We start from the raw sequence: 57,671 nt of genomic DNA on the forward strand, positions 1-57,671 counted from the left end.
CCAAGGCCGACGGCACCCCGGCCGAGGAAGCCCACCTGCCCCAGCCGGCGTGGTACAAGGACTTCGCCGCCGACGCCGAGGCCGCCGATCCGGACTCGATGCTCAACCTGTACCGCCGCACGCTGGCCCTGCGCCACAAGCTGCAGACCAACGACCTGAGCCTCGAATGGCTGCCCGAGGACCGTTCCACGGGCAAGCCGGACGGCGCGAACGGCTTCACCGGCGGCACGATCGCCTACAAGCGCGCCAACGGCTGGGCGTCGATCACCAACTTCGGCGCCGACCCGGTCGACCTGCCCGCCGGCGAGGTGCTCCTCACCTCCGGCCCGCTGACCGACGACGGCAAGCTCCCCCAGGACACCTCCGCCTGGATCCAGCTCGCCTGATTTCCATCCGCCCTGGCTCCTCCTTTCTTGGCCCCCTCTGACGAGGGGGCTCCCGGCGGAGCCGGGTGGGGGAGAGACCACTCAAAAGACTTACCCAAAACTCAACGCAGAGAAAAAGGAAAGAACAATGACAACAGCAAGCGCGGCCCCGATCCGCAACACCCCGGCCGAGAAGTGGCGTTACGTCGCCGGCTTCATGGCCTTCGCCGTCCTCTCCGGCGTCGCCTTCTTCGGCACGATGTCCGTGCTGGTCCCGCAGCGACTGCGCGCGGACCTCGGCATGGGCGCCGTCGAGTCGACCGCCGCCCTCGGCGCGATCAACTCCGCCGGCTCCATCGCCTCAATCTTCATCGCCCTGTTCATCGGCGCGCTGTCCGACCGTACCCGCAGCAAGTGGGGCAAGCGCACCCCGTGGATCTTCACCGGCGCGTTCATCTACGGCGTCTGCTTCTGGTCGCTGAGCCGCCCGTCCACCGCCGTCCTCATCGGCATCTTCTACGTGCTCGCCCTCGTCGGCCTCAACATGGTGCAGGCCCCGATCTACGCCCTCATCTCCGACCGCGTCGAGGAATCCAACCGTGCGACCGTCTCCGCGGCCATCGGCGGCGGCGGCGTGATCGGCCAGGGCATCGGCACGCTCATCGGCTCCCGCTTCATGGAGAACGTCGAGGTCGGCTTCATCTGCACCGGCCTGTGCGCCCTCGCCGCCGGCCTGCTCGCCGTGTTCCTCACCCCGAAGGAGCCGTCCAGCAAGGACGCCCCGAAGGACACCTCCAAGTCCATGGGCAAGGTCATCCTCGAGTCCCTCACCCCGCCGCTCAAGAACTGCGGCGACTTCTACCGCGCGTTCATCTGCCGCACCTGCCTCATCGTCGCCTATCAGATGATCTTCAGCTACCAGCTGTACATCCTGACCGACCACATCGGCGACTCCGACAAGCAGGCCGCCAACGCCATGGTGGTCATCTCCACGCTCACCATGGTCGCCTCCCTCATCGCATCCCTGATCTCCGGCCCGATCGCCGACGCGCTCCACCGCCGCAAGGCCCCGATCGCCGTCGCCTGCGCCGTGTTCGCCATCGGTCTGGCCATGCCGTGGATCTTCCCGACCGAGATGGGCATGTTCCTCTTCGGCGGCATCGCCTCCTTCGGCTACGGCATGTACCTGTCCGTCGACCAGGCGCTGAACGTGGACGTCCTGCCGAACAAGGAGACCGCCGGCAAGGACCTCGGCTTCATGAACATCGCCACCTGCGCCGGCCAGGCCATCGGCGTGGCGATCACCTCCAGCATCGTCGCCGCCACCCACTCCTACAACATCGTGTTCCCGACCGCCATCGCCATGGCCGCGATCGCCGCGATCGCCGTCCTCGGCATCAAGCGCGTCAAGTAACACGCATCGACTTCCGTGGTCCGCTCCGGCGGACTGCGGAAGAGAATCCCCGCACTTCTCCTACGGCCCGTCAGGAACGGGCCGCGGGAGAGACCACACTTCCCTTCATTCCCTTTCCAACAGTGGGCCCCGCCGTTTCCAACCGGCGGGGCCCACGCCTTTTTGCCTGTCGTCCGTGATTTCGTGTGCTGGGAGGCGGCCAGCGCAAGTATTCCCGGAGATTAACCCACTCGTCCGGGAATGATTGTGCTGCCGCCACGTCAGCGCAACTATTCCCGGATGATGGGGATGATTTCCGGGATTTCTTGTGCCGAGACGGGGGCTATGGGCGATGGGCGACGACGGCCGGCCGTCCGTTGCGCGGTATAGTCTGTACTGTTCTGCTCAGGCATAGGCTAACTAGGAAAGAGGCACATGATGGTGGACGCGCATGACGCGGAGACGTACACGGCGGAAGGTTCCCGCCTCATCTGGATCGACTGCGAGATGACCGGACTCGACATCTTCGGCGGCGACGAGCTCGTCGAAGTGTCCGTCGTCCCCACCGACTTCGACCTCAACGTGCTCGACGAGGGCGTCGACTACGTCATCAAGCCGAGCGACAAGGCCGTGGCGCACATGAACGACTTCGTACGCCAGATGCACACCCGCTCCGGCCTCATCAACGAGTGGGAGCACGGCCTCAGTCTCGAAGAGGCCGAGAAGAAGGTCACCGAATACGTGCTGCGCTTCACGCCGGACGGCGTCAAGCCGCTGCTCGCCGGCAACACGATCGGAAGCGACAAGAAGTTCCTCGACCATTACATGCCGAACCTGATGAGCCACCTGCACTACCGCAGCATCGACGTGAGCACGTTCAAGGAGCTCGCCCGCCGCTGGTATCCGGCCGTGTACGAGAACCGTCCGCCGAAGAACGGCGGCCACCGCGCCCTCGCGGACATCATCGAATCGCTCGACGAGCTGCGCTACTACCGCGCCGCCGTCATGGCCGCCGCCCCCGGCCCGGACGCCGCCGAAGCCGCGCGCATCCGCGACGAGATCGTCGCCACCAGCCTCAACGCCAAGGCCGAATAGCCGCATAGGGGCATCACGGGGCATGAGACAATCCGAGGCGCTCGCGATCCTCAACGCCGGGGCGAACGTGTTCCTGACGGGCGCGCCCGGCGCGGGCAAGACGTACGCGTTGAACGAGTTCATCCGCCAAGCCCGCGCGGACGGCGCGAGCGTCGCCGTGACCGCTTCGACCGGCATCGCCGCCACGCACGTCGACGGACAGACCATCCACTCGTGGAGCGGTGTGGGACTCGCCAACGTGCTCGACGCGAAACTGCTCAAAACCATCAAGACGCGTCGCAGACGCAAGATCCAGGCGACCGACGTGCTCGTCATCGACGAGGTGTCGATGCTGCACGCGTGGCTGTTCGACATGGTCGACCAGGTGTGCCGCGAGATACGCCACGACCCGCGCCCGTTCGGCGGCCTGCAGGTCGTGCTCTCCGGCGATTTCTTCCAGCTGCCGCCCGTTTCCGTGTCCGGCCGCAACCGCGACGTGATCCCGCCCACCCCCGAGTTCACGGCGTCGCGCGAACGCTACGCGCGCGCCGGACTCAACCCGGAGGGCTTCGTCACCGAATCATTGGTCTGGCCGGAACTCGATCCGGTCGTCTGCTATCTGACCGAACAGCATCGCCAGGATGACGGCCGACTGCTCACCGTGCTCACGCACATCCGCGAAAGCCGCGTCGACGACGCCGACCGTGACGCGCTCGTCACGCGGCTCGGCGTCGCGCCCGAACCCGGCGTCGTCGCCACGCACCTGTTCCCCGTGAACCGGCAGGCCGACAACCTCAACGACCTCAGGCTCGCGAGCATCATGCTCGACAGCCACGAGTTCCACGCCGAGCAGGCGGGACCGGCGAACCTCGTCGAACGGCTCAAACGCAACATGCTCGCCCCCGAACGGCTCGTGCTCAAGGAAGGCGCGGCCGTCATGGCCCTGCGCAACGACGCCGACCGCCAGTTCGTGAACGGCTCGCTCGGCACCGTGCGCGGCTTCGCGAACGAGAACAAGGGCGGCTGGCCGATCGTCGCATTCGAGAATGGCAACATCGTCACGATGAAACCCGCCACATGGGAGATGATGGACGGCGACACCGTGCTCGCATCCGTCTCGCAGGTGCCGTTGCGCTGCGCGTGGGGCATCACGATCCACAAGTCGCAGGGCATGACGCTCGACCGAGCCGTCATGGACCTCAAACGCACGTTCGCGCCCGGCATGGGCTACGTGGCGCTCTCCCGCGTCGAATCGCTCGACGGACTGTATCTCGAAGGCGTCAACAACCGCATGTTCACGGTCTCGCCCGACGCGGTCGCCTTGGACGGCGACCTCAGGGAGGCGTCCGCCGCCGCCTCCGACCTGCTCGCCGGGCAGGGTGCCGCCGCGTTCAAGCCGGGCGCCGGCTCCGACGACGGATTCGGGCTGGACGGCGTGCCCGGGGGAGCCGCCCCCGGCGACGAATTCGCCCAAGCCGCGCTCTTCTGACCGCCTTCGGCTGCCGTGCCCGTAACGGGTTCTTCGCATTTCGGCGTGCAGGGGTGGGTTTGGAGGACATGTCTGGAGCCGGGCTTCTCTTTCTCGCTTGACAGGGGTGCATTCTCACTGTTCCGGACTGCCATCTGCGTTACGAGGGGTACTTGATCAAGGTTTATCCGGGGCGCAGGTGCCGCAATGGTCGTAATGCACCTCGATGAGGCACCCTCAGGTACCCCTCATACGCAAGCTGTCTCCGGAGAACGATGGGGAAGCACCCCTGCCAAACGAGAATGCGGCGGAATGGCGACCGCTCGCTTCCAATCTGCCACGGCACCCTCCGGATTGGTCGCGGTTCCCTCCCGGACTGCCGCGGTTCCCTCCGCATCCGTCCGTGTTTTCCCGTGGAAAACCGTGGAACGAGTCATGATGACAGGGGAACGAACCTGTGTCGTCCACGTTCGTTGACGCGGGCGGGGTACCAATCCGCCCGCCTCGCGCATCGTGTGGGACAATGGGATGAGAAATCATCGCGGAGGAGGGTGTCATGGCGGACGACAAGCACATCGACGACGCGGATGACGTACGAATCGACATCGAACACGGCGACGTCACGGACGATGAAGCGGACGACGATGCGGACGATATGTTCCGCGAGCTCGGTGACGACGCCGCGGAACCGTATGACGACGGCACGACTCCGGACGCGACCGACTCGCCGGGCGCAAACGGTACGGGTACGGACGCACCCGTGACGGGCATCGGTGACGGCGGAACCGCGGCGGCGCGGCGTCGGCCGAAGCTGCTCGTCGCCGCGCTCGTCGCCGTGTTCGCGGCGGGCGTCGTGTTCGCCGGCGTGGCCGTCACCCGCTCAATCCTCGACCTCAACGCGCGCAACCACGCGTCCGCGCTCGCCTACTGCCGCCGGGAACGCGCGCAATACACGGAGACGCTCACCGGCTACACGCCCGTCGCACGGCAGGCCGCCGCGCTGCTCAAGGACACGGCGTCGATCACCGGCAGCGAGTCACGCGACCGGCTCCAACAGCAGATGGACAACATGCACGACGCCGACGTGACCGCTCCCGCCAAACAGGACTGCGCGGCGGACGCGCACACCGCCGACATCGCCGCGCTCGGCGACCGGTACGCGGCCGCGGCGAGCGCCATGGCCGACGGGCTCATCTCCATCCGCTACGACGCGGACACGCTCGAACAGATGAAGGACGGATTGAACGCGCAGGACGCGCGCGAACAGCTGACCACGCTCATCGCGCGCGGAAAACTCGCCTACGACCGGTCCGCGGGCAAGGCGGACGAGACGGCGCGCGGCACGCTCAAGAACGCGATCGACACGGCGCAGGCCGTGCTCGACACGACGCCGTCCGACCAGAGCGACGCCGTGAACGAGCAGATCCAACCGTTGAGCGAGGCGACGGCCAAGGTGATCGCGCTGATGCCGCTCGACTGCCATTTCGCCGACTGCGTGGCCCTCACCTTCGACGATGGACCGAACAAGCAGACCACGCCGAAAGTGCTCGACGCCTTGAAGGCGGCCGGCGTGCCCGCCACGTTCTTTCTGCAGGGGCAGTTCGTCAGCGGGTCGAACGTGAAGCTCGTGGGGCGCATGGCCGCCGAAGGGCATAGCGTCGGATCGATGTCATGGCGGCACACGCAGATGCACGCGATGCCCGCCAGCCAGCTCGCCAAATGGTTCAAGGACACTGATTCGGTGATCTCGTCGGCTTCCGGCAAGCCGGTCACGCTGTTCCGGCCGCCGGACGGCGCGTGGAGCGACACGCTGCGCGACCAAGCCAAGGCGAACGGGCAGGCGATGATTCTGTGGGGCGTGGACTCGGGCGACTGGGGCAAGCTCGACGCCGCCGAGATCGAGAAGCGCACGCTCGACGGCGTCTACTCCGGCTCGATCATCTCGCTGCGCGACGGGAACCCCGAAACCGTGAAGGCGCTGCCGGGAATCATCAAGGAGTTGCAGGCAAAGGGATACCACATCGTCACCGTGGACACGTTGCTCGCCGGCGACATCCAACCGGGCTCCGTCGCCTACGGCCTCAACGACGTGCAGTAAGCGCCGGCGCCCGTCGGGTTCACCAACGGCCGGCGATCGGGGTGCCGCAGTCGGGGCAGCGGGCGGTGACGGTAGTGTCGGTGGTATCGCCCGTATCGCTCAGACGGTTCTCGATGATGCGGTACCAGTCGCGGACCACGAGCGGGGCGCGGCAATCCGGATTCGGGCAGAACGTGGTGTCGCCCTCACGGTCGTGCACGTTGCCGGTGTACACGTACCGCAATCCCTCATCCATCGCGATGCGCCGCGCGCGCGTGAGCGTCGCGTGCGGCGTGGGCGGCACGTCGGTCATCTTCCACGCCGGGTGGAACGCCGAGAAATGCAACGGGACGTCCGGGCCGAGCGTTTCGCGGATCCACGCGCATTCCGCATGCAACTGCGCGTCGTCGTCGTTGAGACCGGGGATGAGCAGCGTCGTCAACTCCACCCACACGTGACGGCCGTCCGGCGTGCGCGCCTCGTTCACCGCATAGTCGATCGTGTCGAGCACGTCCTTCAGGTGCGTGCCGGTCACCTTCCAATAGAACTCCTCGGTGAAGCCCTTCAGATCGATGTTCGCCGCATCCATCGCCGCGTAGAAGTCGGGGCGGGCCGGCGCGGCCATATAGCCGGCGGTCACCGCGATCGGGTGGACGCCGCGCTCCCGGCACGCCCACGCCGTGTCGATCGCGTACTCGGCGAACACGATCGGATCGTTGTAGGTGAACGCCACCGAACCGATGCCGCGGTCGGCCGCGACGGCCGCGATCCTCTCCGGCGACGCCTCCACGCCCAGACGGTCGAAGTCGCGCGCACGCGAGATATCCCAGTTCTGGCAGAACCGGCACGCCGAATTGCAGCCGGCCGTGCCGAAACTCAGGACGCTCGAACCCGGGTGGAAATGGTTGAGCGGCTTCTTCTCCACCGGGTCCACGGCGAACCCGGAACTGCGGCCGTACGTGTCCGAATAGATCGCGCCGCCGTGATTCGAGCGCACGAAGCAGAATCCACGCTGGCCGGGCTTCAGCACGCACCGGCGCGGGCACAGCTCGCAACGCGCGCGGTCGGTGCCGTCGGCGAAGCGGGTCTGCCAACGACCGAGGGCGGGATCGGTTGTGGCGGGGGATGTGGGGGATTCGGAGGTGCCCCGGACTTGGTCAGTGGTCGGCATAGGCGGTCACCTCGTAGCGCTCGCAGACGATCTCGCCGTCGCGCCAGTCGAGCGCGGCGTCGAGGCCGGCCTTGGCGAGCAGATGCGTGACGAAATCATGCGGATTCGGCAGCTGCTCCCACACCTGCGGCAGGAACGTGGCGCGACGTCGCCCATCCCGTTCGGCGAGGACGAGACCGTCCTTGCCGGGACGCAGCGCGCGCTCCAACTCGTTGCGCGAGCGCACCGGGTGCTCAGACGGGACGGCGACCATGCGGCCGTCGTCGCCGCGCCGCCATTCGGGCGTCACGACGAGAATCGGCTCCGGCTTCGAAAGCACCGACACCTCCACGTCGAGCAGCGGATACTCCTCCGCGACGACCGGGAAGAAGCGCGGATCATGGATCGCCGCATCCACCGCGTGCTCGGCGACGTCGCGGCCGAGCGGCTGATGCGCCTCCAACGCGCCGATGCACCCGCGCAACTCGCCGCCCTCAGTCAACGTGACGAAGCTCGCGCCCGGCTCGTCCAACCACGGGTGCGCGGCGATGATCGATGCCACGGAATCCGGGGATTCCGCGCCACCGTCATCCAATCCGAGATGTTCGCGGATCGCCGCCCGCGCCAACCGCAACAGCACGGTTCCATGTGATTCGTCGGTATGTGATTCGTCGGTATGGGTGTCGTCGGTATAGACGGTGGATGAGTCGTCCGCGTCGGCGATGCTGGTGCGTGCGTCGCCCCCGCTGGCGGGGGCTGTCGGCGCAGCCGACTGAGGGTGGCCGTCGTTCTCCCACACGGCGAACGACGCGTAGCCGACCACCGCCTCATCGGGATTCCGCATCGCCGGGCGTTCCTCGCCCGCGATCGCGACCACGCCGTCATCGCCGGATGTAGACCGGCCAAGCAGCCGCAACGTGAACGGCGAAGACGTCTTGGCGGTACCGGCCGGACCGCCTGCCGAAGAACCAGCCGGACTGTCGGGCGCCGGAGCCAGCCCGCGCGTCAGCACATCCAACAGGCCGTTGACCGGATACGCGCCGCATGCGCGGTCCGGGCGGATCGGTCCGTCAAGCCGCCCGATCGCGTCGATGGTCGCGTCATCCAACGCCCGCGCGTACTCCTGCGGATGGTAATGCGACAAATCGGAGCTGATCACGATCACCGTCTCCGGGCCGCCCCACAGGGCGCGCAGCACGTCGCCCACCTCGCGCGGGCTCGCATCGCCTGCGTTCAGGGGCACGATCTCGATATCCGGGCCGAGCACGGTCTGCAGGAACGGGATCTGCACTTCGACCGCATGCTCGCGCGCATGCGTCGAATCGTTCACGATCAGGGCCGGAGCGGGGGCTCCAGGTGTGGCGCGCATGCCGGAGGTCAGCGGCTCGGCGGATGCATCGTCTGGCGCGAGTCCCAACGCGCGCTTCTCCGACGCGGTATCGATGGGGACCACGCCGAGGGGCGTGGCGAACGCATCGGCGCTCGAGGCCGCGACGCCGCGCACCGCCACACGATGCGTCGGCCCGACGATCACCGCGCGCGTGATGCGACCACGCCCACGTTCGAGCAGCGCATAGGCGAGCGCCGCCGTCGTACCAGAATACACGTAGCCGGCGTGCGGTACAATCACCGCCTTCGGCGTGCCATGCGGCAACGAGGCCGCTCCCTGCGGCAACGAGGCCGAGGCTGTCGCTCCTGCGTCCGTGCCCGTGACCGGGGATTTTGCCGCGCTCGCCGTCACAGGCGCGCCGGCATCCGCGCCGGCGAGCTTCGCGATGAGTTCGCGCCCGTACTCGAGTTGACGGTCGAGCATCCGCTTCAGCACCACGCGGTCGGCCGGGTAGAACGCGCCCGCCACCGCCGCCGGACGGATACGATTCGCTTGTGCTTTCGACACTTTCGGCTGTGTCATATCGACCACCCCCATCCCATTCTATGTTCGTCGGGGTGGTTTTTCTCCGGACAGTGCGTCCGGGCGCTTCGTGCCGAAGCCGCCGCGGAGTATATCGCTTCCTCGACCGCCATGGTCGCAACGGGAGGAGCGAAGAGGAATCGGAAGAATCTTCGGTGCGGGCCGAGAGGGGGCAGGTATCGTGCATGGTTCTGCTGTGTACGTGCATGGTTTTGCTACGAACGTGCATGGTGCTGCGACGAATGTGCATGGTTCATAGCCGAACCTGTAGGATTCCGGGATGAACCTGTGCGGCATGGCCCTGAAGATCCGACGAAAGGTCTGATGAGCCGACACCTATTTCGGCGGAATTCCGGGCTTTTCCGTTGCTCATTCCGTGCCGGGAACGGCGGTCTTCAGCACCACACCCTACACGTTGGCACATGCGAGCTACACATCACCGGCTGAATCATGCACATTGATGCTCGAACCATACACATTCGCCTCTCGACCATGCACATCACCACCTCGACCATGCACATTCGCGTGATGCATTCACGTGACGATTGGCGCTTGGCCCCGTCGGTCCCTACCGCAGCTGGCTGATGCGGACGGCGAGGGTCCGCATCGTCCGCAGGCTCGCCTCGTAGCGGGCGGCCGCCACGATGAGCACCACGCCGCCGATCAGCAGCCACACCCACCAGAACTGGCGGGAGAACACGGCCAGCCACGGCCACAGCACGGTGATCATGTGCACCACCAGCACCGCCGTGCCATAAATGAGCGGTGCCTGAAGCCCGCGCAGCGCACCCCACAGCAGCATGCCCAGCGCGATGCCGAACAGGATGAGCGCCCTCGGGAATGACAGCGGCGAAGTCCAGCTCACCAGCAGCGACGGCACCGTGAGCAGGGTGAGCGCCGGCCACAGGGCCGTCCAACTGCGTATGCGCGGCCACACCATCAGCCAGCGGACTCCGACGGCCAACGCTCCCATGCCGATCGCCCCGCAGATGAGGTCGGCCGGCATGTACGGCCGTGGCGCAATCAGCGTGTTGAGGAGCAGGAACACGGTCGCCAGCGCGGCGAACGCCGTGACGATCGCGCCGGCCACGTCCACGCCCCGCGCCTTCGTCACGATCACTGGCTGCTGGGGTTGCGGGGGTTGCGGGGGTATCACCGGCGTGCGCGGTGCGGGCATCTGCGGCTGTGGAGCCGGCATCGGAGGCGTATTCGGCATCGGGACCGGCGCCTGAACCGGCATCGGAGCCACCGGTGCCGTCGAAGACGGGGATGGTGCCGGTTGCGGTGATGCCATCGGTTGCGCCGGTGCAGCCGGTCGTCCATATCCGGGATGATTCGCGGAAGCGAAGCCGGATTCGACCGGATACGGTTCGACCGGATACGGTCCGACCGGATACGGTTCTGTCGGATATGAGCCCGCCGGATACGGTGCCGCCTGATATGGCCCGACCGGATGCGGCTGTACCGGATAAGGCTGTACCGGATAAGGCTGCACCGGATAAGGCCCCGCCGGATGTACGGCCGCCGGATAGTGGTTTGTCGGATAGGGATTCGCCGGATACACGGGGTATCGCGAAGCGGGAACCCCAGCGCCGGGAACCCCAGCGCCGGGAACCCCCGGAACAGGAGGCGCCGCGACCGGAGGCGCCGTCACCGCGCCGACCGTCGGTCCTGGGGCCGGAATCCCCGTCACCGCGCCGGCCGCCGGTCCCGCCGTCGGAGGCGCTGCGACCGGCACCCCCGTCATCGCACCAACCGCCGGTCCCGCAACCGCCGGTCCCGCCGTCGGCGCAGGCCCGACCGGCCTCGCCCCGATCATCTCCAGACCGCCTGTCACTATCTCCCTCCGCACCCGTTCGAGCCTGCGCGCCGGCCGAGCCGCACACATCCACGCGCATCCCGTCGCGGCCAGCAGCCCCACAAACGCCGCCATCGCCGTCACAAGCGCCGGAATCCCGTCGCGTCCGAATTCGCCGCACACCATGATGAGCAGCACGATCGCGCCGTTCAACGCGGCCGCCACCCGTTCCGCCAGACTCACGACCGGCCTGCCGCCAGCCTTCTCGGCAGTTGCGCCTTTCCCGGTCGCATCCTTCCCGGCCGCGTCAGTCCCGTTCACATCCTTCCCGGCCGCCGGCAGACCCGCCCCAGCCGCTTCCGTCCCGGCGCTCGCGCCCGCCTCAAGCGCGCCCGCCTCAAGCTCAGACGTATCCTCCTCCCGCGGCCCCGGCATCACGCACGCGGCGATCGCCGCCGCCGCGGCCACGAGAATCGCCGGCAGATACGCCCACATGCGTCGGGTCTCCGACGGCATGGTCAGCGGGAACAAGCGCAGGACCAGCGTGGTCGAGACCGCCAGCACCCAGATGATCGCGCTGACCGGCACGAACCGCAGTCCGGTCGGCAGCGGACGCCCGTCGCGCACCGACGGACGGACGTACGTGACGGCGAGCACGCCCATCCACGCGCCGACCATGACGGGCAGCAGCGCGGCCGACACCCACAGCAGATGCCCGTAGTCGGTGGCCATCGCGAATTCGATCGACCCGAAGACGAGGATCACCGTGGCGACGACGAACGCGGCAATCGCTTCGAAGTCGGGTATGGTCCGTCGCGCGTCGGCGGGCAACGTGACGGCGAGCAGCGTCGCCGTCACGCCCGCGAGCGCGCATTGGACGACGATGCGTTGCGGATCGTCGTCGATGGGCAGCGCGTACGCCATCATCAGCACGGCGAACGGCATCGCGAACACGGCGTACAGCGAGTACGCGCGCAGCGGCGGCATTCCGCCGGGCAGCGGAATGCGCCGCAGTCCGAGCCCCGCCGCCGCGACGACGAACAGCATCGCGCCGCAGATGAACGATGCGGGTTTGCCGGCGATGTGCGGTTCGTTGATCGTGGAGACGAGAATCGCGCCGATGGCGAGCGCGATGAGTCCCGCCCATGCGAGGCCTTCCGCGGTGACGCGCAGCCGCGGCGTGAGCGCGACGGCCACGCCGACGGCGATCGCGCCTACCGCGCTCACGCACGCGGCGCGACCCACGTCGCCGAGCAGTCCGTAGGCGAACCATGCGAACGCGAACACGGCGATGACGACGAGTGCGACGCCGAGCGCGAGCAGCAGCGTCTGCACGGTGGACCGGTGCGGCGGTTGCGCGGTCGCGCCCGTTCGCACGGTCGATTGCGGTGATTGCGACGATTGTGGTGATTGTGGTGGCTGCGTCGATGTCGGAGTCGGTGATGCCGGTGATTGTGGTGATGCCGGTTGTGGTGGTTGCTGTTGCGTCATTGCGCGTCCCCTTCGTATGTCCCCGTCCATTCTCCCACGTGGCTGACGAAATTCCAAGATTCGTCACGGCCCGCTGCCAGCGCCGATGCCGCTTGGTGCCAATGCCGATGCCGGTATCGCTGCTGCTGCCAGTGTTGGTGCCAGTGCTGGTGCCGCTGCCGGTCCGGCCCTCGGAATCGACCGCTCCTATCGTTTCGGCGCAACTTTTCCCGGGAATATGCGGCTTCGTCCGGGAATAGTTGTGCTGAGCCCGTGTCAGTGCAAGGATTCCCGGCCGACGCGGTGATTTTCCGGGATTCTTTGCGCTGGGACGTCGTCAGCGCGAGGATTCCCGGATGAGTGGGCTGATTTCCGGGAATAGTCGCGCTGAAGGGTGGTGGGACATGAGGTGCCGGGGCTGCATCGGGTGGTTTGGCGTTGTTGGATGATTCGGAGTTGCGGTCGAACCGGTGTCATCGGTTGGTTTGGTGTTATCGGTCGAATCGGTGCCGTCGGCTGGTTCGGTGTTGTCGTCGGTGTTGTCGGTTGATTTGAATATCGTGGAGCGCATGACTTCCAATACCCTTCGTATGTCCACCCTGTTCCTGCGCACGTTGCGCGAGGACCCCGCCGACGCCGACGTCGATTCGGCGAAGCTGTTGCAGCGCGCCGGCTACATCCGCAAGGCCGCCCCCGGCATCTGGACCTGGCTGCCGCTGGGCCTGAAGGTCCTCAACAAGATCGAGGAGATCATCCGCGAGGAGATGGCCGGCATCGGTGCCCAGGAGGTGCACTTCCCGGCCCTGCTGCCGCGCGAACCGTACGAGGCCACCCACCGCTGGGAGGAGTACGGCGACAACATCTTCCGTCTCAAGGACCGCCACAAGGCCGACTACCTGCTGGCCCCCACGCACGAGGAGATGTTCACGCTCCTCGTCAAGGACATGTACTCGTCCTACAAGGACCTGCCGGTCGTCCTCTACCAGATCCAGACCAAGTACCGCGACGAGTTCCGTCCGCGCGCCGGCCTGATCCGCGGCCGTGAGTTCGTCATGAAGGACGCCTACTCGTTCAACATCGACGAGGAGGGCCTGAAGAAGGCGTACTACGACGAGCGCGGCGCCTACGAGCGCGTCTTCCAGCGTCTCGACCTCAAGTACGTGCCGGTGTTCGCGATGTCCGGCCCGATGGGCGGCTCCGCGTCCGAGGAGTTCCTTGCCCCGATGCCGATCGGCGAGGACACGTTCGCGCTCGCCCCGTCCGGCAAGGCGTGGAACGTGGAGGCGCTGCACACGCCCGAACTGCCCGAGGTCGACTGCTCCGCCACTCCGGCCGCGCACAAGGAGGCCACTCCGGACGCGAAGACCATCGACAAGATGATCGAGCGCGCCGACGCCGACCATCCGCGCGCCGACGGCCGCGGTTGGGCCGCCTCCGACATCCTCAAGAACGTGGCGATCACCGTCAAGCACCCCGAGGACGAGGACCACGACGAGCCGTGGCGCGAGGTCGTCGTCGTCGGCGTGCCCGGCGACCGCACGGTCGACATGAAGCGTCTCGAAGCGCAGTTCGCGCCCGCCGAGATCGAGGAGGCCACCGAGGACGATCTCAAGAAGCACCCGGAGCTGGTGCTCGGCTACATCGGACCGATGGTGCTCGGCCCGCAGGCCGAGAAGGCCGGTGTCGAGAACCCGTGCCGCTACTTCGTGGACGCCCACGTGGTCAAGGGCTCCGCATGGTTCACGGGCGCCGACGAGCATGAGGTCGACTACTACGATCTCGTCTACGGCCGTGACTTCGAGGCCGACGGCACCGTCGAGGCCGTCGAGGTCCGCCACGGCGACATGAGCCCGGACGGCTCCGGCCCGTTGAGCTTCGAGCGCGGCGTCGAGATCGGCCAGGTCTTCCAGCTCGGTCTCAAGTATTCGAAGGCGCTGGACCTGAAGGTCCTCGACCAGAACGGCAAGGCCGTTCCCGTGTGGATGGGCTGCTACGGCATCGGCGTCTCCCGCGTGCTCGCCTGCATCGCCGAAACGCATCACGACGAGCGTGGCCTCGCCTGGCCGAAGGTCTGCGCCCCCGCCCAGGTGCACGTGGTCGCCACCGGCAAGAACGCCGAGGCGTTCGACGGCGCGGAGAAGCTGGTCGAGGAGCTCGAGGCGAACGGCGTCGAGGTCATCTACGACGACCGCAAGAAGGTCTCCCCGGGCGTCAAGTTCAAGGACGCCGAGCTCATCGGCGTGCCCGTCATCGCCGTGGTCGGCCGCGACTTCGTCAACGACGGCACCATCGAGATCCGCGATCGCGACGGCGGGAACAAGGTGGTCGTCCCGGCCGCCGACGCCGTCAAGGAACTGCTCGAGCGCCTGTAAGCCGCGATCGTCGCGATTCATCGCAATCGTCGTGACGTCGATCACGTGACAGTGATCCGCCAAGTGCCGTGTGCCCGCCTCCCGCGGGCCACGGCACTTGTGATTAACGACGGTAACGGCGACGATGGCACCTATGATGAGGAAGACGGATAAGGAGACAACCATCATGACGAACACCCCCGGCACCCCCGCGGCCAACCCCGCGAAGACCTTCCACACGCCCCTCGTCACCCTGAACGACGGGCATCTCATCCCGCAGATCGGCCTCGGCGTCCTGCGCATCGACGACGAAGGCGTCGTGCCCGTCGTCGAAAGCGCGCTCGAAGCCGGCTACCGCCACATCGACGGCGCCGCCGGCTACAACAACGAGGCGGGCGTGGGCCGCGCGCTCGCCGCCACCGGCTACAACACGGGCGAGCAGCGCAAGAGCCTGTGGCTCACCACCAAGCTGCGCGACTCCCAGCAGGGCTACGATTCCGCGCTCAAGGCGTTCGACGACTCCCTCGCCAAACTCCAGGTCGACTACGTCGACATGTACATGATTCACTGGCCCACGCCGTTCGACTGGCGCAGCGGCGAGACGTGGAAGGCGTTCACGAAGCTGCGCGAGGAAGGCCGCGTCAAGACGCTCGGCGTGTGCAACTTCCTGCCCGAGCACCTGGAGAGGCTGCACGAGGAGACCGGCGAATGGCCGGCCATCGACCAGATCGAACTGCACCCCACGTGGCAGCAGCGCGAGGTCGTCGCCTTCTGCAAGGCGCACGGCATCGCCGTCGAAGCGTATTCGCCGATGGCCCGCGGCGCCGACCTCAACGCCGGCGACGGCACGATCGAACGCATCGCCGCAGCGCACGGCGTCACGCCCGCCCAGGTGATCCTGCGCTGGCACATCGAGAACGGCACGATCATCATCCCCAAGTCCGTACACGCGGACCGTCAGCGCCAGAACCTCGACTTGTTCGGCTTCGTGCTCGAACCGGCCGAACACGCCGCGATCGACGCGCTCGACGGCCCCACCCGCGCCGGCCACGACCCCCTCACCTTCACCTACGCGTGAGTCGTCGTCATCATTCGCGCTTCCGTCGTCGCCGTTTCAGCGCGGAACGGCTCGTCGAACGCGTGCTGATCCTCGTCATCCTCGCCGCGCTCGCCGGTGCGGCGATCGGTCTCGGCCTGCCGGAGATCAGTCCGACCGTCGCGAGCATCACCGGCGAGAGGGCGGCGACCGGACAGGCCGCCGACGTGCTCGCCACGCTCGCTGTCGACGACCAGCCGAACGCGTCCGGCTACAGCCGTGACGCGTTCGGCTACCGTGAGACCGACGATGACGGGAACGGCTGCGACATTCGCGAGGACATCCTCGCGCGCGACCTCAAGGACGTCACGTTCAAGGGCGCGACCGGCCTGTACGCGTGCACGGTCGCGTCCGGCACGCTCGACGATCCGTACACCGGCAAGACGATACAGTTCACGCGTGGCGCGACGACGTCCGCCGCCGTGCAGATCGACCATGTGGTCGCGTTGGAGAATGCGTGGCAGTCGGGCGCGCGCGGCTGGGACACGGCGAAACGGTACCGTTACGGCAACGATCCGTACAATCTGCTCGCGGTCGACGGCCCCGCCAATCAGGAGAAGGGGTCCGCGTCCGCCGCGTACTGGCTGCCGACGAACGGCGCCTACCGGTGCGACTACGTGGCGCGGCAGATCGGCGTCAAATCGAAATACGGTCTCACCGTCACGTCCGCCGAAAAGGACGCGATGCTCGCCGTCCTCCACGCCTGCCCCGGCCAGTCAGTCCCCGCCGACCAGTGAGACGTGACTCCGGCCGGCGGGCGGTTCAGCGTTCCGGATCGTCCAGCAGCGGCGCGCGCCCCGCATCGTATTCGCGCAGCAGCCGACGCAGCAGGAACGTGGTGAAATACGGCGCGGTGAACACGTGTTCGCTGCTGCCGACATTGCCGGCGTGCAGTTTGACGCCGAACCGGATCTCCGGGTATGAATCCGAGGCGATGAGTGTGCGCATCGACTTCGCCGTGCCCTTGCGTGCCTTCACCTCGACCGGCACCAGCCATTCGTGGGTGCGTACGAAGAAGTCCTGTTCCAGCGTGGAGTCCTCCTTCTTGTAGTAGTAGAGTCCATAGCCGGATTTGCGCAATGCCTCGGCGGCGATGCTCTCGTACAACGCGCCCTTGTAGACGCCGAGGTTGCGGTTGGCGCGAAGGTCGTCGCTCGCCTCGTCGTCCAGCATGGCGACGAACAGGCCGGTGTCTCCGAAATAGAGCTTGAACTTGTTCTCGTCGTAGTTGCCTTTGAGCGGCAGTTCCGGGTAGGACAGGCAGTGACAGACGTTCACCATGCCGGATGATTCCAGCCATTCGACGCATCCACGGTAGTCCTTGAACCGGGCTCCGCGCGCCACCTTGCTGATCTGGAACTTCTTGTTCTCCTTGGCAAGCTGCACGGGGATGTGGTTGAACACGTTGAGGATGCGCGCCTGGTCGAGACCGTCGGCGTATTTGCGGATGTCCTCCTGATAGTCGCCGATGAGCTGCCGTTGCATCTGCAACGTGCCTTCGAAAGTCCCGGTGCGGATGGACGAGGCGACGACCGCGGGCATGCCACCGAGCACGCAGTAGTCGAGGAACAGCGAGGAGAAGGTGTTCATCTCCACCTGGCTGAACGGCCGTGCCTCGCACAGATGGGCGAGCATGCCGTCCGCGGTGTCGTCGCCGTATCCGCGCGCCCACAGGTATTCCTCGAAATCCATCGAATACATCTCGTAGTCGGTCTTGTACCCGACGCTGTTGCTTTCGATCTGCCGATACCCGATGCCGAGCATCGAACCGCTGCAGATCACGTCGAAACGCCCGTCGATCGCGAAGAACTTGAGCGTGGTCGCGATGTCCGGATGCGCCTGGATCTCGTCGAAGAACAGGAGCGTCTCGCCGGGGACGAAACGTTTCGACGGGTCGATGAGGGAGATGGCGCGGACGACGGCGTCCGCGGCGTAGCCGTCCGCCGTGATCGCGCGGTATTTCGGTTCCTCCACGAAGTTGATCTCGACGACGTTCGTATAGTGGTCGCGTGCGAAACGACGGATCGTCTCGGTCTTGCCGACCTGACGTGGTCCTTTGATGATGAGCGGCAGTCGGTGCGGATTGGATTTCCATGATTCGAGGAATGCATCCGCGTTACGCCTGAGATACGTCATGTTCCCCACCTTCCATGAATCGTTGCGATATGGCCGATTTTACACTTTTATGAGCGAGTTCTCTATGGTGAACAACATTTCCTGAGTGAGTTTTGCGATGATTTCACGATTTTATGAGGGATACTCCTGCGATGTATCGCATTTTATGAGGAAGATTGGTTTGGCGTGGGGCGGCAGGCGGGATGGCCGGCGGGTTGCGACGCGCAACATGGGTGCGCTATACCGGTGTGCGGTGATTATGCGGTGATCATACGGTAATCGCGAGGGGGAGTGCGGCAAGTGCAGGATACCGGTGTTGAGAATGATGAGAATAATGATGAAGCGCGTGGCGATACGATGCGTGGTGACGCAGTGCGCGACGATGCGATGCGTGGTGATGCGGCGCACAAGGCGCTGAACGACGATCGCGTGGTGAGCGGCGCGGCGGCGACGAACGATCCGACCGTCGCGAACGCGCGGCGGCAGGGACGCGGCTACGGACGCGGGCATGCGGTGCGCGCCACGCCCGACACCGCGGCCGGCAAAGGCTACGGCCGCCGGCACAGCGTCGACAAGCATCGCGACTATGTGAAGGCCGGCGGACCGGAACGCGTCGCCTCCGAACTTGAAAAGGAACGTCAGCGGGCGCGCCACGAGGCCGGCGTCGTACGGCACGGGCACTCGCTGGCGAGCATCCTCGGCCCCGCGTTCGTGGCGGCCGTCGCCTACGTGGACCCGGGCAACGTGGCCGCGAACGTGACCTCCGGCGCACGCTACGGGTACATGCTCATGTGGGTGCTGGTCGTCGCGAACGCGATGAGCGTGCTCATCCAATACCAGTCCGCGAAGCTCGGCATCGTCACCGGGCGCTCGCTGCCCGAGCTGCTCGGCTCGCGCATGAGCGACGCCGGGCGCTTCATGTTCTTCATGCAGGCGGAGGTCATCGCCATCGCCACCGATCTGGCCGAGCTCATCGGCGGGGCGATCGCGCTGAACCTGCTGTTCGGCTTGCCGCTGTTCGCGGGAGGTGTCGTGATCGGCGCGGTCTCCACCGTGCTGCTCATGTTCGAGGGCGGGCGCACGCATCGTCTGTTCGAGAAGATGGTGATCGCGCTGCTGCTGGTCATCACGTTCGGGTTCATCGCAGGGCTGTTCATCGCGCCTCCCGCGCCGGCCGACGTGCTCGGCGGTCTGATCCCGCGCTTCTCGAACCGTGATTCCGTGCTGATGGCCGCCTCGATGCTCGGCGCGACCGTCATGCCGCACGCGATCTACCTGCATTCGACATTGGTCAACGACCATTACGCGGGCGGCGAGGAACGCCCCACCACGCGCGAGCTGCTGCACGGGTCGAAGATCGACGTGTTCTGGGCGCTCGTGCTCGCCGGCACCGTGAACCTCGCGCTGCTGATCCTCGCCGCGAACTCGTTGCACGGCATGACCGGCACCGATTCGATCGAAGGCGCGCAGCATGCGATCGTGAGCGTGCTCGGCCCGGTGATCGGCACGATCTTCTCGATCGGACTGCTCGCCTCGTCGCTGAGTTCCACGTCGGTCGGCACCTACGCGGGCTCGGAGATCATGCACGGGCTGCTGCGCATCAAGGCACCGATGTGGGCGTGCCGCGTGGTCACGCTCGTGCCGGGCCTGATCGTGCTGTGGTTCGCGCCGAATCCGACCGAGGCGCTGGTCATCGGCCAGGTGATCCTTTCGATCGGCATCCCGTTCGCGATCATCCCGCTCCTGCGCTACACGCACGACCGGAAGCTGATGGGCGAGTACGTGGACGGCCCGATCAAGCACGCGGTGTTCATCGCCGTCGCCGCGCTGATCGTCGCGCTCAACGTGCTGCTCATCGTGCTCACACTGCTGGGTGTGGCGTAGCGGGGTGGGCTGGCCCCTTTCATGAGCCCCTCGGCTTGGAATCATTCGGAAACCGCATCGAGGGGCAAGAACCGGATGACGGTCCGTGCCCCTCGATGAGGAATGGAGGATTATCCGCGCCGAGGGACAAGAATTTCTGCCCCTCGACGTCGAATCGGGCTCCATGCGTATCGAGGGGCAAGAAATCCTGCCCCTCGACGAGAAATCAGGCATATTCCGCGTCGAGGGGCATGGATTCCGCGAGGCCTGCGGAATCGTGATTTCAAAAACCGCCATTTTCCAACGGTTCTTGGCTCTCCTTCACAGGCCATGGTGTTTGGGGCTTGCCCCTCGGTGCCGAATCACCCGTAATCTCCATCGAGGGGCAGGAATCGTTGTCCCTCGACGACGGATCATGGCTATTCTGCGCCGAAGGGCAAGCCGAGCCTGGCTGGATGCTCGACAGGTCCTCATTCGAAAAGCAGGTCATAGCCCCAGCCATCATTCATGCCCACTCATCTCAGCACACCCGCTCACCTCAGCGCTTCACCCTCACCCCACACCAGCCCTCACCCCACACCAGCATCCACCTGCACCTGCACCGGCACCTCACCGTAGCGGCTGCTCCACCGGGTGAAACGTGAACTCGGCTCCGCGCAGCATCAGCGATCGTGCCACTGCGAACGCGTGCTCGGCCCGCGCATCGGCGTTGGCCATCGTCGCTCCCGTAGCGATGCGGATGATCCACCCGTGGCTGAGCAGTCGGTCGCGTTTCTCGCTGTCGCGCCGCCATTGGACTTTATCGGTGCGATGCTGGTCGCCGTCGTATTCGACGGCCACGCGCTGTTCCGGCCACGCCATGTCGAGCGTCATCGGCGCGCCGCTGGCGAACACCATGCCGGGCACCGTGTATCCCGTGACCGGGCGCGGGATGCCATGCCGTATTAGGGCGAGCCGGTTGCGGGTCTCCATAGGCGAATCCACGCCGGCCATGATGTGTCGGCCTGCCGCGATGCACGCGCGTTTGCCCCGGAACGTCGGCAGTTCCGCGGCGAACGTGGCGAGGCCGTCGCGTATCTGTGTCGCGGTGCGTCCGTGATGTAATGAGGATTGCCGTGCGATCGCGGTGACGATCGCGTCGCCGAGCGCGATTAGTTCCTCGAACGGCAGGTGCGGCGCGAGTTGCGCCCACGTGTGCGTCAGGTCCAGCGCGTAGACGTGTCGGTTGATGCGCACCGGTTCGGCGTCGCCGAGCGCCCGCCAGACGTGTGGTTGCGTCGGGATGCCGCGTTTGCGTGTGCGGCGTTGTTTGGTGCTGGACACGGTGTGGAGGAGTGACGTGTCGAGGTCGCATGTGGCGGGAATCGGCACGGATTGGAGCATGAGCGAGGTGGTCATGCCGAACATCAGTTGGCGGCCGGCCGCCGTCGCCGCTTCGGTGCAGCGGCGTACGGCGTCGCGCCGCCGTTGCACGAGACCGTCCGTCATGGTCGTCGCCGTGCCGCCTGCAATGGTGTGGTCCGTTCCGTTCATGGGTTCGACGGTAACGACGCGGGGGAGTGCGGTGCAAGCGTGCGCGACGATGTGGTCGGAGCCCCCGCGAATCTTCACATTTGCGGAAGTATCGGGTTTTCGGCGTTTCGTGATTGGCAGGTGGGGTGCGCGATGGGAGCGATGATGCATGGGAACGTTGGCATTGCAACGGTTCGATGCGTGATTGTCCGATTATGTGAGATGGTGTCCGGCAGGTGGCGGCATTGCCGAGGAGCGGGCGTGCGGGTCGGCATTTCGCGCGGATGCACTATTTTCGATTCCCGTGGGGCGCCACAGTGATATAGCACCGGTCCCGGCTGGAGGTTGCCGCGACGGTGCCATGACGCGAGGCGTCCGCCAATGAAGTATCAGGTGCGGACGATTCGTATGGTCCGCGCCATGAGGAGGAAGAACATGAAGAACCTACGAACGAGAGGTGGCGTCGCCGCGGCGATCGTGGCCGCCGCCGCGATGGTCCTCTCCACCATCGCCATCGCCCCGGCCTATGCCGCGGACAGCACGGATATGGATGCCGGCAAAGTCTGCGCGGTGTCCACGCCCGAGGATTTCAAGACCCAAGTCGAGGGCGGTTCCTGCGATACGGTCAAGGTGACTGGTGACTCCGACGGTATTATGCGATTTAACTATGATAAGCCGTTGCTGAACTTGGGAGGTCAGGAGGTCTATGGTTCTCCTGTTTCTGTGGTGGCTCCGGCAAATCATCCAGTGAAGATTACTGCTGATACGGAAACCATTCTTCGCAATGTGCAGTTTGATGTGTCTTCAAATGCGAATCTCACCATTGGCGGAGACATTGTTGTTGATGATGTTAATCTGTCTGGTTATGATTTGCTTCATCTGAAAGTTCTGGGAATTCTCGGTATCGGGCACATCTTTGATGGTATTGAATATGGTGTCAAGGTTTCTGGTGGCGTTTTTAATCTGACTGATCATGCTAGAATTGCTGTTGGATCTGATACTGTGACGAAGGGTAACCGAGCGATTCTTATTTCTGAAAACCAGTCTCAGGTTAACCTGTCCAGTAGTGGGCAGTATGATCGCCAAAGCAAACTTCAGGTGTTGGATGTTAATTTGGATATCATTCCATCTATCAATGCCCTTCTTAAGGATTTGCTGAGTGTTTTGTCTATTAGCCGTAAGGCTGCATATCCTACGGTGTGGGGTCGCGATGCTGCCGTGTATTCCGCTCCGCGTGTGTTCGATGCGCAAATTAACATTAGTAATGGCTCTTATGGCAACCAGAAGGACTCTGCGGCCAAGTCTGAAGGCAATGTCCTTAATGGTGCTGTCTCTTCATCTGCTACGGTGAATATTATTGGTAGCAATAATGTGGACATTACGAACGTCAAAATCGGTAACGGTGTTGATTCTAACCATAACGGTTCTGGCACCACTGGTACTTTGAATCTTTACAATTCAAGTGCCACACTCGATCCAGCTAAAGAAAATGATGACGATGCGCATGCAGCCTCGACTGATAGCTGGGCGTTGGAGCTTCGTGGTGCGGCTACGGCGAACATCGTGGCCGGCCATGTGCAGGATACGTTGCATACCGATGCTCCGAAGGTTATCGAGTCCGAGCAGAACTCCAAGGTGAACATCCTTGCTTCCAAGCAGGGTGACGCGAACATCACTGCGAACGGCAACTATTGGATTGGGCAGGTGCAGAAGCAGGCCGACAACACGTTTGCCGCTCAGGTGAACTCTACTGCGTCCACCACGCTGAACGATCCGGCCGGCACCGACAACTATGAGCTGTGGACCAGCGGCGCGCAGTCTAGTGACAACGCGCTCACCCAGCTTGGGAACCTGCTGGCCGCCGAGACCGCGGGCTCCACTCCGGCCGCTGCCAAGCTGAATGATTCCACCTACAAGGATGGCAAGCTCACCGCCGACTATGCGGATGCCACCAACCAGGCGATTTACGGGCGTAAGGTCATCTCCGACGGTTCCACGAGCGTCAGTCCGTTCCAGACGGTGAACATCTCCAAGGACAAGACCAAGGTCGGCGGCACCGTCACCCTGTATGGTGTGCCGTGGACCGGCACGTACACGCCGGGTGACTCCGCGCCGCAGCAGACCGGCAAGCTGTTCGCCGGCTGGTATACCAGCAAGACCGCGTTCGATACGGAGGATGGCATCCAGGGCTCGTCCCTGAACAGCGGTTCCACTGGCAACAAGCCGAAGCATCACGTGTGGGATGCGGGCTCCAAGTCTTGGAACGACACGATCGTTCTGGACAAGAGCAGCTACTCCGGTTCTCTCTACCCGCACTTCGTCGGGTCTAAGACCATCAAGGTGACTGGTCAGACTGCGTCCGCCAGCAAGGGTGACGGCTATCGCAATGTGCGTCTGCTGGCCGGCTTGGACAGCTACAACTTCAAGGGCGTCACGTTCGCGGTGACCTACAAGGGTTCGATCAAGGGCCTGTACAGTCACACCGCCTACGACTATGTGACGGAGAACGGCGAGAAGAAGGCGTTCGCTCTGAACCCGGCGTATATCGACGACCATAAAGACACGTCGAAGACGCCGACGTACACGGCGAAGGCCGCTCAGGACCAGGCCCGCTATCTGGCGACCGGCGTCATTTCGAATGTGCCGCTTGGTTCGACGTTCACCGTCGTTCCGAAGTGGACGACGCTTGACGGCACGGTCGTCAAGGGCGCCCGTCAGACGGTCACCCTGAGCCAGGACGGCAAGCTCACCATCGAGTGAGTCATAATCCGACAACTGCAAACAAGCAAAGTAGAAATACCAACAAAAGGAAACGAATATGAAGCCTTATGAGAAGCCGGAACTGGAGATTATCCAGCTGGTCGGCACCGACATCGTGTGCGATTCGAACATGGGCGGTGGTGGTGACGCTGGCGGCGATAACGGCGGCATCGACTGGGGCGACGGCGACGGCAGCGGCGACCTCGACTGGGGTGATCTGTCCTGAACCGTACGTGTCACGCCCATGAGTTGACGGGCGTGACACGATAGCCGGCCTTGGTGCCGTAAGCGGGGTGCGGCGACGTGAGTGGTCACGTCGCCGCACCCCGCGTGCGTTTTCGCGGCGATGGCGCCGTTGCTCCGTGACGATCACGATGGTGCATCGATGATGCCGTTTTCGTGCGATGACGCCCGACGGTGGCCGTCGGCGTTTCGCCTACGGTTAATTCTTGATGAATAGCAAACGTTTGCGTGCGATATGGCCGGGAAAGCCCGGTATTGCAACGATTTTGTAGTGATTGACCAAATACGCGCACCGTGCTTCCGGGCGGATTCCGGCATGATGACGTGCGATATCCACCCGGATTCGTGGACATGGTCCCACTATTCGGCGAGGGGGAGGGTTGCGTTGAATGACAGGGGATGCCGCAGAGGACACGTGTAGGAAGCGCGGCCACCACACCGGCATCCGCCGATGAAGTTGCAGACGCGGCGGATCATGCCGCGTCGGGAAGAGAGCAATCATGAGGAATCTACATATGAGGGGTGGCGTGGCCGCGGCGATCGTGGCCGCCGCCGCGATGGTCCTCTCCACCATCGCCATAGCCCCCGCCAACGCCGCGGATACAAATTCGTGCCCGGCATATGACCAAAAGTCTTTTAACACTTGCATCACAAATGGCAATTCAGAAATATTTATAACTGATTCAAATGTCATTAAGTTTAACGAGACAAGTGAGCATACTCTATTAAGCGCTGGTGTAACAAGCTATGACGGATATGCGGAACCGGCATCGTACAAACTGGGGCATGATGGAGTTTCGACGTCGTTAACGATTACGGCTGCTGATACTGCTATTTTGCGTAATGTTGTTTTTTCGATTCCTGATGGCACTTCTTTGACCTTGGCTGGAAAAGTCGTTCTTGACGATGTCAATCTTGCTGGAATCAACCTCTTGAATGTGGCTGGTCTTACTGGTCTTCGTAATTACGCTGGTATCCCTAGTGCGATTACGGTTGATGGTGGAGATTTTGACTTGACCGGTAACTCTCATGTGGTATCTGGGGCTAGTGGAGCGAACACGAAGCAGTATGCAATTCGTGTCACGCAAGGCGGTTCTACCGTTAATCTGAATAGCTCGGGATATTATGAACGTACGGATAACTTGGGTCTTGATATTAAAATCAATTTAACTCGTACAGGCATTTGGCTTGTTGATGAATTGATCAACGCAGTCGATGAGGTTATTAAGGACCTTCTTACGACAGAGCGTGGCACCACGTATCCGACTGTATGGGGTCGCGACGCCGCCGTCTACTCCGATTCCGGCGTTGCTTCGACCATCAATATCTCGAACGGCTCCTATTCCGCCAATAAAAGCAACAATGCTCTGGTCTTGGGCAAGGGTGCTACGGCGAATATCGTTGGTGGCAGCATCAGCGATGACAACAAGAACGGCAATGCCATTGCTTCGGAGTCCGGTTCCGCGGTGAACATCCTCGCTCAGGAGCAGGGAAGCTTGCAGATTGGTGAAGGCAGCAGCAAGGAGTACTACATCGGGCAGGCGCAGCAGAGTGGCAACACCTTCTCCGCAAATGTGAATCCGGCTGCCACTGCCACGTCTTCCGCGGATGAGAGTGAATACAACTTGTGGCTCGGCGATGCTTCTCAGAGTGATAATCTGCTGGAGCAGCTTGGCAATCTCGTCAACGATTCCAAGCGCACCAAGCTGGACACCACCTACACGAACAATGGCGAGACGATGACCGCGCTCGCTTCGGCCGCCACCACCAAGGCCATCTACGGCCGGAAGGTCCTCACCTCCGGTACGAGCGCGGCTCCGTTCACGGCTGCAAACGGCACCACCACCGGTACCGTCACCCTGTATGGCAGGCCGTGGGTCGGTACTCGACAGCTTGATAGCACCGCGCCGACCGTGACCGGCAAGCTGTTCGCCGGCTGGTACACCAGCCAGTCCGCGTTTAAGACGGAAGATGAAGTCCAGAATTCTGTGGACGGTACGAAGCACCACGTGTGGGATCCCACGGCCGCTGGTTTTGAGGGCGTGGTGCCTGGCACCGGCATCGTCGTGAGTAGAACCGCCTATTCGGGTTCCCTGTATTCGCACTTCGTCGGGGATGGTACAATCACCACCCACGCGCAGTTCTCCAAGCCTGTTGACGGCAAGCGTGATGTCCGTCTGATTTCCGGTCTCGACAGTTACAATTACGGATCCTTCCTCTTCATCATCAAGTCGGGCAAGAAGAGCATCGTGCTTGATACGAAGAAGAAGGTCTACAACTACGTGAAGGGAACGGACGCGGCAGGTGAGGATGTCTCGTACACGACTGCTGGTAATCCTAAGTATGGAAGCGATAGCGGTTATACGAAACTCAATCAGGGTGACGCAAGGTATCTCACCACCGCTGTCATTACAGGTGTTCCGGCCGGTACCACGTTTACTGTGATTCCGCAGTGGCGTACGCTTGACGGTACTGCCGTCAGAGGCGCCGCCCAAACGGTGACCGTGCCCACTGCCACTGCCGAATGATTGATGAGGAAAGAAGAAGATCATGAAGGAATATGAGAAGCCTGAACTGGAAGCCATTCTGGTGTCCGGCACCGATATCGTCTGCGACTCCAACATGACTGGTTGCGAAAGCCCGGATGATCCCGAGTGCAGCACTGATAACGGTGGCGGCGACATCGACTTCGGTGACCTCTCCGGTGCCAGCACCCTCAACTGAGGCGGTAGGAGTTCGGTAGTATGCCTCAGCATGACGGACACGGCGCTTCTGCGTCGTCCTCTGCCTTCCCGCGCAAGCGGGTCATCGCGATCGTCGCGGCCATCGTCATCATCGTCGTGGTCGCGGCGATCGCCGCGTTCGCCGTCTCCTCCGGGAACAAGACGAACGGCAACACCGGTACCTCCGGTACGAGCACCAGCGTCAACAAGGAGTCCACGTCGAAGTCGAAATCCGGCTCCGGCAACTCCGACAGCGGCGAACCCACGTTGGACTTCTCCGAACTGGAGAACTCCGACGGGTCCGATTCGCAGGATTCCAGCGGGGATTCGTCCGGTGACGGCTCCTCCTCGCAGGGGATGACGCCGGCCGAGCATCCGGATTCGGATTCGGATAATTATGGGCCGATTTATGAGCTGAGTGGGAATTAAGAGGCGGCTGGGTGCGTCCCGGCCTGTCTCTCCCCCACCCGGCTCCGCCGGGAGCCCCCTCGTCAGAGGGGGCCTTTGCGTATTTGAGGCTGTGGTGCCGTAGAATGCGGGGGTGAGTGAATTTTGTATGCGGGTGGCTGGGGTGACGGTGGCGGTGCGGTCGATGCATGATCGGATCCGCCGTCAGGCCGCCGACTATCTCATCGAATCGCACGGGTTCGCACGCGACGCCGCGTCGGCCGACCTCGCCATCGTCACCACGCAATCGGATATCGACCATGAGCGCACCGTCGGTGATCCCGGCGACTGGCGCGACGACTATCTCGAAACCCTCGCCGTATTCCGCAGGATCGCCGAATACGCGCCCCTGCACGACCGGCTCGTCTTCCATGGCGCGACCATCGCGATGGACGGACGCGCATACATCTTCACCGCGCCCAGCGGCACCGGCAAAAGCACGCACATCAGTCTGTGGCGACGCGTGTTCGGCGACCGCGTGCAGATCATCAACGGCGACAAACCGATCCTGCGCATCGAACGCGGCGGCGACGCTGGCACCGCGACGCCGCGCGTCATCGCGTATGGCACGCCGTGGGCGGGCAAGGAAGGCTGGCAGCGCAACGTGGGTGCGCCTCTCGCCGGCATCTGCGTCGTGACGCGCGCCACCGGCGGCGGCCCGGTGAACGAGGCGGACCGCGGCGCGGCGGCGATGCCCGCCGACGCCGCGCCGGTCCGTTTCCTCGACGACGACGGCGTGGCGAACACGTGCGTGCGTCTCGACACCGCCACGTCGCTGCCGTACGTCGCGCGGCAGACCTACATGCCCGCCGACCCGGCGGCCGCGCTCGGCACGCTCGGTCTACTCGACGTGCTGCTCGCCGCCGTGCCCGTCTACCGTCTCTCCTGCACGATCAGCGATGCCGCCGTCCGCGCCAGTTCCGGCGCGCTCCTCGGCGGCGAGTGACGGTCGGCGCGCGGCGTAGCCGACGGACGACACAGATTGGCGAACGATGTCAGCCTGTGGACGATTCGGGTGCATGGCTGTTCCCTTGTTAACGGGTGGGTGTTAGACTCCCCGGTAGAGGAAGAACGATGGACGCCCGTGCAGTGTAGGACATGCACCGTGATTCCCACGATGAATCGGCAGAATGACTGACCGAGAACGAAGGTGAAAGATGACAGTGAAGAACATGAAGAAGGGAATCGGCGCGGTAGCCGGCCTCGCCATGGTGGCGGCCCTGTTCGCCGCCGCCCCGGCCGCCTACGCCGCGGATGGTGACAATACTGCTGAACCTGTGGCTACGGTCACCCGCAACGACAACGGTGACGAGATCGGCAGCTACGGTACGTTGCAGGAAGCCGTCTCCGCGGCATGGGGTGGCAACTCCACCGTTACGTTGCAGAAGAGCGTCGAGACGGACCAAGTCTACCTGAACAACAAGGCCATCGACCTGAACCTGAACGGATACAACATCACCGCGTCCGCGGGGACCCCGGCGCTCGCCGTCGGCGGTGCGAACGGCGCCTTGACCATCAAGGACACGTCCGCCAACGAGAAGGGCACCGTCACCGGTGGCCCGGCGGTCCAGGTGAACGATACCGCGAAGCTGACCATCGAAAGCGGCAACTTCGACGGTCTGACGACGTGGAAGAGCGCCACCAAGGCCGATGAGAGCGTCGCCTACGCCATCAAGGTCGACGATGCCACCGAAGGCAACAGCGATGTCCAGGTGACCATCAACGGCGGTACCTTCAAGAGCACTGGTGATGCGAGCTCCAAGCGTCTGCTCGACCAGAACGATGCGGATACCGCCAAGGGCATCGTCCGCTACTCCGTTTCCGGCGGTACGTTCGACGGCACCGACTGGGTCAACAACGCGTACGCCAACCCGGCGAACGGCGACAAGTGGGGCACGAAGTCCTACGTGAAGGACGGCTACCAGTCCGTCAATGCCGTGACCGATGCCGGCAGCGTCAACGCCTCCAAGTTCGTGGTCGTCCCGCAGACGTCCGACTTCTTCGCGTTCAACGGCACCTCCCTGCGCAACTCGAACAACGGCAACGCCGCGACCACCGATCTCCGCTTCCGTTACCGTCTGAACGAGCTGAAGAGCTTCAGCGATTACGCGTGGGGCTGGGACTACGGCACCGGCGAGACGTACGATGCTTCGAAGCGTCTCCCGCTGACCTTGGCCGGCAAGAACTACACCGTTTCCGCTGACGGTTCGTACTCCACGAGCCTGGTGCTTCCCTCCATCGCGGCGAAGAACTACGACCGTCAGGTGGTGTCGCGGTTCTATGTCCAGTTCAAGACCGTGGAAGGCACCACCGCCCGTGTGGAGGACGGCGTCCAGTACCGTTCGGTCAACCAGGTGGCCAACGCCATCCTCGCTGACCAGAGCGCCTCCCAGAAGGACAAGGACTACGCTCAGGCCCTTCAGGATGCGTACAAGAAAGCTACCAACACGACCAAGTGAGGCATGATCATGGAAAAGATGCAATACGAGAAGCCGTGGCTGCACGCCACGATGTTCACCGGCCTTGATGTCATCACCACGAGCGACAACCAGGGCTGCGATCCGTTCAATCCGGCCCCCGGCTGCCCGACGACGCAGACCGATCCGACGGCCGTCGACCCGTCCGTCACGCCCACCGCGTGACGACTGACGTCCCCTGAGGCGGGGAGCGCGAGCGAGGCTTGTGCTCCCCGCCTTTCGCATGTCCCGCGCTAATCGCCATCAATCATCAAGGAGAGCAACGATGACGCAACCCGAATCCGGAACGTATGATTCCGGGAATTCCCACGAGAAAGCGGAGCACGCCACGCACGGCTCCCGCAAACGTGTGATCGTGCTGGCGATCGTCGCCGTCTGCGCCGTCGCCATCGCGGCGGGACTGTTCGCCTTCGCGACCTCGCACACCGGTCGCCCCGGCGACGTGACCACCGTCTCGAACGGCACGAGCCAGCAGTCCGGCACTGATTCCACGTCGAAGTCCAAGAACACCACCACTACCGATGGCTCCGGCAACACCAGCAGTACCGATGGCGGCGCCGGTTCCAGCAGCACTGGTTCCGGCAACGGCAGCTCCACCACGGGCGGCAACGGTTCCACCGCCGACCCGGACGCGGGGGAGGATAACTCCGCCGACACGTCCCAGCTGTTCGGCGACAACGGCAGCAGCACCAGCGGCAGCGGCAATACGAACAACGGCACCTCCGGCTCGTCCGGCACCACCGACGGCGGAGACGGCGGATGGACCGGCGACTACTGATCCCGCACATGGCCCGTCACAAGGCGACCTCCGCCACCCCCACGTGGCGCGTCTACCGCTGGCTGCTCGGCGTCTACGGCCGTTCGTCGCTTCTCGTCGCCGCGCTGTGCGTGCTTCAGGCCGCGATGGCGGCCATCGCCGTCGGATACGCGCTGATGATGCGCGGCGCGATCGATGCGGCCGTCGCCCATGACGAATCCGCGTTCATCCGCGAGGCGCTGACGTTCGGCGTCGCCATCATCATCCAGATCACGTTGCGTGCCGCCAACGTCATGGTCGCCGAACGCGCCCGCGCCACGATGGACAACCGCATGCGCGCGCACGTGTTCGCCGGCATCCTCGACGCGCCGCTCGCCCGCACGCAGCGGTACCATTCCGGCGAACTCATGAACCGCCTCACCTCCGACGTGACCGTCGTCTCCGGTGCGGTCACATCGCTTGTGCCCAACGCCGTGTCGATGGCGATCCGCATCGTCGGCGTCGTCGCCGTGATGATCGTGCTCGCGCCGCTGCTCACCGCGCTGTTCCTCGTCGCCGGATGCGTGATGGCGTCCGCGTCCTTCCTGCTTCGCGGCCTGCTCAAACGCCTCCACAAGCGCGTGCAGGAGGCGGGCGGCCGCGTCCGCTCGTACATGCAGGAGGCGCTCGAATCCCTGCTCGTGATCCGCGCGTTCGGCGTCGGCGGCAAGGTGGAGACGCTCGCCGGGCGGCGCATGGACGCGCATCGGCGTGCGCGCATGCGCCGCGTCACCGTCACCGCCGTGGCGAGCACCGGCCTGTCATCCGCGATGAACCTCGGTTATCTCATCGGATTCGTCTGGTGCGGTTTCGGCATCCTGCACGGCACGCTGAGCTACGGCACGATGATGGCCGTCATCCAGCTCATCGGGCAGATCCAATCGCCGTTCGCGATGATGGGCGGCATGTTCCCGCAGCACGCGGCGATGCTCGCCAGCGCGGAACGGCTCATCGAAGTCGGCGACGATGCGACGCGCGACGTGACGGACCTCACGACGCGCGACGCGCACGGTGCGCACGCACCGGCGCCGCGCGAGGCCGGCGACGCGCGCGACCTGTACGCGCGCGCACGCGGCCTCAGCTTCGACCACGTCGACTTCACGTACGGACGCAACCAGGTGCTCCGCGACTTCTCCTGTCTCATCCGCAAAGGCGACTTCGTGGCGTTCACCGGACGTTCCGGCATCGGCAAAAGCACGGTGATGAAGCTCCTGCTCGGCGCCTACGCGCCGCAGCAGGGCGCAATCGGCGTGCGCGACGATACGGGCGGCCTCGTCGCGCCCGGCGACGTGCCGCACGGCTTCTTCGCGTACGTGCCGCAAGGCAACAATCTGATGTCCGGAACGATCCGCGAGGTCGTCGCGTTCGCCGACCGCGACCCCGACCCGGCGCACATCGACGACGACCGCGTGCGCGAGGCGTGCCGGATCGCCGACGCCGCAGGATTCGTCGAGAACCTGCCGGACGGCTACGCGACCCTGCTCGGCGAACACGGCACGGGACTGTCCGAAGGGCAGATGCAGCGCATCGCCGTCGCACGCGCGCTCTACAGCGGCGCGCCCGTGCTGCTCCTCGACGAATCCACGTCCGCGTTGGACGTCGCCACCGAGCACGCGATGCTCGAACGCATCCGCGCGCTGCGCGACCGCACCGTGCTCATCGTCACGCATAGAGCCGAGGTGCTGGAGTACTGCGACGCGGTGGTGGAACTCGGAGCGGGAGACGCCGGGAATACCGAGAGCACCGGGAACACAGGGAACATTGCCGGAAAGTGAACTCGTCGCGAACACTTGGCACCGGCGTTTCCCAGCCACCGCCCGCAATACGGGATGTGTGGAAACTGGGTAGATGGTGCTGCTAAGCTGAGCCTCAGTGGCATCTCCTGACGGAGTCATGCCGGGAGAGAACAAGGAAAACGAGGTTCGGACAGTGGTGTTGTCAGGTCAAACAGGTGTGGGAACCAGTGCCGCCCCAGCGGCCGGAGGTCCGGTACAGCTCGCCGATACCCGCCAGCTGCAGCTGACGCGCGTCCTGTACTGGCGTTTCTTCGTCAACCTGGCGTTGGCGCTCGTCGACGCGGCCGTGTTCCTCGTCGTCGCCACCACCGTGATCATGCTGTGGCAGCCGACCGACGGGTTCGTCTCCGACCGTTTCGGCTTCGACCTCAACCTGACCGTGTACCTCATCATCGCGGCGATCGTCTACGTCGGCTGCCTCAACACGATGGGCGTCTACCACCGCCACGTGATGGGCGACGGATACCAGCTCAACTCGCTGCTGTTCCTCGGCACCATCCAGGCATGGGTGATTCTGTGCGCAATCAACTACGTGCTTGACGTGGATGTGTGGTTCAGCACCACGGTCGTGCTGCTCCTGCCCGTGTGGGTGTTCGCGATGATCGAACGCTACATCGCGCGACTGGTCATCACGCGCAGCAGGCAGAAGGGCGGATACGCGTACGGCACCGTGATCGTCGGTTCGCCGCACGGCATCGGCCGCATGCTGCGGTTCCTCGCCCGAAGGGAACAGCTCAACTACAGGCCCGTCGCCGTGTGCCCGATCCTCCTCGACAAGGAGACCGGCACCATCCACCCCGACCATGACCGCGAGGCGATCGACCGCGAGGTGTTCGCCAACTGGGGTTCCCGTCTGCCCGTGCTCGAATACGACGACCATTCGCTCGCCGAGCGCGTGGTCGGCATGAACGCGCAGACCGTGATGGTGACCGATGTGCTGCGCCGCTTCTCCGACAACTTCAACATCTTCTCCGTACGCATGGAGTCGCTCGGCCTCGAGACCGCGCTCGTCGCCTCCGCCGCCGACACCACCAACCATGAGATCCAGGTGCGCTCCATCCAGGGCACGACGATCATCACGCAGCGCCTCGCCCAGTACGGGCCCGCCACCACGATCGTCAAGCGCGCGTTCGACCTGATCGTCTCGACGCTTGCGATCCTGTGCTCGCTCATCATCACGCTGCCCGTCGCGATCGCCATCAAGGTGACCGATGGCGGTCCCGTGTTCTACTCGCAGGAGCGCATCGGCCTGCGCGGCAAGCCGTTCCGCATGCTCAAGTTCCGCTCCATGGTGACCAACGCCGACGAGCTCAAGGCGAAGCTCGCCGAGGAAAGCGGCCAGGAGGACCGCTTCATCTTCAAGATGAAGGACGATCCGCGCATCACCAAGGTGGGCCATTTCATCCGCCGCTTCTCCATCGACGAGCTGCCGCAGTTCCTCAACGTGTTCAGGGGCGACATGTCCGTCGTGGGCCCGCGCCCGCCGCTGCCCGAGGAGTACGAGCGCTACAACAAGCTGTACGCGACGCGCATGCTCGTCAAGCCCGGCATCACCGGCCCGTGGCAGGTGTCCGGCCGTTCCGACCTGACCGCCGAGGAGAGCGAGGCGCTCGACGTGGCGTACGTGCAGAACTGGTCGATTCTGGGCGACATCGTGCTCATGTTCCGCACGGTGGGCGCCGTGTTGAGCCACAAGGGCGCGTACTGAGTCAGTCGCGTGCGTGCGTGCGTTGGTTGTGCGTGGGGCGGTCCGTTCGGGCCGCCCCACGTTCGTTTATGTGCGGGTGTGGTGCGGCGTGTGTGCGCATGGGGCGCGGTATGCGCGTGCGTATGAGGTCGGCCCCCTCTGCCGAGGGGGCCGACCGCGAAGCGGACTGGGGGAGAGTCTCGTTGGCCCGTCGCGACCCGTACGACAATGTGGACGGAGCCCCGGTTTGTGCCTACCGGAACAGAGGGATTGACCCGAGAAGGAAATCCTCCAACGGTGTCTCGTATGAACCGACGACAATGGTGTGAGTGCCGGGATATCGGCTACAGAATGCGTCAAGGCCATCGAGCTTACGGATACGGCCGCTTTTCACTTCGATGGCGGTGCGGCTTGCTCCGCTGGTGATGACGAAATCGACCTCACGGTTGCTGGTGTCGCGCCACCAGTTGACCTCGAAACCTTCCCGTGCGGCACGTCTCAGCAGGTATGCGCCAATGGCGCTTTCGACGAGGTGCCCCCGTCTAGTGTGATCCGACAGCAACAGACTGCGATTCGGCCCATAGGATGCAGTCATCAATGAGGTGTCGTGCACGGCCAAACGCGGTGACGATGCTCGCTTTCGGATGGCCTGGTCGCTGTATTTCTGAATACCGCTGAGTAGCCCTGCGTCGGACAGGACATCAAGGTAGTGGGCGATGGTGGTGGTGTTGCCGGCATCGTCGAGTTGACCCATGATTTTGCGATAGGAAATCTCCTGCGCGGAATACGCCGCCCCCAATGAGAACAATGCCTTCATCAGGGCGGGCTTGGTGATTCGTTCGAGACCTATCACGTCATTGAGGATGCTGGGGTTGATGATCGAATCGGTCATGTACAACAGCCATCGTTCTTGGTCGTCGCGCAACGGCAGGGCTCCCGGGTACCCGCCGAAATACAGATACTCGTCCAGACTCATGCCGAACGCGTCACGGACTTCCTCGTAATCCCATTGCTGTGAGCGGAGCAGCTCAAACCGTCCTGTAAGGGTCTCGCGCAGCCCCTTTTGCAGAAGCAATGCGGATGAACCGGTCAAAATGACATGTATATCGGTGCCGTTGTCCGTGTCTTCATCCCATAGGGATTTGACGATGGATGACCACTGGGGAATCATTTGAATCTCATCCACCACCAGCACGACGGGTTTGCGGTCCCGCATGGCGAGCAATCTGGCCTCGTCCCATTCCCTGCGCAGCCATTCTCTGGACATGGTCAGTTCCTGAGATGCGCGGGAGAAGCGATATGGCAGATCGTTTTTTTTCAAAGCTTGGCGTACTGCGGTGGTTTTCCCGGTTTGCCGGGGTCCGACTACCACCTGTATGAATCGTCTCGGTTCGTTCATCCGACTGACGAGGCTGTTGACGAGGCCGCGTTCGTACTGTCGCATAGCGTTCCTTTCCTGTTGGTAGCTGTAATTGTATGGCTGTTGAGTATTTTTGCTCAGTCACTGAGCAAAAATACTCAACAGCCATACAATCCCGTGATTTCGGCCCGCTTGCCGTGAATCGCAGGATTGTTGGTGTCCATGGGTCCACCGTATGGATTCTCGCCGCCGCGCCGCAACCCGTACCGGCAATGTGGACAGAGCCTCTTTCGGGAATCTTCAATCGCGGTTTTGTCGGAATTCGGCGGCTTCGCATGTTCGGCAAGCTTGACGTGGACATGATTATGCGTGGAAATGCACATGACGGGCAAAGGGGATGCCGGAGTCGGCATGTGGCTTGAGGTGGCAGGGCGGAGATGAGACGGCAGGGTGGAGATGGGTTCCCCCTTGCGATATAGTTTGAAATAGTTTGTGATGCCACACACCTGTACGGGTGCGTTCACAAGCAGGAGGAGAGCAGTGAGGAAGATGCGCCAAGCCGTTGCCGACCGTTGCGCCGGATTCCTCGGGGATGCTTTCGGCGCTGCTCTCACGCACCGGAGTGTGCTTCGCCCGCGCCTCGGTTTGCGTTCATCGGAACAGTAGGGAAGAAGGATACGTAGGGATGAATGATTTCGACTCTCTGAAGATCGCGGTTGCAGGTACCGGTTATGTGGGTCTGAGCTTGGCCACGTTGCTGTCGCAGCATCATCAGGTGACCGCGGTGGACATCGTGCCGGCGAAGGTCGATATGATCAACAACCGCAAGTCCCCGATCCAGGACGATTACATCGAGAAGTATTTCGCGGAGAAGAAGCTGAACCTCACCGCCACGCTCGATGGAGAAGCGGCCTACAAGGATGCCGACTTCGTGATCATCGCCACTCCGACGAACTACGACAGCAAGAAGAACTTCTTCGACACCTCCGCGGTGGAGGCCGTCATCGATCTGGTGATGAAGGTCAACCCGGAAGCGATCATGGTCATCAAGTCCACGATTCCGGTCGGCTATACGAAGGCCATCCGCGAGAAGACCGGTTCGAAGAACATCATCTTCAGCCCTGAGTTCCTGCGTGAGTCCAAGGCCCTGTACGACAACCTGTACCCGAGCCGCATCGTGGTCGGCACCGATCCGGAGGACCAGCATCTCGTCGAGGCGGCCGAGACGTTCGCCAAGCTGCTGCAGCAGGGCGCCATCGAGGAGAACATCCACACGTTGCTCATGGGCTTCACGGAGGCCGAGGCCGTGAAGCTGTTCGCCAACACGTACTTGGCGCTGCGCGTCTCCTACTTCAACGAGCTCGACACCTACGCCGAGTCGAAGGGGCTGAACACCCGTGAGATCATCGACGGCGTGTGCCTTGACCCGCGCATCGGCACGCACTACAACAACCCGAGCTTCGGTTACGGCGGCTACTGCCTGCCGAAGGACACGAAGCAGCTGCTCGCCAACTACCAGGATGTGCCGGAGAACCTCATCCAAGCCATCGTGGATTCGAACACCACCCGCAAGGACTTCATCGCCGACAGCGTGCTCAAGAAGGCCGGATACTACGGCTACAGCGACAACAACGAGTACGATTCCAGCGATGAGAAGCCGATTACCGTGGGCGTGTACCGTCTCACCATGAAGTCCAACTCCGACAACTTCCGTCAGTCCGCCATCCAGGGTGTGATGAAGCGCATCAAGGCGAAGGGTGCCACCGTCATTGTCTACGAGCCCACGCTCGAGAATGGCTCCACGTTCTTCGGTTCCGAAGTCGTCAACGATCTGGACGAGTTCAAGCGCCGTAGCGATTCCATCCTCGCGAACCGCTACAACAGTGTGCTTGATGACGTGAAGGACAAGGTCTACACGCGCGACCTGTTCCGCAGGGACTGAGGTTAGTCGGAGGATCGGTACGGCATGAGCAGGAAGAACCCCAAGCTGTGTTTCGCCGCGTCATCCGGCGGCCATTATGAGCAACTGATGATGCTGAAACCGTTGATGCAGCGGTACGACAGTTTCGTATTGACTGAGCAGACGCAGTACAAGTCGAAGGCCAAGGGAGAGAAGACCTACTATGTGGGCCAGATCAACCGCAAGGAGAAGACCGTGCTGCTGAAGCTCATCGTCAACGCGTTCCACTGTCTCGGCATCTTCATCAAAGAGCGCCCTGACGTGATTATCTGCACGGGGGTTCTTGCCATGCTGCCGATGTGCCTGCTGATGAAGCTGTTCGGCAGGAAGCTCATCTACATCGAGTCGTTCGCGAAGGTGACTTCCGCGACGGAGTCCGGCAAGCTGCTGTACCGTTTCGCCGACCGGTTCTATGTGCAGTGGGAGAGCATGAAGAGCATCTACCCGAACGCCATCTATCTCGGCAGCATCTACTGAGCCGATTGGACGGGAGACGGACCACATGATTTTCATCACCTTGGGATCTCAGAAATTCCAGTTCAATCGTCTGCTCAAGGCCGTGGACGAGCTGGTCGCGGACGGTACGATCACCGAACCGGTGTTCGCACAGAGCGGATACAGCGACTATCAGCCGAAGCATTACGAGTTCAAGCAGTTCCTTGACCGCGACGAGTTCGCCAAACGCATGGGCGAAGCCGATCTCGTCATCACGCATGGCGGCACTGGTGCGATCATCGGCGCGGTGAAGAAAGGCAAGAAGGTCATCGCCGTGCCGCGTCTCGCCAAGTACGGCGAACACGTGGACGACCACCAGCTGCAGCTGCTCAAGGAATTCAAGCAGATGGACATCATCTGCGTGTGCGATGACTGCTCCCAGCTCGCCCAGGCGCTGGATGAGGTACGGCATACCGAATACAAGCCATTCCACTCCAATACGACGACTATCATCGACTCGATCGATGGGTTCATCCGTTCCGAGGTGATGGGGGAGAAGCCGGCCGGCGGGAACAGTGGCAAGGGCAACCTGCGTGTGCTCATGGTCGGTAACGACCCGTCCGTCAAGGGCGGCATCACCAGCGTCATCAGTCAGCTGCTCGCCCATGATTGGGTCGCTGACGGTGTGTCGATGAAATTCATCCCCACCTACATCGCCGCGAATCCGGTGAAGAAGATCCTGTTCTTCGAAAAGGCTTTGCACCGTATCCACAAGCTGCTTGCCGATTCGACGACCCGACCGGATGTGGTGCATATCCATATGTCGTACAAGGGCAGCTTCGTGCGCAAGTATCAGGTGCATAAGCTGTGCCGTAAGTATGGCGTGCCGGATGTCATCCACATGCATGGCTCCGAGTTCAAGAAATGGTATGACGGCTGCAAGCCCGCGGAGCAGGGTCGTATCCGCGCCATGCTGCGTGAGGCCTCGGCCGTGATTGTGCTCGGTGAGCAGTGGGACGAGCGCATCAAGGCGATCGAGCCGGCCGCGCATACGGTGGTGGTGAGCAACACCGTGCACATTCCCGAGACGACCGTGAGTTGGGCTGCCGATGCCCGGCGTTTCCAGGTGTTGTTCATGGGCGTGCTGATTCAGCGTAAGGGCGTGGGCGACCTGCTGGATGCGGTGGCCAAGCTGCGCGATACGGGTCGCTTGGGTGACATGCATGTGGTCATCGCCGGCACCGGGTCGCAGGAGGAAGAGCTCAAAGGCAGGGCCCGCGAGCTTGGGCTCGCGGATGGTGCCGTGGAGTTCGCCGGCTGGACCGCCGGCAACAAGAAGCGTGAGCTGTTCGAGCACAGTCAGGCGTTGGTACTGCCCTCGTATAACGAAGGACTGCCTGTGGCCGTGCTCGAGGCCATCAGCTACGGCATGCCCGTGGTCGCCACGAATGTGGGCGATATGGCCGCGGCCGTGCACGATGGTGAGAACGGTCATCTCGTCAAGCCGGGTGACGTGAGCGCGTTGGCGGATGCGCTGGCGGATATCCATGATCATGATCGCTATGAGGCGTTCTCGCATGCGTCACGTAAGCTGGCGGAACGTAAGTTCGACGATGGGAATTACTTCCACCTTTTGAAGGAAATGTATATGCAAGCACTTTCAGTGGGAGGATCGAATGCTTCTCGATAGAAAAGTCACAGAGCTGAGAATCAAGCGATGGAAGGCTCAGGGAGCCATCATCGGAGCGCATTTTCAGCTGGAACGTGGGGCATTCCTCGACTCGTCATTCCCGTGGCTCGTCACGATTGGCGACAATGTGACATTAGCTCCCGATTCGCTAGTACTCTGTCACGACGGAAGTACTAAGAAAGCTATTGGATATTCGAAAGTCGGTAGAGTAAGTATCGGTAACAACGTGTTTATCGGTGCAAAGAGCATTATTCTACCGAATACAACAATTGGCGATAATGTAGTTATTGGTGCCGGCAGTATAGTTCATGGTGATATACCTGCGAATGTGGTTGTCGCGGGAGTGCCGGCTCATATCATCTGTACCATCGATGAGTTCTCGCTGAAGAATAGTAAGCGCATGAATCAAGGACACGTGTTTGACGTGTCATATACCAATCGAGGGAATATAACAGATGATAAAAAAGAAGAAATGAAGGCATTGCTGTCACAAACAAAGCACGGATATATAGTGTGAATGTAATGAAGGTGTAACTATGAATCCACTGATTAGTATTATCGTCCCAGTCTACAATGTAGAGAAGTACCTTGAATATTGTTTCAATACATTGATTAATCAATCGTACACCAATATTGAAATTGTATTAGTAGATGATGGATCTACAGATTCCTCAGGTGCTTTGTGCGACAAGTTGAGAGACAGGGATTCTCGCGTTCGTGTGATTCATAAGAGCAATGCAGGTCTTGGAATGGCGCGCAATAGTGGACTTGAGGTTGCTTCCGGACAATATGTAATGTTTGTTGACTCTGACGATTTTGTCGATAACGATATGGTATCGGCCTTGTTGTCGCAGATGTTGAACAGAGATGCAGACACAAGCTATTGCGGTTACTATGAGTATTATGGCGAGGGTGATTCCAAGCCCGTCCCCGCTGCCTACGATGATCAGACGTTCAAAGGGCAGGAAGTGATTAACGACGTACTGCTTGAAATGATTGCCAGCAGGCCGGAGTGCAAAAAAGAAGCTTTGCTGTCCATGTCTGTATGGCATGCACTGTATTCAATGAAGATTATTAATGAATTTGGTCTTCGTTTCCCATCGGAACGAGAATTTATATCAGAAGACATAATTTTTGATATCGCTTATTTAAGTCATGCTTCATGTGTAACTTATATAGCAAAGCCTCTTTATTACTATCGATGCGATAATTCAACGTCGCTTACGCATACATTCAAGCCTGATTTTTTCAAAAAACAGAAGATTCAGATTCAACGAATGGAAAGAGATCTTGCTTCTGTCGCCCAGGAAAGTGAGTATAGACTAAGACTGGATCGATATTTTCTAGGGCGAACAAGGTTCTTCATAGGAATGCTTGTCTCGTATTGGAAAGGCAATAAGAGATTTAAGCTCTATCGTGAAGTTAAACGAATCATCAATGATGATTACGTGCAATCGATTATTGCGGCGTACCCGTACCGTGCTAATCCATTGCAATTGCGGTTAATTAATATGTGTGTTGCGCATAAATGCACTTTGGGTGTTATTGTCCTAGTCTATCTCAAGCAACTGAAAGATAAAAGATTCCGATGAATATCATCGCGTTCGAATTATGATTATAAAGGACAATATTACATGTCGTCATCAATAGGACAGAATATAGCGAGATTTTCCTTCAGTAATCTGAGGAATATGTTTAGGCCCTCATCAACTTTGGCGGGATGGGTTCTGATTGCCCAAGCTTACTTCTTTTTCTCATTTGCCTTGGTGTATACTTTGCACTTCCCCCGTGTGCTGTTGTACGTAGATGATGTATTGAATTGCATTTTATTCATTTTTGCACTCTATGAGAAGAGAAAAGTATCCCAGTATTGTGGTCCAATAATCACAATCATGGTTTTATACTGCGTTTTCGGAGCAATCGGAGCTGTTCTTACTGGTGAGAAGTTGTTAATTCTTGCATGGGGATATAGAAACGTAGTTCGTTACTTTATTTATTTTTATACATGTGTTGTTTGTTTGAAGAAGAGTGACATCTTTGTCGTACTGCGAGTCGTGCAGATAATTTTTTGGATTTCACTTCCTTTATGCATTTACGAAAGATTCATGGTTACGTATTCAGCTGCAACGATTATCGGTGATATGGTTGGCGGCTTGTTCTGGAACTTTTCTGGAAGCAATTTACCGTTGAATCTTGTTCTGTGTCTTACATTAATATATGTGTCTAATAAATACTTCTCAGGCGAGAGTGGCATACTATCGTTTATTCTGACTCTTTCAGCGGCGATTTTTATGTCTGCTGCAGCTGAGTTGAAAGTTTTCATTTTCGAAATCGTTATCATCCTTCTGGGATGTATGTTTGGTAATAAGATTTCGTTAAAGAATTTCTTGATAGTTGTGATTGGTGCCGCTGCATTGATGTTTTCCTCGAGTTACTTTGTTGCGCTTAACGCAAGAGGATCGGGCTATGCTGACAACTATACATTGCAGGGTTATATCGATTATGCCACAAGGACCACAGGTTATGATGGTGTTGGTGATTTGAATCGTTTTGGCGGAATCGGAGTAATCTCAGATACAATATTCCATAATGATCCGCTCAAACTTTTGTTCGGCATTGGCTTAGGGAATGCTGATTATACTAGCTTCTTCACTAGTCAGTTTTATTCTATCTATGCCTGGATGCATTATCAATGGTTCCACTCGGTCTGGATTTTCATTGAAAATGGATATGTCGGAGTGATTTTGTATCTTGCTATAATTTTTGTCACATGGCTTCATGCAGGACGCTATATTGAAAAAGGATCATTGAGAACGTTGATTCGTGTCATTGACATCGTTGCGTTCGTGATGTTCTTTTATAATATTACGTTACGAGTGGAACCTTCGGCATATCTGTATATGATGTTCTTCGCAGTTCCATATATCGTTGCGCTAGATAATGAGTCAATATATAAATATCAAGTAAAGGATTGAAAATGATTCCTAAGGTTATTCACTATTGCTGGTTTGGCGGCGCTCCGCTTCCTGAGAAAGAAAAAAAATGCATGGAAAGTTGGAAGAAGTTCGCTCCTGACTATCAGATCATTCAGTGGGATGAAACAAATTATGATGTTTCTTCCAATAAATATATGTATGATGCATATAAAATGAAGAAATGGGGTTTTGTCCCTGATTATGCTCGTTTTGACATTATCTACCAGCATGGTGGAATCTATCTTGATACCGATGTCGAACTAGTCAGGCCACTTGACGAACTACTCGAAAATCATGCGTATATGGGATTTGAAAGTGGGAAACAAGTCAACGGAGGTATTGGGTTTGGCGCCGAACCTCATAATCCTGTTATTAAGGGACTCCGAGATATGTATGATAATCTTTCGTTCATCAAAGATGACGGTGAAATTAATTTAGTTCCTAGTCCTCATTACATTACCGAGTATCTCATGAAGCTAGGTTTGCGTGATGACGATTCGATGCAAATGATTCAAGGAATGAAGATTTATCCCACTGAATATTTCGCGCCTAAGGATTATTATTCGAATAAACTTCATCTTACGGAAAATACTTTTAGCATTCACCAGTATTCTGCATCTTGGCTCTCTCCAAAGAAAAAGTTCCTCACCAAAGTGCGGAGGGTCATAGGCGAAAAGAATTACTTCCGTCTTGTCGATATCAAAAATTATCTTCTTCGTCGAAAGTGACTGATATGGCACGTATATGCTTTCTTGAGCCTGTAATCTCTCATTCCGGAGGTACTGAACGTGTCGGTATTATGATTGCTAATGAGCTTGCAAAGCGTGGGCATGAGGTCACGATTCTTAGTTTTTGGGATTACGGAGCCCCTTTTTTCACTGTAGATGAGAGCATTACAGTTGATTGCTTATTGAATCCAAAAAAGGAAGGTAAATTATTTCGAACTTATATATATCCGGTACTGAAACTTAGGGATTATATAGTTAAGCATAATTTTAACGTGCTTATCGATATAGATTCAGTTTTAGCCTATTGGTCTGTTCGATCGTTGTATGGTTTGTCTTGTAAGCATATAGTATGGGATCATTTTAATTATGTGCATGCACAGACAGAGCGTCGACGGGTGAAGGCTCTTCATCTCATCAGGCATCATGCTGATAGACTTGTTCTTCTGACGAAACAGGACGAATCAATGTACATTGATGCTGGTTTTCCTGGGAATATGGTTGAAGTGATCAATAATCCGACTCCATTCGAGAATGTTTCTCCTTCCCCGAGATCCGAGCATATCGTTCTCGCTGTCGGTCGTCTTACCAATCAGAAGGGCTGTGACAGACTTATTTCTGCGTGGTCTCGGATTTGTAACAACGTTGGTGACTGGAAATTGGTTTTTGTGGGTTCTGGTGAGTTGCATCAGCAGCTCGTAGAGCAAGCTTCAAACGCTGGAATCAGGAATATCCAATTTATCGGTACAACCCAGAATGTAGAGGCTTGGTACGATAAAGCTTCTATTTATGCCTTGACATCTCGTTATGAAGGTTTTCCTATGGTATTGCTCGAGGCAATGTCCAAAGGATTGCCGATTGTGGCTAATGACTGTCTAACCGGTCCGCGCGAATTGGTGCTTGACGGTAAAAATGGTTATCTTGTCAGCGATGGAGACATTGATAACTTTGCCAACAAACTACTGTCTCTTATCAATGATCGTGCAAAGCAGGACGTATTTTCCCAAAATGCTCTAGTCATGATTAACGATTATCATATTAAACCTATAGTTGATCATTGGGAGGCTCTGATTGATGGTCTCTTGTGAAAAAGACAGCTCCCAGCCGTTATTATCATTTGTCATTCCCGTGTATAATGCTCATTTTTCAATTGAGCATTGTCTTGATAGCATTATTTCTCAGGTCGACGTCCCTTATGAAATTATCTGTGTAGATGACGGATCAACAGATGAGAGTGCAGATATGCTCGATGCATACGTCTCGCGCTATGCGAATATTTCAGTGCTTCACATCGTCAACAGTGGACCATCTGTTGCTCGGACCCGTGGCATCCAAGCCGCGAGCGGACGCTATTTGTTGTTTGTTGACAGTGACGACTACTTTGCTGAAGGACAACTGAAATATCTTATCGCTCAGTTATGTGCACATGAGGGATATGGTGTTTATGTTTTTGGTTTTATGGAATGCCAACAAGCGGGGATGGTTCCTGAACACCGTCTTCCCTATGGATGTTCTGATGGTGTAATGGCGTTGAAGGATTTTCTCGATGTTTTTTCACGCCCTGAGAACATTTCTTTGATGAATTATCTGTTCAATAAAGTATATCGCGCAGACATCGCTAAGTCTATCGGTTTCGATTACACTGTGACATTGGGAGAGGATGCGCTTTATAATTATGAATGTTACAAGAATTGTGATTGCATATATGTAAGTCGGACTGCTGCATATGTCTACGAGAATTATTCTGATAATTCGCTTTCTCGGGGTAAAAATCTTGATTGCGTCTGGACTGCATATCAGAGGATTCTTGAAGCTATCAAGCCATTGCTAGTATCATCTGCACTTGACAATCGGTATAGTTTATTACAATTATCCTATGCTATTAGCGCATTACATGATTATGTTCGGCAGGATGATGTTGTTCTACAAGATAAATATGTTGTCAAGAATATCCTGACGTATGTTCATACGAACGGGAGATTATGGCGATTGGATGGTATCGGAAAGTTTGATGTTCTATTAATGATGTTAGCACGTATTGGCTGCGTTTCTTTGGGATTATTTGTATGCGATGCAAAAAGGATTATTAGAAAGGTGAGGTAATGAAACATATTGCTGTTTGGCTCAATATATGGCGCCTCATTATTCCGGTGTGCGTATATCTGTGTGATAAGAAATTTCGTCGATTAATACAAGCTGATCTTAAAAGATTCCTGTATTACGCTCCTCCACAGACAAAGCCCGGCTTGTATTGGATGATGCATACTCTTGTTTTTAAGAATCCCTTCCGTGCAGTATTCTATTATCGTATGCGCGTGAATCATAATTTGGGTCGTGTTGTTCAAAGTGTCTTATTGCCCGACAGGCGCGAAACGGAGATCACGGGAGATATCGGTCCTGGTTTGCTTATTTTTCACGGTCAGGCGACAATTCTCCATTGTGCCAGTGCCGGTAAGAATCTCGAGGTTTACCAGTCTGTCACCATCGGACGGAACCCATCTCATAATCGTGACGGTCGGGACATACCTGTTTTCGGTGACAATGTGACTGTGTATACGGGTAGTGTCATCTCTGGAGGAATTAACATTGGCAACAATGTTCAAATCGGGGCAGGCTCTGTAGTAATGAAAGATGTTCCTGATAATTGTGTGGTCGTTGGTAATCCTGCGCGTATTATCAAGCGAGATGGGATTCGTGTGAACGAGCCGTTAACCTGGAAGCGAGAACAATAATGCCTAGGAAGACTTTATTGATGATTCCCCCACAGTATCTTCCCGTGCCTGCCGTTCATGGTGGGGCAGTGGAACAGCTGTGCACACGTCTGATAGAGGGGAATGAACATGCTCCGAAGTTCGACATCGAAGTGTTGTCATGTCGAGACGAGCGGCTTGATGACTTTTCCTATGCCCATACGCGCATCACACAGGTATCGCCGAGTATTACGGATCGGATTCGTTCCCGTGTTCACAACAAAATTGCGTATATTACGGGTTCAAAAAGATATGTGTCTCCATCGGATTTATGGATTATGCGTAAAGCCATTCGTGGACATTATGATGTTCTTCTTGTTGAGAACGACATGCTAGCCTGTGATTGGATTACTAAGTGCAAAAGACAATCTCGTCTTATCTATCACATGCATAATGGATATGACGGGTCTAGCAAATCTCCCGAACTTGTTCGTCGCATTATGCCACATGTCGATTCATTCCTCGTCATCAGCGAGTATCTGAAAAACATAGTTACCAATGCAGCTCCCTCCGATAAAGTTCATGTCCTGCCCAACGCAATCGATGTTCGTAGTTTCCGCGATGGCGGTGACCGATTGGGCCAAAGGGAACGTCTCGGGATTGGTTCCGATGACGTCGTATTCGTGTATTCCGGGCGTATCACCAAGGAGAAAGGCGTACGTGAACTCATCGAGGCATACACTGCGCTTGCCGACGCGACGGATGTTCGCACCAAGCTGCTCATTGTAGGCAAATCGTGGTTTGGCACCGCGCAGGAATCCGACCCTTATACCACCGCTCTTACATCATTGTGCGATGGACGTGATGACATCATCTTCACCGGTTTCGTCGATCCGTCGGACATGCCGCGAGTGCTGTCCGCCGCCGACGTGGCGGTCATTCCCTCACGATGGGAGGAGCCGTTCGGATTGGTTGTGCTTGAGGCCATGTCAGCCGGGCTTACTATCATCGCCACTCGTTCCGGTGCTATACCGGAAATCGTGTCGGATGAATCAGCCTTGCTGGTCGACAACGACGACAAGACTATTGTGGAAGATCTCAAGGTTGCGATGGCCCAGTCGCTGAATCTTGACACGCGTATGTTGAAGACTGAAGCTGCACGGCATGTTCTTGATTCGTCTCCGGATTATGATGTGTCTCGTTACTTCGATAATTTCTGTAGAAAAGCGTTCCTGTAAGGATGGATCCGACTCATGCGCATACTGCTTATCAACCAAGGCCATACCGATAATATCGGTGATCGTGCCATCTCCGAGACGATGATTGAGCTGGTTCGTCGGGAATGGCCGGATGCGGAAACCGTCACTATGCCTTATATCCCTGATGAACAGCCGACGGATCTTGTGACATCGAAGAACCGCCCGGTAGAATATATCCCGGAGGAACGGATTTCAAAACCACGGAAAATCATACGCAGTGTGAAACGGGCTATCCGCAATCGCGGAAGCGAGCCAATGCGTCATCGTTATGAGCGTGTGATTCGTGAGAAACTAGGCGAACAGTCCTTCGATTTGGCTGTTATCGGTGGCGGTGAGCTCATCAAGGGGAACAAGCACCCCTTCTACTACAGTCTGCTGGCGTGGATTACCGTGCTTGCCGAGCGGCGGTGTCCCGTCGCTGTTCTAGGCGTGAGCTCCGATACTCGATTCACACGGCACGAAACCAGTGAACTCCACGATGCATTGGCTGAATGTGATCGGTTGCTGGTGAGGGATAAGCGGACTGAGGATGTATTGACGAACATGATTCATGTAGCATGTCGTTATGCTCCGGATGTTGTGTTCTCCTATAGGTTTCTGCACCAGCAGAACTATCAGGGTATCGTAGGCAGAAAACATGATGCCGTGTGCGTGTATTCTTACCATGAGCTGACTGAAATGCTCAAAAACAAGTACACGCTTCAGGAGTATTACGAAATGTGGTACCAGCTTATTCGCGAACATGCGAAGCATCCGGTAAAACTGTTGTATACCACATACTCCGATTACTGCGAATCCATCCGGTTCCAGCAGTGGATGCACGACGAAAAGCATATTAGATGTGAATTAGCTGCAATCGATAATGTGACAGATTATCTGACGGAATTGTTGGATTGTGAATCCCTGATTTCGGGTCGCATGCATTCGATGATTTTCGCTCTGCAATATGGTGTCCGCATTGTTCCCATTCCAATCAAATCGAAGCTCTCGACATTCAAGCATGAATGGCAGAATTCCGATTTTGATTGGAAGGAAATCGGTGGTCAAGTGTGCGAAGCCTATTCGCGAGAGCTGAACGCGTCGGCGGAGTGAGGCTTCGACATTGTTAGGGTGTGCCCGTTCAGCACACTCCACAGGAACAGCGGCAATGCGTAGAAGGCATATCCCTCAAACTGCAGGTAGAGGTATGCAATCAAAAACAGCCACGCCACGGTCATCGGATTCCATGCGCGCCTGCTGGTGACGATTGCCAGAATGGCCGTCACCAGCAGGATGATACCCAGCACTCCGAATTCTGCCAGAAGGCTGCTATAGACACTCATAGTGAACATGTTATGTGGTGTCGATAGATGTTGTACATCCGTCCACGTGCGGTACTCAGGGTATGGAACACCATGGTTGAGCGCTTTGAAAGCCCTGAGTCCGTTCGATATGCCTGCGCCGAATGAATCGTAGATGTTCCCTGCTCCAAAGCCGAACAGTAGGTGCGGTGGATTGTGGAGGCCGGCTTCGATGGGGATAAGGAAGCGCAGTAACCTCGCTGCCATCGACTTATCTGCTGAAAATAATCCATCGCCAAGCATTGCCTGTACGCGTGGATTGAATATGCCTGCAACTGTCAGTATGCCGATGGCGGATATCGATGAGATAGTTGCGATGAGACGTGAGCTGAATTTACGCCAATCAGTCAGCACAACGCAAGACGCCAACGCCGCAACCATACAGTCCAGCACTATCCTCACCCCGGAACCCATGACAATGGAGCCGGATGCATATATCAGAATGAGGGCGATGACCCGTCGTTTCCTCGTAAGCCAATATAGGGGCAGCAGCACACCAAACAAATGCATACCTATATAAGAGGGCTCAGCGAAAAGAAATTGTGGCCTTCCATACTTGTTGCCGACGGATTCAGTGATGTATTGCCTATTGAGCAGCATTTTGAAGAAATCGATAAGCGGTTCGACTCGGCCATGTATAGCGATGAATTCCACTATGCCAATCACAAAGGAGATGCAATATCCGGCTATCAGGATGTTAAAGGCTTTATCGAAGGAGACTTTTTTCATCGAAAAACCGATATACAGGGACAACAAACATGCTGACGCGCCGGCCAAACCGGTAACCGTCAGCCAGACCGTATCTGGTCTGAACCCGATGGTCACCCATCCGTAGACTGAGATAATCAGTAGGATGGCAGGAGCGGCGGCAGTGATAAGACCACGGCGATCAATGACCTGTAGCTCCTGCCAGTTGACTGCGACGTACAGCATGAACAACCATGGTGAAATCGGGGTCCAGAACGGCATATACCCTCCTAGGACCGTACCGTCCACGGGGAGCATAGCTATGGCGAGATATAGAATCCAAGGATAACGAGGGCGTAGCTTGTCCCGAATCAATACGCCGAGCGATTCGATATGAAGTTCCTTCAACATGATTGTAGATGTTCTATGCTTTTTGCGATTTCATGTGGAGGAATGGCAGCTTGGACAACAACGACTTTCGTTCCTCTTTGTTGAACACGATAAGCATGTTGATCGTCATCGCGATGATTGAGCATACAATGCCGGCGATGATCATCGCAATCCAGCCGTGGACATCGACAGCCATCTGATACAGTAGGCAGGCTGCGACCATGGTGACGGTGCACATAGCTCCCAATCCGATGGTCTTGTAGAACGTGTACCACGGGAGATTCAGGCATCGCGCGGCATAGATGGGCTGGAAACCGACGTAGTAGGTCAGCTGTGTGATCATGCCCACGATGGGGACCGTCCATATGCCCAGATTGGTGAATTTGAGGAGTGTCACCACGAGCGTGAGGTTGATAATGCCGACACCGAGAAGTACCAAGGCGGGGACGCGAAGCTTGTTCGTGGTGATGTAGACATTGACGATTACAGTGATGATACCAGATGCGATGAGTGGGAACAGCGTCAAGAGCGACAATGACTGCAGAAGATGGTTGTCTTGCGTGGGTACCCACGCTTCATAGAACACCCCGCCGAACACCATCAGGAAGCCGATAGGCACGGTGACGAGGAAGCCCATGACGCGAACGGAAAACAACACCTCGCGAAGCAGTTCGTCTTTCTTGCCCTGGGCGTAGAGGATGTTGATGTTCGGTACGAACACCTTCACCAGAATGGCGATGAGCTGGTTCAGGAAGTTGGGGACGGTCTTGACGAGCGCGTAGATACCACTGAAGGCCGCTCCGAGGAATAGATTGGTGATGAGAATATCGAGGGTGTTCAGCAGCGTCGTGCTCAAGCTGTTGACGGAATTCCAGATTCCGGACGATAGCAGCTTCTTCACCGAGGCAAACCGGAAATTGTGCGGATTGATTGGAATCTCCGGCATCAACTTATGCTTGTAATACAAGTTCGCCGCGCAGTTGTATATCGTGACGATCAACACAGTTCCTGTGATGAAGTAGATTTTCGCCGGCAGTAGGACGAACAGGGCGATAAGGGCAGCGGCACGGATGATGTTGCCCTCAATGTTGCGTCGCGCTTCAAGATCGAGACGGTTCTTGACATAATAGGTGCAGCCGAAAGACGCGAAGATGAGATTGATTAGAGTACCCAGGAACGCGAAGGCGAAGGCCAGCTGTACATCGACGATCAGACGTGTGGGAATGCTTAGGAAATCGGAGGCGAAAACGACGATGACGCCGAAAGGTACGGACAACACGATTGCCAGCACGGTATCGGTGACCAAGGCGGAATTGAAGTACTTGGTGGCGACGTCGTCATTGCCCTTTGCGTCCTCCATGAGAACGAAACGCGCAACCATCGAATCGAATGCCGCCGTGATGATGCTGGCAAAACCAGCGATATTGAAGGATAGTGTTACGAAGCCGTACGCTTCGCTGCCAAGTTGCTTGACGATATAAGGGGTGAGGAAGAAGTTGACGCCGAATTGGACGCAGAACGCGACCAAATTGGCAATCATATTGATTGCGAGCTGTCTTTTTGTGGCTTTAGCCATTGTTATACCTCTAACGAATGAGCTTTAAGAAAGTGCAGGACGGTTCCCTGATGCACGAATCCGCTGAATGCGTATTGCATGGAACCGTTGTCTGCTGTCCGCGTGTAAGCATAGCCTTACCGTAGGATGAAGCGACATCTGGGGGGGATGAAGTGGAAGAGGGACAGCTCGACAAAACGCTGGCGGAGGGGTGGTCCAGAGCCTATGACGCCGGGAAGGCCGTGGCCATTGTGCTTGTTGTCTTGGCGCATGTGACCAGATGGTATACGGGAGAGGGGGTTACCGTGCCATTGCGGCCGTCACATTCTTTGTCGATGTTGACGGAGTACATATATATGTTCCACATGCCGTTGTTCATCTTCGTGTCTGGATGCGTGTATGGGATTTGTATCGATCGAGGGAAATACAAGGATAATTTCCGGTTTCTGGTCAACAAGGCAAAACGACTGCTCATACCGTATTATCTGTGGGGGCTGCTGGTTGTCAGCCCTCTCATGGTAGGGCTTGGATTTGCTTATTCCTCTTACCTTCATTACGTTTTGAAATCAATTATCTTGGCTCAGGATGGACGTCATCTATGGTTCATCTTCACATTGTTCATGCTGTTTGTGATTGTAATGGTCATCAGACCTGTTATCTTGCATTATGACGGCATGATATCGACGTCTATATTGATTATAGGGGTTTTACTGTTCTTCGTTTCGCCTTATGTCGGATATACGCTGCAGCTTGCCAATATATGCAAATACTTTATCTTTTTCATGGCAGGCGTATATGTTAACCATTATCTATCAAATTATCTTTTTGATAAAAGACTTATATTTTGGATGGGAATGGTCGGTTTTGTTATTCTGAGCGGGTCTTATGTGATGCATTATCGAGTCATTGCTTTGAATGTGTTTATGCTCACTGGTGCCTTTGGCGGGATTGCAGCCATGATGGCTTTGGCATGGTGCATCCAATCGCATGCCGTGGTGTTTGATTCATGGTTGTTGCGAAACATTAGGAAGAACGCATACGGCATCTTTTTCATTCATGTTGAAATCATATACTTGGCTTTCAAACTGTTCGAACACCGCCCGGTCAATCCTTTGCTGTTCACCATTCTGGTATTCTTCGGGGCATTCGTGGTGTCCGATGCGCTTTCCGTTGTGTTAAGGAAAGCCCACCTTGGATTCATGATGGGCGAGTAGCTGGGAGTCCGAAGTTCCAGTAGAGGGGAAGGAGACAACAGCGTGGGGTTTCTTGGTGGCCCTCGTCCGTCGTTGGACGATAGACTGAGGAGATGAGCGAAACGTCAACATCGAATATGCGGAGTTGGCCTGAGGGGGTCGTCGACCATGTCGTCTCCCTGATGTCGGCGGCGTTACGAGGGCGCAAAGCGCCGAACAAGCCGGAGGACGTCACATGGGGTGATGTCTATCGTGTGGTGTCGGTTCATGCGATTCAGGCATTGACATTTGCCGCACTTTCATCTGATGATTTGAACAGCATGCCGTCGGAGATTCTCTCGCATTGGCGGCGGGATGCCGACATGACGTTGTTCCAGCAGGTGAGCTATGACATTGATCGTGAGATGATTATCGCCGATTTAGCCGAAGCTGGTCTATCGTGGATGGCGCTTAAAGGCATCATCGTCGCCACGTACTATCCGCACCCCGGCATGCGCTCCATGGGCGACCAAGATTTGTTGGTCGCCTTTGTCGAAAAAGACAATTGCGGACGATACAGGGCGAGGGGGGAACGGCTCAGGAGCAACGGCTATGGTCGCGCCGGGCAAGCGATGTGCAGAATGCGATTATGAAGAATCATGGTTATGAGGAATTGCGTGACGTGGGGAGGGAACATTCCTTCGCGAAAGCCCCGTTACACTTTGAATTCCATAAATCACTCGTATCCGCCGCCGAAGTGTCGAACAGACGCGCCTACACGACGGAAATGGAATACTATGCTAATCCTTGGGGTCTCGCATCACCGGTCGACGGAATTCCCGGTGAGTTCCGTTTCAGCTACGAGGATGAATACGTATTCCATATTGATCACATGTCGAAGCACTACCGTGCCTCTGGGTTCGGTCTGAGGTTTCTTGCGGACGAATACCTGTATTGCATGAAATACCCTGAAATCGTTCAGTCGGAATCAGTGCGAAACCTCTTGGAGATGTTGCGTCTGGACCATTTCGAACAGGCGGTACGTGAATTGTCGTTGACGTTGATCGACCATCCGGAGGATTGGCGCTGCCGGCTTGACGATGGGCTGGCATCGTTGTTGGACGATGTGCTGTCAGGTGGAACCTATGGTTCATTGGAGCATGCGGTGGCAAGAAGACTGGTGAATGATGATTCACGGACCGGTGAAGGTCCCTTGATGCTTACGGCAGATTCATCAAGAAAGCGGTCGGTATGGCGCTATGCGTGGGAAAGGATGTTCCCGCCACGGGATTGGGTTGAGACATATTATCCCCGATGGTCACGCAACCGTCTTACACGGTTCGCTTTGTTGTTCTACAGGGCCTTGGCCGGCATACGCATGCACCCACGGCATATGTGGGATGAGATGCGTGCGCTGTGGAGAAGACGTTGACGCATAAATAGCGGAAATTTATGAAATACGAGCGTCTCTGCATGTGCGTTGCATAGTATCTATTCGAGGCCAGGAGGCCTGCAGCGCAATGAAGCGGCGGTACTCCGGATGGACTCCCATATCATTTCGTTAGGATAAGACCATATTTGTGATGAATGGAGGCGCGACATGGCGGACAGGTATCGGGTGCTGATGTGCCGCGACCATCCGGTCCTGGAATACGAGTATTTCGAGACCGGCGGCTACGCGTTGCGCGCGGTGAAGGTGTTCGACGAACGGCGTATTCCCTTGGGCATGTACGTCGACGGCAAGCCGGAACCGGACGGTGAATCGATTACCTCGTGGTGGCGCGGGCGCGGCATTCCCGTGACGCGTGACGGTCTTCGCTCCCTGCTGGCCGTCGGCGGCATCGAGCCCACGGGTGACATGCTGGACCGTTCGATGGGACTGAGCCTGTCCGACCAATACTGGGTACGTCCCGCCGGACGCGACGATCTCGCATGGTCGGACGTGAACTTCTTCCACAACGATTTCGACGAACAGCTCGGCAAAGCCCTGTTCCTTGGTCATTCGTCGCGCATCGGCGACGTGAACACGCCGGACATCACCAGCGCCGGCGACCTGCCGAAACGATGGATCATCGGCGACGGCGGTGTTAGGCAGCTGGTCAAGGCTGGGCGTACCGGGCAGGAGCCGGACAACGAGCGCATCGCATACGAGGTGTCGTCGCTGTTGGGCATCGACCACATCGAATATCGTGTCGGACGCGCGGAAGGCAGACGCGTGTCAGTCTGCGACGAAATGCTCTCCGACAGTGAGGAGCTGATCGCCGGCGGACAGATCAGGAGTATCTTCCGCGAAGGACGCAACGACGAACGGAAGACCATCTGGCTCGACGCATGCGAACGACTCGGGATATCGCGTGAGATCGAAGAACACGCCACCGATGACTTCCTGTTTCTCGATTTTCTGTTGCGCAACACCGATCGGCACTACAACAATTTCGGCCTCATCCGCGACGTCGAGACGTTTGCGATACGGCCGGCTCCCATCTTCGACAGCGGCGACAGCCTCTGGAACGGCATGGAACCGGAGGCGATGACGAACGACGACTACGTCGCGAAACCATTCTGGATCGACGATTGGGGTGACAAGCCCAACGCATACCGGCAACTGGAATCGATTCGCAATTGGGATAGATACGATTTGAGCGCGCTAGGCACGGTGCCGGACCTCATCCGTGACCAGCTCGTCACGAACGCGAGACTATCGCCAGCCGTCATCGACGCGATCTGCAAGACGATGGAGAAGAGAACCCGACTCATCCGTAATGTCCCGTTGGGACAATAGACGGTGTTTCCGACGCGGATTCCGGAGTGCTATTGTCCCAAAACGCGGTTTTGGGACAATAGCACATGGTTTACTGTCTGTATAAATGTTCTTTTCGGCGGATTGGAACAATAGCATGGAATACAAGAGCATTCGGCAGACGGTGCACATGAGCCGGTCGGGAGAACGTCCCGATGACCTTGCCGAGCAGGAGTACCTGCGGCGTCTCGAAGGGTGGAGCACGTTCCGTTCGGGAATCACGCTGCGTGGGCATGAACTGTTCGTCATGAACTTCCGTGAACTCGCCACCATCGCCGATGACGTCCGCGAACGTGAAAACGATGTGGCGGCATTATGGAATATGCTGCCGCCCATCGCGCGCCGCGCCTACCTGTTCGACCTTATCGGCGCCGAGATGCAGAGCACCAACAGCATCGAAGGCGTGCGTTCCACGCGCAGGGAGATCAGTGAGGCACTGGAAGCCGCGGCCGGGGACGAACCCCACAAACGGTTCACTGAATTCGCGAAACTATTCCTCGCACTGAGCGACGACGATCCTGAACGCTACGCCATGCCCGGAACCCTTCAGGATATCCGGGACATCTATGACAGAGTCACCGCAGGCGAGCTTGATGACGAGGACAAGCCGGATGGTGAACTGTTCCGCGAAGGACCGGTCTACATCGATGATCAGGCGACCGGAAGACGCATCCATACGGGCGTCACCCCGGAATCCGAGATCAAGGTACTGCTCACCCAATGGCTTACGCTTACCCGCAACCGTGACGTGCCTCCGTTGATTCGATCAGCGATGTGCCATTTCGCGTTCGAATACATCCATCCGTTCTACGACGGCAACGGGCGTACCGGCAGGTTCCTGTTCGCGCTTCAACTGCGACAGCATCTGAGCGTGCCCACCGCGATCAGTCTCAGCCCGGTCATCTCCGACGGGAAGGACCGCTACTACAAGGCGTTCGAGGACGCGCAGCATCCGTTGAACTGCATGGACGGGAGTCTGTTCGCATATCGGATGATGAAATTCGTGGCCGATGCGCAGACGCGCATCATCGACGATCTGTCCGAAAAACGAAGCCGTCTCGCGCATGCGCTCGCCAATCTTGAAACCACGCGGAAGAACAACGGATGGTCGGAAGACGAGGCGGCCGTCGTGGCCGTTCTCGTGCAGGAGGAATTATTCGGCGTCGCGCCGCATGTCAGTACGAGAACGCGGCTGGGTGAGGATCTCGGGCTGGGGCGCAAACGTGTCGCCCAAGCGGTCGAAGGCCTTGAAAAGGCCGGAGCCATATCCCATGAGGGAGTACGGCCGGCGAAGTATTCGCTGGTGGGGAATATGCGTGATGTTTTGCTGGGGTGAGTTTCGGCAAACCCCCTCAGTCAGGCTGTCGCCTGACAGCTCCCCCCCCCTGAAGGGGGAGCAAAAAAGGGCGGCAGGATGACCCCCCTCAGTCAGGCTGTCGCCTGACGGCTCCCCCTGAAGGGGGAGCAAAGGCGTAGGATCAGGCGGCCTTTTTGCGGCCGCGGCGCTTCATCGTGCCGGCGACGGCCTTGGCGGCGTCGAAGACGGCGGCCTTGTCGTTCGGGTAGAACTCGCCGACGACCTGCTGGTAGGCGACCTCGCCCTCCGGGGCCTCGGGCAGTTCGAAGAACGCGGAGACCGCGGCGAGCGGGGCCTTGTCCTTCACGTTCACGGACGCGGTCTGCTTGCCTTCTGGCTTGCTGAACTTCACCGCGTTGTCCGCCTTGGCGGTGGTGGGGACGATCGCCACCTGCTTCGTCTTCTCGTTGACGAGCACCTTGACGTGCGCGGGGAAGCCGAGCACCTGGGCGGTGGCCTTGTTGAAGCGCACCGCGTTGGCGGTGACGGTCATCGTGATCTTGCCGACCGGCTTGACCAGCTGGACTTCCTCGAATCCCTGAAGAACGGATGCCATGATGTAACTCCTTAGACGCGATAGGAATATATTTTGATTATCAACGACTATTGTAACAATAGCATTTTAAAAACCCGGATGGTACGACGATAGGTATTGACGATGAGTAGTACAGAGGAAATGCATAGCGGGCAGAGCAAACAGATG

Annotated in this window: 48 protein-coding genes (2 of these 48 only partly in view); 39 read left to right on the forward strand and 9 right to left on the reverse strand. The window is 59.0% G+C overall.

Annotated features, from left to right (window positions below; all coding sequences use genetic code 11):
- The 5 genes from AC1AYN_RS00600 to AC1AYN_RS00620 all read left to right on the forward strand — a co-directional run.
- On the forward strand, positions 1–386 hold the final stretch of the coding sequence (locus tag AC1AYN_RS00600; RefSeq protein WP_476502499.1) for a glycoside hydrolase family 13 protein. 1,345 nt of this gene lie to the left of the window's left edge; the window shows 386 of its 1,731 coding nt (coding positions 1,346–1,731); its start codon lies off the left edge, out of view; the stop codon is at positions 384–386.
- Positions 387–513: 127 nt separating this feature from the next.
- Positions 514–1,779, forward strand: a complete 1,266-nt coding sequence (locus AC1AYN_RS00605; RefSeq protein ID WP_476502498.1) for an MFS transporter — start codon at positions 514–516, stop codon at positions 1,777–1,779.
- A 417-nt stretch (positions 1,780–2,196) separates the two neighbouring features.
- Positions 2,197–2,853 (forward strand): oligoribonuclease, encoded by a 657-nt coding sequence (gene orn, locus AC1AYN_RS00610; protein ID WP_476502537.1) that lies wholly within the window; start codon positions 2,197–2,199, stop codon positions 2,851–2,853.
- Positions 2,854–2,875: 22 nt separating this feature from the next.
- Positions 2,876–4,321, forward strand: a complete 1,446-nt coding sequence (locus tag AC1AYN_RS00615) for a DEAD/DEAH box helicase (protein WP_476502497.1) — start codon at positions 2,876–2,878, stop codon at positions 4,319–4,321.
- Between the two features lie 535 nt (positions 4,322–4,856).
- Positions 4,857–6,398, forward strand: a complete 1,542-nt coding sequence (locus AC1AYN_RS00620; RefSeq protein ID WP_476502496.1) for a polysaccharide deacetylase family protein — start codon at positions 4,857–4,859, stop codon at positions 6,396–6,398.
- Positions 6,399–6,417: 19 nt separating this feature from the next.
- Here the strand turns inward: AC1AYN_RS00620 and amrS are convergent, their stop codons facing one another.
- The 3 genes from amrS to AC1AYN_RS00635 form a co-directional block, all read right to left on the reverse strand.
- Positions 6,418–7,548, reverse strand: a complete 1,131-nt coding sequence (gene amrS / locus AC1AYN_RS00625) for an AmmeMemoRadiSam system radical SAM enzyme (protein WP_476531436.1) — start codon at positions 7,546–7,548, stop codon at positions 6,418–6,420.
- Positions 7,535–9,439 carry an AmmeMemoRadiSam system protein B gene (amrB, locus tag AC1AYN_RS00630; RefSeq protein WP_476531438.1) on the reverse strand — a complete coding sequence of 635 codons (1,905 nt, stop codon included), beginning with the start codon at positions 9,437–9,439 and terminating at the stop codon, positions 7,535–7,537. The genes amrS and amrB overlap by 14 nt, the downstream gene beginning before the upstream one ends.
- Positions 9,440–10,007: 568 nt before the next feature.
- Positions 10,008–12,572, reverse strand: a complete 2,565-nt coding sequence (locus tag AC1AYN_RS00635; protein ID WP_476531439.1) for an SCO7613 C-terminal domain-containing membrane protein — start codon at positions 12,570–12,572, stop codon at positions 10,008–10,010.
- 53 nt (positions 12,573–12,625) lie between these two features.
- On the opposite strand from AC1AYN_RS00635, the gene AC1AYN_RS00640 reads away from it, so the two are divergent.
- The 4 genes from AC1AYN_RS00640 to AC1AYN_RS00655 all read left to right on the forward strand — a co-directional run bounded on the left by AC1AYN_RS00640 (position 12,626) and on the right by AC1AYN_RS00655 (position 16,891).
- Positions 12,626–12,967 (forward strand): hypothetical protein, encoded by a 342-nt coding sequence (locus AC1AYN_RS00640; protein ID WP_476531441.1) that lies wholly within the window; start codon positions 12,626–12,628, stop codon positions 12,965–12,967.
- A gap of 309 nt (positions 12,968–13,276) precedes the next feature.
- On the forward strand, positions 13,277–15,079 hold the full coding sequence (locus tag AC1AYN_RS00645; protein ID WP_476502492.1) for a proline--tRNA ligase: 1,803 nt from the start codon (positions 13,277–13,279) through the stop codon (positions 15,077–15,079).
- A 166-nt stretch (positions 15,080–15,245) separates the two neighbouring features.
- Positions 15,246–16,136: an aldo/keto reductase gene (locus AC1AYN_RS00650; RefSeq protein ID WP_476502491.1), complete on the forward strand. Its 891-nt coding sequence runs from the start codon at positions 15,246–15,248 to the stop codon at positions 16,134–16,136.
- Positions 16,133–16,891 (forward strand): HNH endonuclease family protein, encoded by a 759-nt coding sequence (locus AC1AYN_RS00655; RefSeq protein ID WP_476531443.1) that lies wholly within the window; start codon positions 16,133–16,135, stop codon positions 16,889–16,891. The genes AC1AYN_RS00650 and AC1AYN_RS00655 overlap by 4 nt, the downstream gene beginning before the upstream one ends.
- Positions 16,892–16,916: 25 nt before the next feature.
- On the opposite strand, the gene AC1AYN_RS00660 is transcribed toward AC1AYN_RS00655, so the two are convergent.
- Positions 16,917–18,290 carry an ATP-binding protein gene (locus tag AC1AYN_RS00660; protein ID WP_476531444.1) on the reverse strand — a complete coding sequence of 458 codons (1,374 nt, stop codon included), beginning with the start codon at positions 18,288–18,290 and terminating at the stop codon, positions 16,917–16,919.
- Positions 18,291–18,626: 336 nt separating this feature from the next.
- Between AC1AYN_RS00660 and AC1AYN_RS00665 the strand changes: the two genes are divergently transcribed.
- Complete coding sequence (locus tag AC1AYN_RS00665; protein WP_476531446.1) at positions 18,627–20,153, forward strand: Nramp family divalent metal transporter; 1,527 nt, start codon at positions 18,627–18,629, stop codon at positions 20,151–20,153.
- A 588-nt stretch (positions 20,154–20,741) separates the two neighbouring features.
- On the opposite strand, the gene AC1AYN_RS00670 is transcribed toward AC1AYN_RS00665, so the two are convergent.
- Entirely contained in the window at positions 20,742–21,665 is a 924-nt protein-coding gene (locus tag AC1AYN_RS00670) for a hypothetical protein (protein WP_476531447.1), read from the reverse strand.
- Positions 21,666–22,079: 414 nt separating this feature from the next.
- Between AC1AYN_RS00670 and AC1AYN_RS00675 the strand changes: the two genes are divergently transcribed.
- The 11 genes from AC1AYN_RS00675 to AC1AYN_RS00725 all read left to right on the forward strand — a co-directional run bounded on the left by AC1AYN_RS00675 (position 22,080) and on the right by AC1AYN_RS00725 (position 34,594).
- On the forward strand, positions 22,080–24,404 hold the full coding sequence (locus AC1AYN_RS00675) for a hypothetical protein (protein ID WP_476531448.1): 2,325 nt from the start codon (positions 22,080–22,082) through the stop codon (positions 24,402–24,404).
- Between the two features lie 58 nt (positions 24,405–24,462).
- Positions 24,463–24,630, forward strand: a complete 168-nt coding sequence (locus tag AC1AYN_RS00680) for a hypothetical protein (protein WP_476531449.1) — start codon at positions 24,463–24,465, stop codon at positions 24,628–24,630.
- A 544-nt stretch (positions 24,631–25,174) separates the two neighbouring features.
- Positions 25,175–27,175 (forward strand): autotransporter outer membrane beta-barrel domain-containing protein, encoded by a 2,001-nt coding sequence (locus tag AC1AYN_RS00685; RefSeq protein ID WP_476531451.1) that lies wholly within the window; start codon positions 25,175–25,177, stop codon positions 27,173–27,175.
- 22 nt (positions 27,176–27,197) lie between these two features.
- Positions 27,198–27,371: a hypothetical protein gene (locus tag AC1AYN_RS00690; protein WP_476502483.1), complete on the forward strand. Its 174-nt coding sequence runs from the start codon at positions 27,198–27,200 to the stop codon at positions 27,369–27,371.
- 20 nt (positions 27,372–27,391) lie between these two features.
- A complete protein-coding gene (locus AC1AYN_RS00695; protein WP_476502482.1) occupies positions 27,392–27,799 on the forward strand; it encodes a hypothetical protein in 408 nt (135 codons plus the stop codon).
- Between the two features lie 163 nt (positions 27,800–27,962).
- On the forward strand, positions 27,963–28,763 hold the full coding sequence (locus tag AC1AYN_RS00700; RefSeq protein WP_476531453.1) for a hypothetical protein: 801 nt from the start codon (positions 27,963–27,965) through the stop codon (positions 28,761–28,763).
- A gap of 211 nt (positions 28,764–28,974) precedes the next feature.
- Complete coding sequence (locus AC1AYN_RS00705; RefSeq protein ID WP_476531455.1) at positions 28,975–30,276, forward strand: hypothetical protein; 1,302 nt, start codon at positions 28,975–28,977, stop codon at positions 30,274–30,276.
- A 9-nt stretch (positions 30,277–30,285) separates the two neighbouring features.
- Positions 30,286–30,459 carry a hypothetical protein gene (locus AC1AYN_RS00710; RefSeq protein WP_476531456.1) on the forward strand — a complete coding sequence of 58 codons (174 nt, stop codon included), beginning with the start codon at positions 30,286–30,288 and terminating at the stop codon, positions 30,457–30,459.
- Between the two features lie 100 nt (positions 30,460–30,559).
- Entirely contained in the window at positions 30,560–31,072 is a 513-nt protein-coding gene (locus AC1AYN_RS00715) for a hypothetical protein (protein ID WP_476531458.1), read from the forward strand.
- Positions 31,073–31,080: 8 nt separating this feature from the next.
- Entirely contained in the window at positions 31,081–32,865 is a 1,785-nt protein-coding gene (locus AC1AYN_RS00720) for an ABC transporter ATP-binding protein (RefSeq protein WP_476531460.1), read from the forward strand.
- A gap of 178 nt (positions 32,866–33,043) precedes the next feature.
- Positions 33,044–34,594, forward strand: a complete 1,551-nt coding sequence (locus AC1AYN_RS00725; RefSeq protein WP_476531462.1) for a sugar transferase — start codon at positions 33,044–33,046, stop codon at positions 34,592–34,594.
- Positions 34,595–34,826: 232 nt separating this feature from the next.
- On the opposite strand, the gene AC1AYN_RS00730 is transcribed toward AC1AYN_RS00725, so the two are convergent.
- Entirely contained in the window at positions 34,827–36,017 is a 1,191-nt protein-coding gene (locus tag AC1AYN_RS00730) for an ATP-binding protein (RefSeq protein WP_476531464.1), read from the reverse strand.
- A 619-nt stretch (positions 36,018–36,636) separates the two neighbouring features.
- Here AC1AYN_RS00730 and AC1AYN_RS00735 point away from each other — a divergent pair.
- From AC1AYN_RS00735 to AC1AYN_RS00790, 12 genes are all read left to right on the forward strand, one after another.
- Positions 36,637–37,875 (forward strand): nucleotide sugar dehydrogenase, encoded by a 1,239-nt coding sequence (locus tag AC1AYN_RS00735; protein WP_476532289.1) that lies wholly within the window; start codon positions 36,637–36,639, stop codon positions 37,873–37,875.
- Between the two features lie 24 nt (positions 37,876–37,899).
- Complete coding sequence (gene pssD / locus AC1AYN_RS00740; RefSeq protein WP_476531466.1) at positions 37,900–38,370, forward strand: PssD/Cps14F family polysaccharide biosynthesis glycosyltransferase; 471 nt, start codon at positions 37,900–37,902, stop codon at positions 38,368–38,370.
- Positions 38,371–38,395: 25 nt separating this feature from the next.
- Positions 38,396–40,018 (forward strand): PssE/Cps14G family polysaccharide biosynthesis glycosyltransferase, encoded by a 1,623-nt coding sequence (pssE, locus tag AC1AYN_RS00745; RefSeq protein WP_476531468.1) that lies wholly within the window; start codon positions 38,396–38,398, stop codon positions 40,016–40,018.
- Positions 40,005–40,535: an acyltransferase gene (locus tag AC1AYN_RS00750; protein ID WP_476531470.1), complete on the forward strand. Its 531-nt coding sequence runs from the start codon at positions 40,005–40,007 to the stop codon at positions 40,533–40,535. The genes pssE and AC1AYN_RS00750 overlap by 14 nt, the downstream gene beginning before the upstream one ends.
- A gap of 19 nt (positions 40,536–40,554) precedes the next feature.
- A complete protein-coding gene (locus AC1AYN_RS00755; RefSeq protein WP_476531471.1) occupies positions 40,555–41,610 on the forward strand; it encodes a glycosyltransferase in 1,056 nt (351 codons plus the stop codon).
- A 513-nt stretch (positions 41,611–42,123) separates the two neighbouring features.
- Entirely contained in the window at positions 42,124–42,993 is an 870-nt protein-coding gene (locus AC1AYN_RS00760) for a hypothetical protein (protein ID WP_476531473.1), read from the forward strand.
- A 2-nt stretch (positions 42,994–42,995) separates the two neighbouring features.
- Positions 42,996–43,721, forward strand: coding sequence for a glycosyltransferase family 32 protein (locus tag AC1AYN_RS00765; RefSeq protein ID WP_476531475.1), 726 nt, complete (start codon positions 42,996–42,998; stop codon positions 43,719–43,721).
- 5 nt (positions 43,722–43,726) lie between these two features.
- A complete protein-coding gene (locus AC1AYN_RS00770; RefSeq protein ID WP_476531476.1) occupies positions 43,727–44,806 on the forward strand; it encodes a glycosyltransferase family 4 protein in 1,080 nt (359 codons plus the stop codon).
- Positions 44,793–45,821, forward strand: a complete 1,029-nt coding sequence (locus AC1AYN_RS00775; RefSeq protein ID WP_476531478.1) for a glycosyltransferase family 2 protein — start codon at positions 44,793–44,795, stop codon at positions 45,819–45,821. Before AC1AYN_RS00770 ends, AC1AYN_RS00775 begins: the two co-directional genes overlap by 14 nt.
- Positions 45,821–46,450 (forward strand): serine O-acetyltransferase, encoded by a 630-nt coding sequence (locus AC1AYN_RS00780; protein ID WP_476531480.1) that lies wholly within the window; start codon positions 45,821–45,823, stop codon positions 46,448–46,450. Before AC1AYN_RS00775 ends, AC1AYN_RS00780 begins: the two co-directional genes overlap by 1 nt.
- Before the next feature lie 20 nt (positions 46,451–46,470).
- The gene (locus AC1AYN_RS00785) at positions 46,471–47,646 is read left to right on the forward strand and encodes a glycosyltransferase family 4 protein (protein ID WP_476531482.1); all 1,176 of its coding nucleotides are present in this window, start codon (positions 46,471–46,473) and stop codon (positions 47,644–47,646) included.
- 15 nt (positions 47,647–47,661) lie between these two features.
- On the forward strand, positions 47,662–48,759 hold the full coding sequence (locus AC1AYN_RS00790; protein WP_476531484.1) for a polysaccharide pyruvyl transferase family protein: 1,098 nt from the start codon (positions 47,662–47,664) through the stop codon (positions 48,757–48,759).
- Here AC1AYN_RS00790 and AC1AYN_RS00795 read toward each other — a convergent pair.
- Positions 48,726–49,976: a hypothetical protein gene (locus AC1AYN_RS00795; RefSeq protein ID WP_476531486.1), complete on the reverse strand. Its 1,251-nt coding sequence runs from the start codon at positions 49,974–49,976 to the stop codon at positions 48,726–48,728. The genes AC1AYN_RS00790 and AC1AYN_RS00795 overlap by 34 nt on opposite strands.
- A gap of 142 nt (positions 49,977–50,118) precedes the next feature.
- Positions 50,119–51,660, reverse strand: coding sequence for an oligosaccharide flippase family protein (locus AC1AYN_RS00800; RefSeq protein WP_476531488.1), 1,542 nt, complete (start codon positions 51,658–51,660; stop codon positions 50,119–50,121).
- 152 nt (positions 51,661–51,812) lie between these two features.
- Between AC1AYN_RS00800 and AC1AYN_RS00805 the strand changes: the two genes are divergently transcribed.
- The 5 genes from AC1AYN_RS00805 to AC1AYN_RS00825 all read left to right on the forward strand — a co-directional run bounded on the left by AC1AYN_RS00805 (position 51,813) and on the right by AC1AYN_RS00825 (position 56,947).
- The gene (locus tag AC1AYN_RS00805; RefSeq protein ID WP_476531490.1) at positions 51,813–52,853 is read left to right on the forward strand and encodes an acyltransferase family protein; all 1,041 of its coding nucleotides are present in this window, start codon (positions 51,813–51,815) and stop codon (positions 52,851–52,853) included.
- A gap of 92 nt (positions 52,854–52,945) precedes the next feature.
- On the forward strand, positions 52,946–53,464 hold the full coding sequence (locus AC1AYN_RS00810) for a nucleotidyltransferase family protein (protein WP_476531492.1): 519 nt from the start codon (positions 52,946–52,948) through the stop codon (positions 53,462–53,464).
- Complete coding sequence (locus AC1AYN_RS00815; RefSeq protein ID WP_476531493.1) at positions 53,461–54,243, forward strand: nucleotidyltransferase family protein; 783 nt, start codon at positions 53,461–53,463, stop codon at positions 54,241–54,243. The genes AC1AYN_RS00810 and AC1AYN_RS00815 overlap by 4 nt, the downstream gene beginning before the upstream one ends.
- Positions 54,244–54,411: 168 nt before the next feature.
- Positions 54,412–55,593 (forward strand): hypothetical protein, encoded by a 1,182-nt coding sequence (locus AC1AYN_RS00820; protein WP_476531495.1) that lies wholly within the window; start codon positions 54,412–54,414, stop codon positions 55,591–55,593.
- A 115-nt stretch (positions 55,594–55,708) separates the two neighbouring features.
- Positions 55,709–56,947, forward strand: a complete 1,239-nt coding sequence (locus tag AC1AYN_RS00825) for a Fic family protein (RefSeq protein WP_476531497.1) — start codon at positions 55,709–55,711, stop codon at positions 56,945–56,947.
- A 142-nt stretch (positions 56,948–57,089) separates the two neighbouring features.
- Here the strand turns inward: AC1AYN_RS00825 and AC1AYN_RS00830 are convergent, their stop codons facing one another.
- Positions 57,090–57,524 (reverse strand): hypothetical protein, encoded by a 435-nt coding sequence (locus AC1AYN_RS00830; protein WP_476502456.1) that lies wholly within the window; start codon positions 57,522–57,524, stop codon positions 57,090–57,092.
- Between the two features lie 102 nt (positions 57,525–57,626).
- On the opposite strand from AC1AYN_RS00830, the gene AC1AYN_RS00835 reads away from it, so the two are divergent.
- On the forward strand, positions 57,627–57,671 hold the 5' end (the start) of the coding sequence (locus tag AC1AYN_RS00835) for a nucleotidyltransferase family protein (RefSeq protein ID WP_476531499.1). 1,260 nt of this gene lie beyond the right edge of the window; the window shows 45 of its 1,305 coding nt (coding positions 1–45); it begins with the start codon at positions 57,627–57,629; its stop codon lies beyond the right edge, outside the window.

It is taken from the genome of Bifidobacterium sp. LH_413 (genome assembly GCF_056357015.1).

Excerpts from the sequence above, each read along its gene's own strand:
- AC1AYN_RS00670 (WP_476531447.1), bottom strand. The coding sequence starts at position 21,665 with ATGAACGGAACGGACCACACCATTGCAGGCGGCACGGCGACGACCATG.
- AC1AYN_RS00705 (WP_476531455.1), top strand. The coding sequence starts at position 28,975 with ATGACAGTGAAGAACATGAAGAAGGGAATCGGCGCGGTAGCCGGCCTC.
- pssE (WP_476531468.1), top strand. The coding sequence starts at position 38,396 with ATGATTTTCATCACCTTGGGATCTCAGAAATTCCAGTTCAATCGTCTG.
- AC1AYN_RS00690 (WP_476502483.1), top strand. The coding sequence starts at position 27,198 with ATGAAGGAATATGAGAAGCCTGAACTGGAAGCCATTCTGGTGTCCGGC.
- AC1AYN_RS00810 (WP_476531492.1), top strand. The coding sequence starts at position 52,946 with ATGAGCGAAACGTCAACATCGAATATGCGGAGTTGGCCTGAGGGGGTC.
- AC1AYN_RS00780 (WP_476531480.1), top strand. The coding sequence starts at position 45,821 with ATGAAACATATTGCTGTTTGGCTCAATATATGGCGCCTCATTATTCCG.
- AC1AYN_RS00800 (WP_476531488.1), bottom strand. The coding sequence starts at position 51,660 with ATGGCTAAAGCCACAAAAAGACAGCTCGCAATCAATATGATTGCCAAT.
- AC1AYN_RS00620 (WP_476502496.1), top strand. The coding sequence starts at position 4,857 with ATGGCGGACGACAAGCACATCGACGACGCGGATGACGTACGAATCGAC.
- AC1AYN_RS00790 (WP_476531484.1), top strand. The coding sequence starts at position 47,662 with ATGCGCATACTGCTTATCAACCAAGGCCATACCGATAATATCGGTGAT.
- AC1AYN_RS00830 (WP_476502456.1), bottom strand. The coding sequence starts at position 57,524 with ATGGCATCCGTTCTTCAGGGATTCGAGGAAGTCCAGCTGGTCAAGCCG.
- AC1AYN_RS00775 (WP_476531478.1), top strand. The coding sequence starts at position 44,793 with ATGGTCTCTTGTGAAAAAGACAGCTCCCAGCCGTTATTATCATTTGTC.
- AC1AYN_RS00785 (WP_476531482.1), top strand. The coding sequence starts at position 46,471 with ATGATTCCCCCACAGTATCTTCCCGTGCCTGCCGTTCATGGTGGGGCA.
- AC1AYN_RS00820 (WP_476531495.1), top strand. The coding sequence starts at position 54,412 with ATGGCGGACAGGTATCGGGTGCTGATGTGCCGCGACCATCCGGTCCTG.
- AC1AYN_RS00765 (WP_476531475.1), top strand. The coding sequence starts at position 42,996 with ATGATTCCTAAGGTTATTCACTATTGCTGGTTTGGCGGCGCTCCGCTT.
- AC1AYN_RS00720 (WP_476531460.1), top strand. The coding sequence starts at position 31,081 with ATGGCCCGTCACAAGGCGACCTCCGCCACCCCCACGTGGCGCGTCTAC.
- AC1AYN_RS00825 (WP_476531497.1), top strand. The coding sequence starts at position 55,709 with ATGGAATACAAGAGCATTCGGCAGACGGTGCACATGAGCCGGTCGGGA.
- AC1AYN_RS00660 (WP_476531444.1), bottom strand. The coding sequence starts at position 18,290 with ATGACGTATCTCAGGCGTAACGCGGATGCATTCCTCGAATCATGGAAA.
- AC1AYN_RS00770 (WP_476531476.1), top strand. The coding sequence starts at position 43,727 with ATGGCACGTATATGCTTTCTTGAGCCTGTAATCTCTCATTCCGGAGGT.
- AC1AYN_RS00815 (WP_476531493.1), top strand. The coding sequence starts at position 53,461 with ATGAAGAATCATGGTTATGAGGAATTGCGTGACGTGGGGAGGGAACAT.
- AC1AYN_RS00605 (WP_476502498.1), top strand. The coding sequence starts at position 514 with ATGACAACAGCAAGCGCGGCCCCGATCCGCAACACCCCGGCCGAGAAG.
- AC1AYN_RS00680 (WP_476531449.1), top strand. The coding sequence starts at position 24,463 with ATGAAGCCTTATGAGAAGCCGGAACTGGAGATTATCCAGCTGGTCGGC.
- pssD (WP_476531466.1), top strand. The coding sequence starts at position 37,900 with ATGAGCAGGAAGAACCCCAAGCTGTGTTTCGCCGCGTCATCCGGCGGC.
- orn (WP_476502537.1), top strand. The coding sequence starts at position 2,197 with ATGGTGGACGCGCATGACGCGGAGACGTACACGGCGGAAGGTTCCCGC.
- AC1AYN_RS00795 (WP_476531486.1), bottom strand. The coding sequence starts at position 49,976 with ATGCCGTTCTGGACCCCGATTTCACCATGGTTGTTCATGCTGTACGTC.
- amrS (WP_476531436.1), bottom strand. The coding sequence starts at position 7,548 with ATGCCGACCACTGACCAAGTCCGGGGCACCTCCGAATCCCCCACATCC.
- AC1AYN_RS00650 (WP_476502491.1), top strand. The coding sequence starts at position 15,246 with ATGACGAACACCCCCGGCACCCCCGCGGCCAACCCCGCGAAGACCTTC.
- AC1AYN_RS00710 (WP_476531456.1), top strand. The coding sequence starts at position 30,286 with ATGGAAAAGATGCAATACGAGAAGCCGTGGCTGCACGCCACGATGTTC.
- AC1AYN_RS00730 (WP_476531464.1), bottom strand. The coding sequence starts at position 36,017 with ATGCGACAGTACGAACGCGGCCTCGTCAACAGCCTCGTCAGTCGGATG.
- AC1AYN_RS00615 (WP_476502497.1), top strand. The coding sequence starts at position 2,876 with ATGAGACAATCCGAGGCGCTCGCGATCCTCAACGCCGGGGCGAACGTG.
- amrB (WP_476531438.1), bottom strand. The coding sequence starts at position 9,439 with ATGACACAGCCGAAAGTGTCGAAAGCACAAGCGAATCGTATCCGTCCG.
- AC1AYN_RS00755 (WP_476531471.1), top strand. The coding sequence starts at position 40,555 with ATGAATCCACTGATTAGTATTATCGTCCCAGTCTACAATGTAGAGAAG.
- AC1AYN_RS00750 (WP_476531470.1), top strand. The coding sequence starts at position 40,005 with ATGCTTCTCGATAGAAAAGTCACAGAGCTGAGAATCAAGCGATGGAAG.
- AC1AYN_RS00715 (WP_476531458.1), top strand. The coding sequence starts at position 30,560 with ATGACGCAACCCGAATCCGGAACGTATGATTCCGGGAATTCCCACGAG.
- AC1AYN_RS00675 (WP_476531448.1), top strand. The coding sequence starts at position 22,080 with ATGAAGAACCTACGAACGAGAGGTGGCGTCGCCGCGGCGATCGTGGCC.
- AC1AYN_RS00665 (WP_476531446.1), top strand. The coding sequence starts at position 18,627 with ATGCGTGGTGACGCAGTGCGCGACGATGCGATGCGTGGTGATGCGGCG.
- AC1AYN_RS00645 (WP_476502492.1), top strand. The coding sequence starts at position 13,277 with ATGACTTCCAATACCCTTCGTATGTCCACCCTGTTCCTGCGCACGTTG.
- AC1AYN_RS00760 (WP_476531473.1), top strand. The coding sequence starts at position 42,124 with ATGGTTACGTATTCAGCTGCAACGATTATCGGTGATATGGTTGGCGGC.
- AC1AYN_RS00695 (WP_476502482.1), top strand. The coding sequence starts at position 27,392 with ATGCCTCAGCATGACGGACACGGCGCTTCTGCGTCGTCCTCTGCCTTC.
- AC1AYN_RS00700 (WP_476531453.1), top strand. The coding sequence starts at position 27,963 with ATGCATGATCGGATCCGCCGTCAGGCCGCCGACTATCTCATCGAATCG.